This is a genomic window from Citrobacter sp. Cpo069, assembly GCF_030332785.1.
GTDB lineage: Bacteria > Pseudomonadota > Gammaproteobacteria > Enterobacterales > Enterobacteriaceae > Citrobacter > Citrobacter portucalensis.
Genome location: NZ_JAOWHD010000059.1, coordinates 57,672 through 114,903, shown reverse-complemented (window position 1 = coordinate 114,903; position 57,232 = coordinate 57,672). Strand labels below are relative to the sequence as shown.

At 51.1% G+C, this 57,232-nt stretch carries 57 protein-coding genes (2 of these 57 only partly in view); 28 read left to right on the top strand and 29 right to left on the bottom strand.

Translation table 11 applies throughout. The features are described 5' to 3' along the window. Both OGY08_RS16520 and ydgH read right to left on the bottom strand, forming a co-directional pair. Positions 1-1,363 carry the 5' portion of an amino acid permease gene (locus OGY08_RS16520; RefSeq protein ID WP_008784707.1) on the bottom strand. The gene continues 20 nt to the left of window position 1, outside the view, so the window shows 1,363 of its 1,383 coding nt (coding positions 1-1,363); its start codon is at positions 1,361-1,363; its stop codon lies beyond the left edge, outside the window. A 245-nt stretch (positions 1,364-1,608) separates the two neighbouring features. Next, positions 1,609-2,553, bottom strand: a complete 945-nt coding sequence (gene ydgH, locus OGY08_RS16515; protein ID WP_003832856.1) for a DUF1471 family protein YdgH — start codon at positions 2,551-2,553, stop codon at positions 1,609-1,611. 525 nt (positions 2,554-3,078) lie between these two features. Here ydgH and pntA point away from each other — a divergent pair. After that, positions 3,079-4,608 (top strand): Re/Si-specific NAD(P)(+) transhydrogenase subunit alpha, encoded by a 1,530-nt coding sequence (pntA, locus tag OGY08_RS16510; RefSeq protein ID WP_020996412.1) that lies wholly within the window; start codon positions 3,079-3,081, stop codon positions 4,606-4,608. 10 nt (positions 4,609-4,618) lie between these two features. Beyond that, positions 4,619-6,007 (top strand): Re/Si-specific NAD(P)(+) transhydrogenase subunit beta, encoded by a 1,389-nt coding sequence (pntB, locus tag OGY08_RS16505; RefSeq protein ID WP_003832859.1) that lies wholly within the window; start codon positions 4,619-4,621, stop codon positions 6,005-6,007. Positions 6,008-6,048: 41 nt separating this feature from the next. Here pntB and OGY08_RS16500 read toward each other — a convergent pair whose 3' ends face one another. Continuing rightward, positions 6,049-6,900, bottom strand: a complete 852-nt coding sequence (locus OGY08_RS16500) for an aldo/keto reductase (RefSeq protein ID WP_079934003.1) — start codon at positions 6,898-6,900, stop codon at positions 6,049-6,051. A 262-nt stretch (positions 6,901-7,162) separates the two neighbouring features. Here OGY08_RS16500 and OGY08_RS16495 point away from each other — a divergent pair, with 262 nt between their 5' ends. Then, positions 7,163-8,359 carry a multidrug effflux MFS transporter gene (locus OGY08_RS16495; protein ID WP_048235417.1) on the top strand — a complete coding sequence of 399 codons (1,197 nt, stop codon included), beginning with the start codon at positions 7,163-7,165 and terminating at the stop codon, positions 8,357-8,359. 31 nt (positions 8,360-8,390) lie between these two features. On the opposite strand, the gene OGY08_RS16490 is transcribed toward OGY08_RS16495, so the two are convergent. Then, positions 8,391-9,425: an AI-2E family transporter gene (locus OGY08_RS16490; RefSeq protein WP_003832866.1), complete on the bottom strand. Its 1,035-nt coding sequence runs from the start codon at positions 9,423-9,425 to the stop codon at positions 8,391-8,393. Positions 9,426-9,563: 138 nt separating this feature from the next. On the opposite strand from OGY08_RS16490, the gene OGY08_RS25335 reads away from it, so the two are divergent. The 3 genes from OGY08_RS25335 to mdtI all read left to right on the top strand — a co-directional run bounded on the left by OGY08_RS25335 (position 9,564) and on the right by mdtI (position 10,523). After that, positions 9,564-9,734, top strand: coding sequence for a protein YdgV (locus tag OGY08_RS25335; RefSeq protein WP_087050578.1), 171 nt, complete (start codon positions 9,564-9,566; stop codon positions 9,732-9,734). A 107-nt stretch (positions 9,735-9,841) separates the two neighbouring features. Next, the gene (mdtJ, locus tag OGY08_RS16485; RefSeq protein WP_162623449.1) at positions 9,842-10,207 is read left to right on the top strand and encodes a multidrug/spermidine efflux SMR transporter subunit MdtJ; all 366 of its coding nucleotides are present in this window, start codon (positions 9,842-9,844) and stop codon (positions 10,205-10,207) included. Next, a complete protein-coding gene (gene mdtI, locus OGY08_RS16480) occupies positions 10,194-10,523 on the top strand; it encodes a multidrug/spermidine efflux SMR transporter subunit MdtI (protein ID WP_008784713.1) in 330 nt (109 codons plus the stop codon). Before mdtJ ends, mdtI begins: the two co-directional genes overlap by 14 nt. A 34-nt stretch (positions 10,524-10,557) precedes the next feature. Here the strand turns inward: mdtI and OGY08_RS16475 are convergent, their stop codons facing one another. From OGY08_RS16475 to msrP, 6 genes are all read right to left on the bottom strand, one after another. Then, positions 10,558-11,379: a trypsin-like serine peptidase gene (locus tag OGY08_RS16475; RefSeq protein ID WP_008784714.1), complete on the bottom strand. Its 822-nt coding sequence runs from the start codon at positions 11,377-11,379 to the stop codon at positions 10,558-10,560. Between the two features lie 100 nt (positions 11,380-11,479). Next, positions 11,480-11,563, bottom strand: coding sequence for a small membrane protein YdgU (gene ydgU / locus OGY08_RS25330; protein ID WP_049259791.1), 84 nt, complete (start codon positions 11,561-11,563; stop codon positions 11,480-11,482). 86 nt (positions 11,564-11,649) lie between these two features. Further along, positions 11,650-12,045, bottom strand: a complete 396-nt coding sequence (gene asr, locus OGY08_RS16470) for an acid resistance repetitive basic protein Asr (RefSeq protein ID WP_048214236.1) — start codon at positions 12,043-12,045, stop codon at positions 11,650-11,652. Positions 12,046-12,182: 137 nt separating this feature from the next. Then, the gene (locus OGY08_RS16465) at positions 12,183-13,670 is read right to left on the bottom strand and encodes a carboxypeptidase M32 (RefSeq protein WP_125363467.1); all 1,488 of its coding nucleotides are present in this window, start codon (positions 13,668-13,670) and stop codon (positions 12,183-12,185) included. Between the two features lie 47 nt (positions 13,671-13,717). Beyond that, a complete protein-coding gene (gene msrQ, locus OGY08_RS16460; RefSeq protein WP_125363466.1) occupies positions 13,718-14,344 on the bottom strand; it encodes a protein-methionine-sulfoxide reductase heme-binding subunit MsrQ in 627 nt (208 codons plus the stop codon). After that, a complete protein-coding gene (gene msrP, locus OGY08_RS16455) occupies positions 14,345-15,349 on the bottom strand; it encodes a protein-methionine-sulfoxide reductase catalytic subunit MsrP (RefSeq protein WP_003832879.1) in 1,005 nt (334 codons plus the stop codon). A 188-nt stretch (positions 15,350-15,537) separates the two neighbouring features. On the opposite strand from msrP, the gene OGY08_RS16450 reads away from it, so the two are divergent. The 3 genes from OGY08_RS16450 (at position 15,538) to OGY08_RS16440 (ending at position 18,576) form a co-directional block, all read left to right on the top strand. Further along, a complete protein-coding gene (locus OGY08_RS16450) occupies positions 15,538-16,260 on the top strand; it encodes a winged helix-turn-helix domain-containing protein (RefSeq protein ID WP_125363471.1) in 723 nt (240 codons plus the stop codon). Further along, complete coding sequence (locus OGY08_RS16445; protein WP_125363465.1) at positions 16,257-17,747, top strand: sensor histidine kinase; 1,491 nt, start codon at positions 16,257-16,259, stop codon at positions 17,745-17,747. The genes OGY08_RS16450 and OGY08_RS16445 overlap by 4 nt, the downstream gene beginning before the upstream one ends. Before the next feature lie 142 nt (positions 17,748-17,889). After that, the gene (locus OGY08_RS16440) at positions 17,890-18,576 is read left to right on the top strand and encodes a CPBP family intramembrane glutamic endopeptidase (RefSeq protein WP_125363464.1); all 687 of its coding nucleotides are present in this window, start codon (positions 17,890-17,892) and stop codon (positions 18,574-18,576) included. Positions 18,577-18,609: 33 nt separating this feature from the next. On the opposite strand, the gene ynfM is transcribed toward OGY08_RS16440, so the two are convergent. Beyond that, entirely contained in the window at positions 18,610-19,863 is a 1,254-nt protein-coding gene (ynfM, locus tag OGY08_RS16435) for a multidrug efflux MFS transporter YnfM/SxtP(Kp) (RefSeq protein WP_003832886.1), read from the bottom strand. Positions 19,864-19,970: 107 nt separating this feature from the next. On the opposite strand from ynfM, the gene ynfL reads away from it, so the two are divergent. From ynfL to bioD, 3 genes are all read left to right on the top strand, one after another. After that, positions 19,971-20,870 carry a multidrug efflux transcriptional activator YnfL/SxtR(Kp) gene (gene ynfL / locus OGY08_RS16430; protein WP_125363463.1) on the top strand — a complete coding sequence of 300 codons (900 nt, stop codon included), beginning with the start codon at positions 19,971-19,973 and terminating at the stop codon, positions 20,868-20,870. A gap of 128 nt (positions 20,871-20,998) precedes the next feature. After that, entirely contained in the window at positions 20,999-22,219 is a 1,221-nt protein-coding gene (mlc, locus tag OGY08_RS16425; RefSeq protein WP_048214222.1) for a sugar metabolism global transcriptional regulator Mlc, read from the top strand. Positions 22,220-22,344: 125 nt separating this feature from the next. Then, on the top strand, positions 22,345-23,040 hold the full coding sequence (gene bioD / locus OGY08_RS16420) for a dethiobiotin synthase (RefSeq protein ID WP_020996409.1): 696 nt from the start codon (positions 22,345-22,347) through the stop codon (positions 23,038-23,040). On the opposite strand, the gene clcB is transcribed toward bioD, so the two are convergent. The 6 genes from clcB to OGY08_RS16390 form a co-directional block, all read right to left on the bottom strand. Further along, positions 22,996-24,285, bottom strand: coding sequence for a voltage-gated ClC-type chloride channel ClcB (clcB, locus tag OGY08_RS16415; protein WP_008784724.1), 1,290 nt, complete (start codon positions 24,283-24,285; stop codon positions 22,996-22,998). The genes bioD and clcB overlap by 45 nt on opposite strands. 119 nt (positions 24,286-24,404) lie before the next feature. Then, a complete protein-coding gene (gene dmsD / locus OGY08_RS16410; RefSeq protein ID WP_103285177.1) occupies positions 24,405-25,019 on the bottom strand; it encodes a Tat proofreading chaperone DmsD in 615 nt (204 codons plus the stop codon). Positions 25,020-25,061: 42 nt separating this feature from the next. After that, on the bottom strand, positions 25,062-25,916 hold the full coding sequence (locus tag OGY08_RS16405) for a dimethyl sulfoxide reductase anchor subunit family protein (protein ID WP_125363461.1): 855 nt from the start codon (positions 25,914-25,916) through the stop codon (positions 25,062-25,064). A 1-nt stretch (position 25,917) separates the two neighbouring features. Then, on the bottom strand, positions 25,918-26,535 hold the full coding sequence (dmsB, locus tag OGY08_RS16400) for a dimethylsulfoxide reductase iron-sulfur subunit DmsB (protein ID WP_008784727.1): 618 nt from the start codon (positions 26,533-26,535) through the stop codon (positions 25,918-25,920). Between the two features lie 10 nt (positions 26,536-26,545). Then, complete coding sequence (gene ynfE, locus OGY08_RS16395; protein ID WP_153687223.1) at positions 26,546-28,984, bottom strand: selenate/tellurate reductase subunit YnfE; 2,439 nt, start codon at positions 28,982-28,984, stop codon at positions 26,546-26,548. A 148-nt stretch (positions 28,985-29,132) separates the two neighbouring features. After that, entirely contained in the window at positions 29,133-29,441 is a 309-nt protein-coding gene (locus OGY08_RS16390) for a DUF1161 domain-containing protein (RefSeq protein WP_008784729.1), read from the bottom strand. 102 nt (positions 29,442-29,543) lie between these two features. Between OGY08_RS16390 and OGY08_RS16385 the strand changes: the two genes are divergently transcribed. After that, positions 29,544-30,254 carry a YnfC family lipoprotein gene (locus OGY08_RS16385; RefSeq protein ID WP_081003631.1) on the top strand — a complete coding sequence of 237 codons (711 nt, stop codon included), beginning with the start codon at positions 29,544-29,546 and terminating at the stop codon, positions 30,252-30,254. Between the two features lie 6 nt (positions 30,255-30,260). Here OGY08_RS16385 and speG read toward each other — a convergent pair whose 3' ends face one another. Together speG and OGY08_RS16375 are read right to left on the bottom strand one after the other, a co-directional pair. Next, positions 30,261-30,821, bottom strand: coding sequence for a spermidine N1-acetyltransferase (gene speG, locus OGY08_RS16380; RefSeq protein ID WP_008784731.1), 561 nt, complete (start codon positions 30,819-30,821; stop codon positions 30,261-30,263). A gap of 35 nt (positions 30,822-30,856) precedes the next feature. After that, complete coding sequence (locus tag OGY08_RS16375; protein WP_003032382.1) at positions 30,857-31,198, bottom strand: DUF1283 family protein; 342 nt, start codon at positions 31,196-31,198, stop codon at positions 30,857-30,859. Positions 31,199-31,351: 153 nt separating this feature from the next. Between OGY08_RS16375 and OGY08_RS16370 the strand changes: the two genes are divergently transcribed. The 4 genes from OGY08_RS16370 (at position 31,352) to OGY08_RS16355 (ending at position 36,023) form a co-directional block, all read left to right on the top strand. Next, the gene (locus OGY08_RS16370) at positions 31,352-31,678 is read left to right on the top strand and encodes a YnfA family protein (protein WP_008784733.1); all 327 of its coding nucleotides are present in this window, start codon (positions 31,352-31,354) and stop codon (positions 31,676-31,678) included. Between the two features lie 107 nt (positions 31,679-31,785). Continuing rightward, a complete protein-coding gene (rspA, locus tag OGY08_RS16365) occupies positions 31,786-33,000 on the top strand; it encodes a starvation-sensing protein RspA (protein WP_125363460.1) in 1,215 nt (404 codons plus the stop codon). Between the two features lie 60 nt (positions 33,001-33,060). Continuing rightward, complete coding sequence (locus OGY08_RS16360) at positions 33,061-34,395, top strand: MFS transporter (RefSeq protein WP_008784734.1); 1,335 nt, start codon at positions 33,061-33,063, stop codon at positions 34,393-34,395. A 161-nt stretch (positions 34,396-34,556) separates the two neighbouring features. Then, positions 34,557-36,023, top strand: a complete 1,467-nt coding sequence (locus tag OGY08_RS16355; RefSeq protein WP_125363459.1) for a mannitol dehydrogenase family protein — start codon at positions 34,557-34,559, stop codon at positions 36,021-36,023. Positions 36,024-36,097: 74 nt separating this feature from the next. On the opposite strand, the gene ydfZ is transcribed toward OGY08_RS16355, so the two are convergent. From ydfZ to ydfG, 3 genes are all read right to left on the bottom strand, one after another. Beyond that, positions 36,098-36,301 (bottom strand): putative selenium delivery protein YdfZ, encoded by a 204-nt coding sequence (gene ydfZ, locus OGY08_RS16350; RefSeq protein ID WP_003032393.1) that lies wholly within the window; start codon positions 36,299-36,301, stop codon positions 36,098-36,100. Between the two features lie 191 nt (positions 36,302-36,492). Further along, positions 36,493-37,179 (bottom strand): GntR family transcriptional regulator, encoded by a 687-nt coding sequence (locus OGY08_RS16345; protein ID WP_003032396.1) that lies wholly within the window; start codon positions 37,177-37,179, stop codon positions 36,493-36,495. An 86-nt stretch (positions 37,180-37,265) separates the two neighbouring features. After that, positions 37,266-38,012: a bifunctional NADP-dependent 3-hydroxy acid dehydrogenase/3-hydroxypropionate dehydrogenase YdfG gene (ydfG, locus tag OGY08_RS16340; RefSeq protein ID WP_125363458.1), complete on the bottom strand. Its 747-nt coding sequence runs from the start codon at positions 38,010-38,012 to the stop codon at positions 37,266-37,268. Between the two features lie 137 nt (positions 38,013-38,149). Between ydfG and dcp the strand changes: the two genes are divergently transcribed. Both dcp and OGY08_RS16330 read left to right on the top strand, forming a co-directional pair. Continuing rightward, positions 38,150-40,195, top strand: coding sequence for a peptidyl-dipeptidase Dcp (dcp, locus tag OGY08_RS16335; protein WP_125363457.1), 2,046 nt, complete (start codon positions 38,150-38,152; stop codon positions 40,193-40,195). Positions 40,196-40,725: 530 nt separating this feature from the next. Then, the gene (locus tag OGY08_RS16330; protein WP_048235406.1) at positions 40,726-41,652 is read left to right on the top strand and encodes a diguanylate cyclase; all 927 of its coding nucleotides are present in this window, start codon (positions 40,726-40,728) and stop codon (positions 41,650-41,652) included. 284 nt (positions 41,653-41,936) lie between these two features. Here OGY08_RS16330 and mgtS read toward each other — a convergent pair whose 3' ends face one another. Beyond that, complete coding sequence (gene mgtS, locus OGY08_RS16325) at positions 41,937-42,032, bottom strand: protein MgtS (RefSeq protein ID WP_003032406.1); 96 nt, start codon at positions 42,030-42,032, stop codon at positions 41,937-41,939. 486 nt (positions 42,033-42,518) lie between these two features. Between mgtS and urtA the strand changes: the two genes are divergently transcribed. From urtA to urtE, 5 genes are read left to right on the top strand one after another with little or no spacing between them, the layout of a single operon-like run. Further along, positions 42,519-43,790: an urea ABC transporter substrate-binding protein gene (gene urtA / locus OGY08_RS16320; protein WP_003832925.1), complete on the top strand. Its 1,272-nt coding sequence runs from the start codon at positions 42,519-42,521 to the stop codon at positions 43,788-43,790. A gap of 43 nt (positions 43,791-43,833) precedes the next feature. Further along, complete coding sequence (urtB, locus tag OGY08_RS16315) at positions 43,834-45,408, top strand: urea ABC transporter permease subunit UrtB (RefSeq protein ID WP_125363456.1); 1,575 nt, start codon at positions 43,834-43,836, stop codon at positions 45,406-45,408. Continuing rightward, positions 45,408-46,481, top strand: a complete 1,074-nt coding sequence (urtC, locus tag OGY08_RS16310; RefSeq protein ID WP_286566091.1) for an urea ABC transporter permease subunit UrtC — start codon at positions 45,408-45,410, stop codon at positions 46,479-46,481. The genes urtB and urtC overlap by 1 nt, the downstream gene beginning before the upstream one ends. Then, on the top strand, positions 46,481-47,278 hold the full coding sequence (gene urtD, locus OGY08_RS16305; protein ID WP_008784743.1) for an urea ABC transporter ATP-binding protein UrtD: 798 nt from the start codon (positions 46,481-46,483) through the stop codon (positions 47,276-47,278). Before urtC ends, urtD begins: the two co-directional genes overlap by 1 nt. Positions 47,279-47,287: 9 nt before the next feature. Then, complete coding sequence (gene urtE, locus OGY08_RS16300) at positions 47,288-47,986, top strand: urea ABC transporter ATP-binding subunit UrtE (RefSeq protein ID WP_125363455.1); 699 nt, start codon at positions 47,288-47,290, stop codon at positions 47,984-47,986. Between the two features lie 40 nt (positions 47,987-48,026). Here the strand turns inward: urtE and ydeE are convergent, their stop codons facing one another. Next, positions 48,027-49,214, bottom strand: a complete 1,188-nt coding sequence (ydeE, locus tag OGY08_RS16295; RefSeq protein WP_032943415.1) for an efflux MFS transporter YdeE — start codon at positions 49,212-49,214, stop codon at positions 48,027-48,029. A gap of 198 nt (positions 49,215-49,412) precedes the next feature. Between ydeE and eamA the strand changes: the two genes are divergently transcribed. After that, positions 49,413-50,312: an O-acetylserine/cysteine exporter gene (eamA, locus tag OGY08_RS16290; protein WP_286566086.1), complete on the top strand. Its 900-nt coding sequence runs from the start codon at positions 49,413-49,415 to the stop codon at positions 50,310-50,312. 769 nt (positions 50,313-51,081) lie between these two features. Here the strand turns inward: eamA and marB are convergent. From marB to marR, 3 genes are read right to left on the bottom strand one after another with little or no spacing between them, the layout of a single operon-like run. Next, on the bottom strand, positions 51,082-51,300 hold the full coding sequence (gene marB, locus OGY08_RS16285; protein WP_003832934.1) for a multiple antibiotic resistance protein MarB: 219 nt from the start codon (positions 51,298-51,300) through the stop codon (positions 51,082-51,084). Between the two features lie 30 nt (positions 51,301-51,330). Further along, on the bottom strand, positions 51,331-51,714 hold the full coding sequence (gene marA, locus OGY08_RS16280) for an MDR efflux pump AcrAB transcriptional activator MarA (protein ID WP_140168326.1): 384 nt from the start codon (positions 51,712-51,714) through the stop codon (positions 51,331-51,333). An 18-nt stretch (positions 51,715-51,732) separates the two neighbouring features. Further along, positions 51,733-52,167, bottom strand: a complete 435-nt coding sequence (gene marR, locus OGY08_RS16275) for a multiple antibiotic resistance transcriptional regulator MarR (protein ID WP_003832935.1) — start codon at positions 52,165-52,167, stop codon at positions 51,733-51,735. 257 nt (positions 52,168-52,424) lie between these two features. Here marR and OGY08_RS16270 point away from each other — a divergent pair, with 257 nt between their 5' ends. Continuing rightward, positions 52,425-53,090 carry a MarC family NAAT transporter gene (locus tag OGY08_RS16270; protein ID WP_003832936.1) on the top strand — a complete coding sequence of 222 codons (666 nt, stop codon included), beginning with the start codon at positions 52,425-52,427 and terminating at the stop codon, positions 53,088-53,090. Positions 53,091-53,132: 42 nt separating this feature from the next. Here OGY08_RS16270 and OGY08_RS16265 read toward each other — a convergent pair whose 3' ends face one another. Together OGY08_RS16265 and ptrR are read right to left on the bottom strand one after the other, a co-directional pair. Then, positions 53,133-54,329 (bottom strand): sugar transporter, encoded by a 1,197-nt coding sequence (locus OGY08_RS16265; protein ID WP_032943422.1) that lies wholly within the window; start codon positions 54,327-54,329, stop codon positions 53,133-53,135. 222 nt (positions 54,330-54,551) lie between these two features. Further along, positions 54,552-55,427, bottom strand: a complete 876-nt coding sequence (gene ptrR / locus OGY08_RS16260; protein ID WP_008784750.1) for a putrescine utilization regulator PtrR — start codon at positions 55,425-55,427, stop codon at positions 54,552-54,554. 102 nt (positions 55,428-55,529) lie between these two features. Here ptrR and sad point away from each other — a divergent pair, with 102 nt between their 5' ends. Together sad and OGY08_RS16250 are read left to right on the top strand one after the other, a co-directional pair. Continuing rightward, positions 55,530-56,918, top strand: coding sequence for a succinate-semialdehyde dehydrogenase (sad, locus tag OGY08_RS16255; RefSeq protein ID WP_125363454.1), 1,389 nt, complete (start codon positions 55,530-55,532; stop codon positions 56,916-56,918). A gap of 103 nt (positions 56,919-57,021) precedes the next feature. Then, positions 57,022-57,232: the 5' portion of a methyl-accepting chemotaxis protein gene (locus tag OGY08_RS16250; protein WP_100272483.1), read on the top strand. The gene runs 1,367 nt beyond the window's last position; 211 of the gene's 1,578 nt are visible here — the first part of the coding sequence; the start codon lies at positions 57,022-57,024; its stop codon lies beyond the right edge, outside the window.

Genomic DNA, 57,232 nt, shown 5'->3' with positions numbered 1-57,232 from the left:
TAGCCGGCACAGCAGCAACAAGCAACAGGCCGATCAGCGCCATCTCCTGGCGTTTTAATACGTTTTCATGCGTGTGCGTTTTACGGGCATAAAGGAAAACCAACAGCCCTGGCGCATACAACACTACAGACAGCAGTAGGTGCATCGGACCTGACGCATACAATAACCATATGCCATAAATACTCGCGCCGATACCGACAGCCTTATGAATCGGACGGGTGGCAATTTTTAACAGAAATGCGCCGACCAGCAAATAGGGCACCAGAATCATCTCTGAGGCGATTGTCAGTAACGTATTGTAGTCGGAGCCTGTGAGCCAGATTAGCACAAGGCAGATTTGTACGCAGATGTTGGTTAGCCACAGCGATGCCGATGGCGCACCCTGTGCATTCTGTCGCGCAAAAATACGCGGAAACGCTTTGTGCGTGGAGGCGAGGAACGGCACTTCAGCCGCCATAATCGTCCAGCTTAAATAGGCACCACACACGGAAACAATCAGACCCGCGGCAATAATAATTTCGCCCCATGGCCCCATCATTTTAACCATCAGACCGGCCATTGATGGATTGCGGATCTCTGCCAGTTCTGGCCGCGCGACAACGCCTAGAGATAGCAGGGTGACTAGCAGGTAAACGCCCAGTGCGGCGAGTACAGCTAACAGCGTGGCGCGACCAACATCGCGTTTATTTCTGGCGCGGGCAGATACCACCACCGCGCCTTCCACACCAATGAAAACCCACAGGGTGATGAGCATGGTGTTTTTGACCTGCTCCCAGACAGGCACGCCCAACGCGACGCCGGTAAAATCGAGAGTAAAGGTGTCGAGCTTAAACAGCATGAATGCCAGCACGATAAAGAGGCCTAGCGGCAATAGTTTTGCCAGAGTAGCGGCCAGGTTAATGCTGGCCGCGGTTTGTACTCCCCGCAACACCAGAAAATGGACTATCCATAACAGTACCGATGCGCCGACAATCGACTGCCAGGTATTACCGTCGCCGAACAGACGTAATTCCGGTGTGTCGGTAAAGAAACTGAGCGCAGAGAAGACGATGACCAGATACGAAACGTTAGCGATAACAGCGCACAGCCAGTATCCCCACGCAGAGCAGAAGCCAATCAACTCGCCGAAACCTTCACGTGCATAGGTGAAGATACCGCCGTCCAGTTCAGGACGGATACGCGTCAGGATCAGCATGGCAAAGGCGAGCAAAAGAATACCCGCACCGGTAATCGCCCAACCAATCAATAATGCGGCCGGGCTGGCTACTGCTGCCATATTTTGTGGCAGGCTGAAAACGCCAGCGCCGAGCATTGAGCTTAAAACCAGCGCGGTCAGTGCGCTCAGACCCAATTTCTTTTCCATTTGTATCCAGTTACAAAAACGAGAGTGAGAGAATAATTATTTTGGCAAACCGCATAAAAATGGTGAAAGCCACTAAGGCGCGGGATTTTACGGAGAGAAGAGAACGCATGCAATGGGGATAGAGAGATTTGTGACTAATAGTGTGAAAAGTTGTCTTAATACTGCTGTTTTTGTTTTGTCTGGAAACAGAACTGCGCGAAATTATCAGGTCTACAAGGACTGTAGACCTGATAAGGCATCGGGTATTACTTATACAGATCGGCGCTGATCGTCACGTTGTTACCACGTTCTGACCACTGGCGGGTAATGTGATAGTACTTCGCGCCTTTCTTCGCTGCGCGTTTTGCTACCTGATAAGAGACTTCCGTCATGTTGCCGTAGTTACCGGTGAACTTGATGCTGTCGAACGGTACCATCATGGCGGCTGTCGCTTTGTTCAGTTCTTCAACTTTGGTTCCATCCGGTAGCGTGACAGTGTAACGTCCGCCTTTGGTCGATTGCGTTTCGAAGAAGCGGCCGACTTCAGCACTCGGAGAAGCGGTAGTTGCTACGCCCGGGATCTCAACTTTCTTCGCGGCTTCGCCACCTGCTGCTAATGCGGCACGACCAGCATCTGAATCTGCTGGGATCGCATCAGGGCTTTGTACAATGCGTTTTTTCGCATCAGCTTTATAGATGAATGCAGTAATACGCTGGTTGCCGCCCTGGTTAGCATCGACCTGACGCACGATATAGAAGGAGTAAGCACCTTTCTCTTTCGCTGCTTTGGTGATGGCATCGTTTACTTCAGGCTGGCTACGGTAGAAACCTTGCACTGTAACGGTGTCGTAAGGTTCTATCAGAACGGCCTGATCTTTTGGCAATTCCATAACGCCGTTAATGACACGGTTTTTTGACGCTTCCGCTTTTTCAGCGTCGGCTTTATAGACGTCGGCAACAACGCGCCAGTTACCGCCGCTGCCAAAATCTGAGGTATCAACAACATAAAAGGAGGCTGCACCGTCTTTATCTGCACGGCGTGAAACGGCAGCAACCGCATCACCGATAGCATTAAAACGACCGGTGACCACAATGCGGTCATAGGGTTTCAGGGCAGCCGCTTGCTCCGGCGTCAATTCTGTCGCTGCATTTACAGAAAAAGCAGTCGCAGAAATTAGTGCGGACGCCAGGAGAGTGTTCTTAAGCTTCATAAAAATAATCCTTCGCCTTGCGCAAACCAGGTACTGGTATTGTTATTGACTAGAAACGTCGCTGATTATTGCATTTAAATTGTGTCAGTGTCTGCGTCATTTTTCACTCATCGTGTCACGTTAGGTAACAACAGCGATAACATTTTGTGATATGCCGAAAATTTCGGCGTTTGGTGACCAAAACTGATAAAGCAGTTGAATTTCATAAGTTAATTTAATGTTAATTAATTGTTTTTGGCAGGTAGGTAATCATGTTTTGCCGCTTCGCTTGAGCGAATTATCAGCTTTTGTGGGCTATTTTTAGGGCATTTTATCTGTCTGAGGTTCGATTCATCTCTATTTCGCGAATTTCATAATAAATACTGTTTTTTGGCGCTAGATCACAGGCGTCATTTTCAGTAGGTTATACAGAGTTTGTTACTGTTTTATTTTATTGAGGTAACACTGACCTCTCTCGAGAGTGCGCGCATGCCTTGTGCGAACATTGATAAACCATCATCATAATTACAGATGGAAGGGAACATTATGCGAATTGGCATACCAAGAGAACGGTTAACCAATGAAACCCGCGTTGCAGCCACGCCGAAGACGGTTGAGCAGCTGCTTAAACTGGGTTTCAGCGTCGCGGTTGAAAGCGGTGCAGGTCAACTGGCGAGTTTTGACGATAAGGCGTTTGTACAAGCAGGCGCAGAAATTGTTGATGGAAATGCAGTCTGGCAGTCAGAGATCATCCTGAAGGTCAATGCGCCGGAGGAGGCGGAAATTCCGTTACTCAATCCGGGCACGACGCTGGTGAGTTTTCTTTGGCCCGCGCAAAACCCTGAGCTGCTGCAAAAACTTGCAGAGCGCAACGTGACGGTCATGGCGATGGACTCCGTGCCGCGTATTTCGCGCGCGCAGTCGCTGGATGCCTTAAGCTCGATGGCGAACATCGCCGGGTATCGCGCTATTGTTGAAGCTGCACATGAATTCGGTCGCTTCTTCACCGGCCAGATCACCGCCGCAGGTAAGGTTCCACCTGCCAAGGTCATGGTGATTGGTGCGGGTGTGGCAGGTCTTGCGGCGATCGGTGCGGCAAACAGCCTGGGCGCTATCGTGCGCGCTTTTGATACCCGTCCGGAAGTGAAGGAACAAGTGCAGAGTATGGGCGCAGAGTTCCTTGAACTGGACTTTAAAGAAGAAGCGGGCAGCGGCGATGGCTATGCCAAAGTGATGTCCGAAGCGTTCATCAAAGCTGAAATGGAACTCTTCGCTGCGCAGGCGAAAGACGTCGACATTATCGTTACCACAGCGCTGATTCCGGGCAAACCGGCCCCGAAACTGATCACCCGTGAAATGGTCGATTCGATGAAAGCGGGCAGCGTAATTGTCGATCTTGCCGCGCAAAACGGCGGTAACTGCGAATATACCGTGCCTAATCAGGTGACCACCACCGAGAACGGGGTGAAGGTTATCGGCTATACCGATCTGCCTGGCCGTTTGCCAACGCAATCTTCCCAGCTGTACGGCACGAACCTCGTCAACCTGCTCAAACTGTTGTGCAAAGAGAAAGACGGCAATATCACTGTCGATTTTGACGATGTGGTTGTGCGTGGTGTCACGGTGGTTCGTGATGGTGAAATCACCTGGCCTGCGCCGCCGATCCAGGTTTCTGCTCAGCCGCAGGCAGCGCCAAAAGCCGCACCTGCGCCGAAAGAAGAGAAAAAACCTGTCTCTCCGTGGCGCAAATATGCGCTGATGGCGCTGGTAGTGATTTTGTTTGGCTGGCTCGCCGACGTCGCGCCGAAAGAGTTCCTTGGTCACTTTACGGTGTTCGCGCTTTCCTGCGTGGTGGGTTACTACGTGGTCTGGAATGTGTCACATGCGTTGCATACTCCGCTGATGTCTGTGACTAACGCCATCTCGGGGATTATCGTGGTTGGGGCGTTATTGCAAATTGGCCAGGGTGGCTGGGTGAGTTTCCTGAGCTTTATCGCGGTGCTTATTGCCAGCATTAATATTTTCGGTGGCTTCACCGTGACTCAGCGCATGCTGAAAATGTTCCGGAAAAACTAAGGGGTAACATATGTCTGGAGGATTAGTTACAGCTGCATACATTGTTGCCGCGATCCTGTTTATTTTTAGTCTGGCGGGGCTTTCGAAACACGAAACCTCTCAGCAGGGTAACAACTACGGCATCGCCGGGATGGCGATTGCGCTGATTGCCACGATTTTTGGTCCGGATACCGGCAACGTTGCGTGGATCCTGGTAGCGATGATCATCGGCGGCGCGATTGGTATTCGTCTGGCGAAGAAAGTCGAAATGACCGAGATGCCGGAGCTGGTGGCAATTCTGCACAGCTTCGTCGGTCTGGCTGCGGTACTGGTGGGTTTCAACAGCTACCTGTATCACGATACGGGCCTGGAGCCGATTCTGGTGAACATTCACCTGACGGAAGTGTTCCTGGGTATCTTCATCGGTGCGGTGACCTTTACCGGTTCTGTGGTGGCCTTTGGCAAACTGCGCGGCAAGATCTCCTCTAAACCGCTGATGCTGCCGAATCGTCACAAAATGAACCTGGCGGCGCTGGTTGTTTCTTTCCTGCTGCTGGTGGTGTTTGTTCGTACCGAAAGCGTGGGCCTGCAGGTTCTGGCACTGCTGGTGATGACCATTATTGCACTGGCCTTTGGCTGGCATCTGGTGGCCTCCATCGGCGGTGCGGATATGCCGGTTGTCGTGTCAATGCTTAACTCCTATTCAGGATGGGCGGCGGCGGCAGCGGGCTTCATGCTGAGCAACGATCTGCTGATCGTTACCGGTGCGCTGGTCGGTTCTTCTGGTGCGATCCTGTCTTACATTATGTGTAAGGCGATGAACCGTTCATTTTTCAGCGTTATTGCGGGCGGCTTTGGTTCTGACGGTTCTTCTACCGGATCTGATGAAGAAGTGGGTGAACATCGTGAGATTACTGCGGAAGACACAGCAGAAATGCTGAAGAACTCGCACTCCGTGATCATCACCCCGGGCTACGGCATGGCAGTGGCTCAGGCACAGTATCCGGTCGCGGAAATTACTGAGAAACTGCGCGCGCGCGGCATCAAAGTGCGTTTTGGTATTCACCCGGTAGCAGGGCGCTTGCCAGGTCATATGAACGTGCTGCTGGCGGAAGCCAAAGTCCCTTATGACATCGTGCTGGAAATGGATGAGATCAACGATGATTTCGCCGATACCGATACCGTGCTGGTCATTGGTGCCAACGACACGGTAAACCCGGCGGCGCAGGATGACCCGCGCAGCCCGATCGCCGGCATGCCGGTGCTGGAAGTGTGGAAAGCGCAGAACGTAATTGTGTTCAAACGTTCAATGAACACCGGCTATGCAGGTGTGCAGAACCCGCTGTTCTTTAAAGATAACACCCATATGCTGTTTGGCGATGCCAAAGCCAGCGTGGATGCGATCCTGAAAGCGCTGTAATTGCCAGTAAAAGTTAGACGGCCTCTGCGGAGGCCGTTTTTTTATACATCCAGTTTACGCTGGGTGATCCATTCCACACGAGCCGGATCGCGATGCGAGAAGAACGCGCTGGTTCCGCTGTCCATCGCGGCAATTTGCGTCATCTCTTCCGCCGTTAGGGCAAAGTCCAGCACCTGAATATTCTCGGCCATCCGCGTTTTACGCACGGTTTTCGCCAGCGAAATAATCCCACGTTGATAAATCCAACGCAGCACGACTTGACCAACGCTTTTGCCATATTTTTCACCAATAGCCGATAAGACCGGGTTCTGAAACAGGTCATTGCGTCCTTCAGCGAACGGCGCCCAGGCTTGCGGTTGAATATTCCGGCTCTGCATCCAGGCCACGGCATGCGGCTGCTGATGAAAAGGATTCACCTCAATCTGGTTAACGGCTGGAATAATGCGATTGAAAGCGATTAAATCCGCCAGACGATCCGGATGAAAGTTACTCACGCCAATCGCGCGGATTTTCCCTTCTTCATATAATTCTTCCATCGCGCGCCAGGCACCGTGCACATCGCCATAGGGCTGATGAATCAAATAAAGGTCAATATAATCCAGTTGAAGCCGTTGCAGAGAACGTGCGAATTGCGCCTTTGCGCCTGCATAGTTGGTATCCTGTAACCACAGTTTGGTAGTCACAAAAAGCGCCTCGCGGGGGACTCCGCTTTGCTTAAGTGCATTGCCGACCTGAGTTTCATTCTGGTAGGAGGCTGCGGTATCAATCAGGCGATATCCTGTATCGATGGCATCCCGTACGGCTTGCTCACATTCGCTGGCATCAGTCATTTGATAAACGCCAAATCCGAGCAGGGGCATCTCAACTCCGTTATTTAGAACTGTTGTATTCATTGGGTTCTCCTGAGCATCATCGTTGCATTGGCTGCAGATTAGCAAATCTGTGTTGATACGATTAGCCTGTGAAATTCGCATGGACCTATGAGTAGAATTCATTTCTGAAAGGTAATTGTTGGAAGTCAGTCACAAAATATGACGCATATGATTTCACCATTCATGATTTCATTTCATAAACTCATGCGGTTTTAACCGTCTAATCACGGTAATACGTTGTCTATATACTGCGACCTGACTTTTTAGAACATGACAGGGCACTATGCGTACACGTGAACATGCCTCACCGGTAACTACCGCAAGCCAGACCGGTCTTACTTTTATTCTGATCCTCAGTGGCCTGATGGCCTTTACATCGCTTTCTACCGATATTTATCTTCCAGCAATGCCGACGATGGCCGAGGATTTACATGGCAATGTTGAGCTGACGATTACTGGTTTCTTAATTGGTTTTACTATCGCACAGTTGATTTGGGGGCCGATTAGCGATCATATGGGACGGCGCAAGCCGCTGTTTATCGGCATGGTGCTATTTATCATTGGTTCCGCAGGGTGTGCGCTGTCTACAAGTATCACGCAAATTGTTTTCTGGCGGGTATTTCAGGCGCTTGGAGCCTGTACCGGGCCTATGCTGGCGCGAGCGATGATCCGCGATCTCTTTGCACGTACTCGTGCGGCGCAAATGCTCTCGACCCTGGTGTTGGTTATGGCGATTGCGCCAATCGCCGGACCGTTGATTGGCGGGCAAATTATTCGCCTGAGCACCTGGCACTCTATTTTTTGGCTACTGGTAGTGATTGGTGCGCTGATGTTTATCTCCCTAAACTGGCTGCCCGAAACATTGCCGGAAGATAAACGGGTGAAAGCCTCTTTGGCTGGCGCATTTCGTAATTACCGCTCGTTGTTAACGAATGGGCGTTTTATGCGCTATACCCTGAGCCTGACGTTTTATTACGTCGGTGCGTACGCGTTTATTACCGGGTCACCGTTTGTTTATATTAGCTATTACCATGTTGATCCACAGCATTACGGCTGGTTGTTTGCGCTAAACATTATCGGTGTTATGGCGATGAGCGTGGTTAACCGTCGTCTGGTTCAACGACATGCTCTGGAACAACTGCTGAAATATGCGACGATGCTGGCGGCGCTGGCCGCAGTGGCGCTTGCACTGCTGGTTAAACTGGAGTCAGGCGGAATTGTTGCCATTATCGTTTCCATTTTTCTGCTGTTCTCGATGAATGGCATTATTGCCGCGACATCGACTGCTGCGGCGTTGGACGCGGTACCGAACATTGCGGGTTCAGCTTCGGCGCTGATTGGCGCGTTGCAATATGGCAGCGGTATTATCTCATCGTTGCTGCTGGCCGCCTTCAGTGATGGCACGCCCTGGACCATGGCGTGGATAATAGCGCTATTTACGCTGTTAAGTGCCGTTTTGGCTTTCCGCGTGAAACGATAAAGGAAATGCCCCGTAATGGCGGGGCGAAAACTCATTCTTTGTTCAGATCGCTAAGCAGCACGGCAATGCTTTGACCGCCGTTGGTTTGCTCAAGCGCGATTTTCACGATGATGGTCAGCGGCACAGAAAGCAGCATCCCCACGGGACCGAGCAACCAGCCCCAGAAGATTAACGACAGAAATACCACCAGCGTAGACAGCCCCAGCCCGCGGCCCATGATCCGCGGCTCGAGGATATTCCCGAATACCAGGTTGATGACCAGATAGCCTGCCAGAACCACCAGCGCATCATAAAGACCGCTGAATGCCAGCACCTGAGCGATAGGGGGAATGGCCGCCAATACAGAACCGATATTAGGGATGTAGTTCAGGGCGAAGGCCAGTAATCCCCAGACAAAGGCAAAGCGCACATCCAATGCAGCAAGCATGCCCCAGGCGACCAACCCGGTCACAATGCTGATTGCCGTTTTAAGCACCAGATAGTGGGAGACGCTGTCGATGGCGCGTTGAATCGCCGCCATACCTTCAATGGGGCGACTCATCATTTGTTTGAGTTTGTTGGGCAGTTGCGGTACTTCCAGCAGCATAAAAACTACCGTCAGTAGCAGTAAAAATATCGATGACATAGCATTTGAAAGCTGCGCCAGTAAATTGGTCACCAGCGTCATTGCCGCGTTCGGATCGATATATTTGACGAGCTCGTCCACGGAAACGCCGATCCCTGCGCGTTGTAACCATGGTTCAAGATTTTTCAGTGGGATAACCAGTGAAGAGCGATATTGCGGTAGCGTTCGCGCAAGTTCATTTAAGGATGTACCTAAATACGCCAACAGCAGCACCATTAACATTACAATAATAACGATAAGCAATGACACCGCAATTACGCGCGGTATGCGAAGCTTGACCATCCGCTGCACCACGGGATTGAGCACAACGGCTATAAATAACGCTAGAATAAAGGGGACGATGATATCTGCGGCAAAGCGAATACCGCTCAGGATGATAACCAGCATGCCCAGCATAATGACTATTTTTAGACCGTTAAGCGTGATGATCGGTTTCGCCATGTGTATTCCCGCATTTTTCATTTTTGAATCTGCATAATAATGTGATTTGCGTCGAGCCGTTATAACAAAAATCAAACGGGGCAGGTAAAGAAGTGAAAAGACTTTGAGTTCGTCTTGAAGCTATGATACAAATCATCTGTGTTTAACTACCGAGGACAATTATCATCCGCGATGATGAGAAGCAACACTGCGGATAATTGTAATATTATGGACAATATGTTCAGGATGTTTTTGCGTTTACCTACACTTCTTCGTACCTCCTCCACTTTCTTGCTTGCGGGTGAGCAACACTGGCGCAACGCGCTTTAGTCTCTTCTTCTGCCTGAGCTGGCGCTGTGCGCTGAGCTAACTAATTTTATTTTTTGGTTTACTGCATGCAGTAGGCCTAAAGGACTATATTCTCAAGCAGGAGAAGCATCATGTTTTACTGGATATTATTAGGTCTGGCCATCGCGGCTGAAATTACTGGTACGCTGTCAATGAAATGGGCAAGCGTTGGCCATGGTAATTCAGGCTTTATTTTAATGCTGGTAATGATCGCCTTATCATATATTTTTCTTAGTTTCGCTGTTAAAAAAATTGCCCTTGGTGTGGCCTATGCCTTGTGGGAAGGTATCGGTATTTTATTTATTACGCTGTTTAGTGTGTTGTTATTTGACGAAACCTTGTCCACGATGAAAGTGGCTGGACTGGTCTCGCTGGTATTAGGCATTGTGCTGATCAAGTCTGGTACTCGAAAACCTGCCAAAACGAGCAAAGAGGTGACCCATGCAGCAGTTTGAGTGGGTTCATGGTGCCTGGCTTGGCATGGCCATCGTGCTGGAAATAGTCGCTAACGTCTTTTTGAAATTTTCTGATGGATTTCGCCGCAAGGTTTATGGCGTGCTGTCGCTGGCTGCCGTGTTAGCGGCCTTTAGCGCGCTGTCGCAGGCGGTAAAAGGTATTGACCTTTCTGTTGCCTACGCTTTGTGGGGCGGGTTTGGGATTGCCGCGACGTTAGCGGCTGGTTGGGTGTTGTTTGGTCAGCGCCTGAATAATAAAGGCTGGATCGGCGTGGCGCTGCTGCTGGCCGGAATGGTGATGATTAAACTTGCCTGATATCCGTGCTGCCCGTTAATGCGGGCAGCATATGTTACTCCTGCGCCAACTCTTCCAGCTTATCGCGAAAACCGGTCACGGATATGGCGCGATTATCGGCTCGCCAGCGATCTTTCGCCGCCGGAGCGGAGCTTTGTACGCCAATCAACTGCCAGCCTGAATCTGTCTTCAGCATCAACGGTGAACCGCTGTCGCCCGGGAGCGTGTCGCACTGGTGCGACAAGACGGTATTCTGCGCCCAGCCGGTCACCACGCAATCCTGATGGGTGTACAAATCGTCCAGATGATCTTCCGGATAGCCCGACTGTGTGACTTTGCGATCGGCGGTTTTCAACGCCGCGGTTAACGCCGCTTTATCACCTTCAAATAATGGTAGGGGCGTGATTCCGGAAGGCGGGTAACGCAGCACCACCAGACCAAAATCCCACGGGGCTGCGGATGGCGGCACAATCCAGCCATCGCCATCTGCTTTCAAACGCTTACCGAGTGAGGGATCAACCCGTCCTTCGATTCCATGGATTTCATAGCGCCAGACACCCTTTTTCGACACAAAGCGTAACGCGACGGCTTTATCCGGTTTGCCTTTCGGTGGAGCGAGCAAGCAGTGTCCGGCAGTCAGGGCCAGATGCGGTGAAATGAGCGTGGCGGTACACAGATTACCACTGGCGGTTTCCAGTTGTCCGATAGCGTCCCACGGTGATTGCGTTGGGTCCGTTACTTTCGTGCGATCGTCATGACCAAAAAACAGCGTTTTTATGCTTTCTGCTTCAGCGGTGGTCGTTGCTGGCTGATCCGCATGCGCAACAACAGGAAAAAAACAAATTGAGCCCAGTAATACAGCAATGGTTTTATGCATATCACACTCTGGTGGGGAATTATGATTATAAACAGCAAACCCTCAGTTAATACTATAGACGGGACGGCGAGAAAGTGGGAGTAAAATCAGATAACTACACTCAGGAAAGATAAAAATGCATGGCAATGAGGGCGCAAATTATCAGAGTAATAAGAATGAACTCAAAGCGGTAATGTGACACCATTTTACCCTCCGAAAGGCGGCGCTACATCAGGTTGATCTAGCGCCGTATGCTATGGCGTGGGGGACGCCATAGTGACTACAAATGCGTTATGCTGCAGGTTGAGCTGCTGGTTTAGCGGTGTCGTGTTTTACGGCTTTTTTGGTGTGTTTTTTAGCGGCCTGAGCTTTCTGCTCTGGTGCTTTTTGTTCTGCTGCTGGCTTGGTTGCTGCTTTTTTGGTGTGTTTTTTAGCAGCCTGAGCTTTCTGCTCTGGCGCTTTTTGTTCTACAGCCGGTTTAGTGGTGGATTTTTTAGCGTGTTTCTTGGCAGCCTGCGCTTTCTGCGGCGCTGCTTTGTGCTGTTTTTTATGATGCGTGGTTTTTGCCGGCGCTGCTTTGGTGGTTGCAGCAGCAGTCGGAGCGGTAGTAGCAGTTGTTTCAGCGGCAAAAGCAGCAGAAGACAGACCCATAGCAGCGGCAACAACCAGAGCTAATACTTTTTTCATTCTCATACCCTCGATTTGGTTTTTCATTCAACCCCACTGCGGGGCCGTTGAAATAACTATATCGCTGTAAACACAGGGCTTCCGTGAGTCATTGGTTTCGGCGTGTAACGATATGTACAATGACTCACGGTATGAGATTACAAATAGCGGGCTTCCAGATGAGAACGGAAATAACGGCTGCTGAGCGGCTCTCCGGTTGCCTGGGTAATAAGCTGTTCAGTAGTAAAGCGGCTGCCATGCTGCCAGATGTTCTGACGTAACCAGTCAAACAGGGCACCAAACTCACCTTGGGCAATAGACTGATTCAAATCAGGCAATGCGCGGTTAGCGGCACTGAACAACTGCGCTGCATACATGGCGCCTAAGGTATAGGAAGGGAAGTAGCCAAAGCCGCCGTCAGTCCAGTGAATATCCTGCATACAACCGTTACGGTAGTTTCCGATCGTTGACAGCCCCAGCCAGGCCTGCATTTTCTCGTTCCACAATGCCGGGATATCATCCACTTCAATATCGCCATTAATAAGCGCACGTTCGATTTCATAACGCAGGATCACGTGAGCGGGATAGCTTACCTCGTCGGCATCAACACGGATAAACCCGGGTTTGACCTGCTGGTTCCAGGCGATGAAATTGCTTTCTTCAAACGCTGCCTGATCGCCAAAGTGGCGCGTTACAGCCGGAATCAACCGCATCAGAAAGGCTTTACTGCGTCCCAGTTGCATCTCAAAGAACAGACTCTGGGACTCATGAATGGCGGTTGAGCGTGCCAGAGCAATAGGTTGCCCAGACCAGCTGCGTGGCAGGTTTTGCTCATAGCGCGCATGACCGGTTTCATGGATCACGCCAAACAGCGCGCTGAGTAATTCGTTTTCATCATAGCGGGTGGTAATGCGAACATCTTCTGGTACGCCGCCACAGAAAGGATGTGCACTGATATCCAGCCGACCAGCGGTAAAGTCGAAACCTAGCTGTGCCATTGTTTCAAGACCCAGCTCTCGCTGTACAGCTGTTGGGAAGGGACCTACCGGGGCGATGAGCGACTGCTGAGACTGCTTTGCCACCACCTTGTTTAACAGATCGGGCAGCCAGCTTTTAACGTCTGCGAAAAGGACATCCAACTGAGCGCTGGTCATTCCTGGTTCAAAGATGTCCAGTAGCGCGTCATACGGCGAACAACCTTTAGCTTCTGCGCGCAGTCGGGCTTCTTCGCGGCTGTACTTCACAACTTCTTTCAGGTTATCGGAAAATCCTTCCCAGTCATTAGCTGGTCGCTGGCTACGCCAGGCATGCTCACAGCGGCTTCCCGCAAGAGATTTTGCTTCTACCAACGATTCGGGCAACAAGGATGCCTGGTGATGCAATCGCGACATTTCGCGCAGGTTCGCCTGTTCTACATCGTTGAGAGCTTCCTGTTGCGCTGCGGCGATCCACATTGCCACTTTCGGATCGGTTAACAGTTGGTGCTCAAGCACGCTCAGCTCGGCCAGCGCTTCGCCTCGGGCTTTACTGCCTCCTGGCGGCATCATGGTAAACATGTCCCAACTGGCGATTGCCGAGAGGTGGGAGAAGCGAGAGAGCCGCTGGAACGTGCGGGTGAGCTGATGGTAATTATCATTGTTACTCATTTTTTGTTCTCGTTCTGTTTAGGTGTGGTTAAGAAGTTTACCGTGATTCACTCACTTTTCATAAGCACACCTTTGTACCCGGTTTTCCGCAACAGCTTTTTATAGCGAAAAGCCAGCAGAACCACAAAACAGATGGCGTAGATAATAGGGAGCGGTGATAACACTTTTACCGACCACAGATAATGCAGCGGTAGCAAAATGGCGGCCAGGTAGACGTAGTTGTGCAATGTTTGCCAGCGTTTGCCCATTTTACGCTGAGCGGCTTGGGTCGAGGTCAACGTCAACAGGAATAAGATAATCCAACCGGCCATACCCAGCATTAGCCATGGGCGTGAAACCAGTTCACGACCCAACAATCCCAGGTTTTGTATACCCAGTTCCAGCAGAGCATAGCTGGTTATATGCAGTGTGGCCCATGCAAAGCACCATAAACCTAACAACCGCCGGGTACGAAACAACAAAGGCTGCTTTGCATAGCGCGCAAGCGGCGATACCAGCAGGGTAGCCAGCAAAAACTTCAGCGCGGTAATGCCCGTAAAGTGCTGGATATCTTTTCCCGGGTCGGCACCCAACCCGCCATGCTGCGCGGCCCAGAAGAGCCATAGCAGGGGGATAAAACCGGCGAGATGCAGCAGCACTTTCAGACCGGTTATCTGTTTTGCAGTCAACCTCACTTAAAAATACTCCCGAAGATCCATGCCCTGATATAACGATGCCACCTCATCGGCATAACCATTAAAAGGTAACGTGGGCTGTCGCTGTACATCGAGAATGCCACCCGAACCGATAAAACGCTCAGTAGCCTGAGACCAGCGAGGGTGATCCACCTGCGGATTAACGTTGGCGTAAAAACCGTATTCATTCGGTGCTGACATATTCCAGGTCGTCGGTGGCTGCTCACGCGTCAGCTTGATACTGACTATCGATTTAATGCCCTTGAAGCCGTATTTCCAGGGCACGGTCAGGCGTATCGGCGCCCCGTTTTGCGGCGGCAATGCTTTGCCATATACGCCTACGGTGAGAAGTGTGAGCGGATGCATAGCCTCATCCAAACGAAGACCTTCGACATAGGGATATTTCAACCCACCGCCAATAAAACGGTCTTTCTGACCCGGCATTTCATCAGGGGCGTAGCGTGTTTCAAAGGCAACATATTTGGCGTGACTGGTTGGCTCAACCAGCGCCAGTAATTTATGCAACGGAAAACCCACCCACGGCACAACCATTGACCAGGCCTCAACGCAACGCATCCGATAAATACGCTCTTCTAATGGAAAGCGTGTGGTCAGCGCATCATGATCTAAGGTTAAAGGTTTGTTGACCTCACCGCTGATGGTTAACGTCCAGGGATCGGTTTTCAGGCTACCGGCATTGGCCGCAGGATCGGCTTTATCCAGACCAAATTCGTAGAAATTGTTGTAGCCCGTCACCTTGTCTTCTGGCGTCAGTGACAGGCTGTTTTGCCAGCGTTCGGGCTTTGTGAACTCAAGCGCTTTGCCTGCGGGTGCGGGTGGACGATCGTTGCCTTTAAACCAATCCAGCAAATTAGCCTGTGTAGGGGAGGACAGCGTGGCCGCAGCAGCACCTATCCCAAGTGCTTTGAGGATCTGTCGTCGTTGCATAAAAAATACTGACTCGGCTGTAACATCTGCTTCCCGAAGTGGACGTTTTTTTAGCATGACTTTTCCTTCTTATTTTCATGTTAAGGAAAACAAGCGACGTTTCCCTGTTGATGTCTGACGTGTCTATAACGACATACTGCTCGCATGCGTATCCCTGGATCCTCACGAAAAGTTAAAAATTTTGTGATAACTTCCGCCCCTTGCCTGAGGTAAGCTTTCAGCACGACGAGAGGGGGATGACACTGATGGCAGGCGCGAAAAAGATATTTTTGGTTGAAGATGACAGCGATATTGCCTCACTTTTGCAGCTTAGCCTGAAGGATGAGGGTTACGAGATTGTTCATGAGGCAGACGGAGCTCGTGCGCTTGAACAACTGGAGAAACACGTCTGGGATGCCGTTATCCTCGATCTGATGCTGCCGGGTGTCGACGGGCTGGAGATCTGTCGTCGCATTCGCCGAATGAGTTTTTATTTGCCCGTCATTATCATCAGCGCCCGCACCAGCGAAACGCACCGTGTATTGGGGCTGGAGATGGGTGCCGATGATTATCTGGCCAAACCTTTCTCGGTGCTGGAGTTGATGGCCCGGGTAAAGGCATTGTTTCGTCGTCAGGAAGCGATGAGTCAGAACCTACGTATGGAGGCGGGGATTATCACCGTTCATGGCGTAGAGATTGACCCATTAGCCCGGGAAGTCCGGCTGCATGGTAAATCCCTCGATTTAACGCCGCGCGAATTCGATCTGCTCTATTTTTTCGCCCGTCATCCAGGCGAGGTCTTTTCGCGTCAGGCGCTGTTAGATCAGGTGTGGGGCTACCAGCATGAAGGGTATGAGCATACGGTGAACAGTCATATTAATCGCCTGCGGACCAAAATTGAAAAGGATGCTGCGGAGCCGGAAATTATTCTCACTGTTTGGGGACGAGGCTATAAGCTTGCTGCGGTTAACGCGGAGCATCAGCCATGATTTATCGCCTGTCGCTGAGCCAGCGTCTGACCCTCGTCTTTACCGCCATTATGCTGATTTGTGCGGTTACTGTCAGTGTTGTCCAGATTCGCAGCAGTAAACAGTATGGTGACGCCATGGTGCAAAGGCTCTCACTGGAGCTGGCGAGCAAGATTGTCAAAAGTGAGTCGCTTATTGATGCCAGCGGGCAGATTAATCGCCAGACCTTAAAAGGATTGTTTAATCACCTGATGACGCTTAACCCCAGCGTGGAGCTGTATCTGATTTCACCGTCAGGTGAAATACTTGCTGATGCCGCACCGCCGAGGCATATCCAGCGGCAGAAAATTAGCGTACAGCCGATACAGGATTTCCTTAATTCAGATGCGTTGCCCGTCTATGGCAACGATCCGCGTAGCAGCCAGCAAAAGGTATTCAGCGCCGCGCCAGTTTTATATAACGGTGAGCTACATGGCTATTTGTACATTATTCTGCAGGGCGAAGATCTGAATATGCTGGCGAATACCGCCTGGCAAAAAACGCTCTGGAATACCGTGGCCTGGACGTTAATACTGGTTTTATTCGCCGGTGGAATTGCAGGTTTTCTGGTGTGGCGATGGGTGACGAATCCAGTAAAAAGGCTAACCGGACAGGTGGTAAAACTGGAGAAGGACAGCATTACCGTCATCAAACAATTGGCACAAAAAAATCCCGAACCGGTACCGGAGAATGAAATAGCGCTGCTGAACAATGCGTTTATCGAGTTAGCGCAGAAAATTGCCCAGCAGTGGGATTTATTAGCAGACAGCGATCGTCAGCGCAGAGAGTTTATTGCCAATATTTCGCACGATTTACGCACGCCGTTGACTTCACTGTTGGGGTATCTGGAAATGCTGTCGCTGAAAGCCGATACGATGACGCCTGAGGAAAACCGGCATTATCTTAGCATCGCGCTGCGCCAGGGGCATAAAGTTCGCCATCTGTCACAACAGTTGTTTGAGCTGGCAAGGCTGGAGCATGGCGGTATAAAACCGCAGCGTGAACGTTTTGCTATTGGTGAATTGATCCAAGATGTGGCACAGAAATTTGATCTCCCTGTTGCCACGCGTCATTTGCAGTTGCACCTTGACGTAACGGGGCCGTTACCGCTGGTGAATGCCGATTTATCGATGATAGAAAGAGTCGTGACGAATTTGCTGGATAACGCTATCCGTCATACGCCTGACGGAGGCGAAGTGCGGCTAAAAGTCTGGCGTGATGAAGACCGTTTATTCGCCGAAGTGCAGGACAGTGGGCCAGGGGTAGAAGAAGCTGTGCGAAAAGTATTGTTTCAGCGCCCGACCGCGTTAATTCCCCGTGAGCAGCGGGCCGAGCGCGGCGGCCTGGGCTTACTGATCGTGCGTAGAATGCTCGAACTGCATGGAGGGGATATCCATCTGGTTAGCTCAACGGCAGGGGCCTGCTTCCGTTTCTCGTTGCCGCTGGCGGATTCTCCTCTGAGTAGTTAACGGTGAAGTTCCGGAGTAAAGAGGGTTTGGCATTGTACTCATGGGCATTGCGTAAAAGTTGGTAGGTTGTCAGTGATAATGAGAATTTTTATCATGCATGGGTAATTCATCAACTTATCTTCGATGAACGCAAGGAGATCGTATGTCACAGGATGCCGACAACCTGTATATCGCCAGGACTAAAGCAGTTGCTGGCTGCTTTTCAATGTTTTTACTGATGTTTGGCCTCACGTTTACCCCGTTGTTTTTCCCCGCGAGTCAGGACCTGCTTGCCAAAGGGTTACTTTTTCCGCTGCTGTTTGCGTTGGAATTTGTTGTGCTGGTTCCGCTGTATTATTTATTCTTTAGAAAAAGAGAGGGACTGGGCAAAGGCATTTTCAACGCCAGGTGGTTTGCCATTTTGTTCGCGGCGCTGCTGTTTATTCAGCTTATCCTGCCATTGATTTTGGGTCTCAGACAAACTGAAGCGTGGGTGACCAGCCAAATATCCTTAAGTAGTTATGCGTTGTGGTTATCTACGTTGACCCTGATATTTATCGCGCCAGTTTATGAAGAAATTGTTTTCAGAGGCTGTTTATTCAACGCGTTCCAGTACTGGTTCAATAATAAAACCTGGCTGTCGTCAGTGGTGGTATCGGTCATTTTTGCCATCATGCATACGCAGTATGTGGATCTACGCACGTTGCTGATGTTGTTTCTTGTGTCGCAGGTGTTGATCCTGGCCAGACTGAAAAGCAACGGTCTGTTGATGCCAATTTTGCTGCATATAGTGATGAACGGGACAGTTGTTGCTCTGCAGATGGCGGCTCAGACGTTACAGCCAGGGTGATGAAGGTGATGCCCGGAACCCGGGCATCGCGGATTATACGTGCAGACGATGGTGCAAACGCGCACCGACCAGCAACGCCAACACCAGCATCAGGGCGATAAATCCGCCCACGCCGTTCCAGCCATAGCTGTGCCAGAACACACCGCCCAGCGTACCGGCAATACTGGATCCCAGATAATAGCTGAACAGATACAGGGAAGAAGCCTGGCCTTTAGCGCGTTTTGCCCGTGGTCCAATCCAGCTGCTTGCTACGGAGTGCGCGGCAAAAAAACCGGCTGAAAAGAGCAGCATCCCGGCGAAGATCAGCCATAGCGATGTGAACAGGGTCATCAAAAGTCCAACCAGCATCACGCCTGTTGAAAAGAGCATTACCGGGCCACGACCATAACGAGTGGTCATAGAACCCGCCTTTGGCGAACTCCATGTCCCGGTCAGATACGCCACAGATAACAAACCTACAACCGCCTGGCTGAGCTCCCACGGGGAGAGCATCAGGCGGTAGCCGATATAATTAAACAGCGTGACAAACGATCCCATCAGTAAAAAACCTTCCGCAAACAGCAGCGGCAAACCTTTGTCGCGCCAGTGCAAACGGAAGTTGATAAACAACGTTTTCGGGCGCAGCGATGTGGGTCTGAAATGACGGGATTCCGGTAAGATTTTCCAGAACATCAGCGCAGAGGCAAGGGCAAAACAGCCGATCGCTGCCAGCGCGATACGCCAGTTAAAAAAGTCGGTAAACACGCCGCTGATCAAGCGACCACTCATTCCGCCAATTGAGTTACCGCTGATATACAGGCCCATTGAGAAGGCGACGAAACTGGGATGAATTTCTTCACTCAGATAGGTCATCCCTACCGCTGCGACGCCGCTCAGTGAAAGTCCTATCAGAGCACGCATGATTAAAATACCGTGCCAGCTGGTCATCATCGTTGAAAGCAGCGTACAACAAGAGGCGAGCAGCAGCGCGGTAACCATCACCGGCTTGCGGCCAATAGCATCTGAAAGTGGGCCGGTAAACAGTAACCCTATCGCCAGCATCGCCGTCGAGATGGAAAGCGAGATACTGCTGCTTGCGGGAGAAACCCCAAACTCGTGCGAGAGCACTGGCAGTATGGGTTGTACGCAATAGAGGAGGGCAAAAGTCGCCAGTCCGGCGGAAAACAGCGCCAGCGTGACGCGCATAAATGGGGATGTTCCGCGTTTGATAAATCCATCCGGCGGGGTAACTATCTGTTCATCAACATCGCTTGTTGGCGCGGTATCGACAGTTGTTGTACGGCTCACTTGAAATCCTTGCTCATTCAATTACGTCTACAGGACCAGCCTTAAGAGTATGAAAATCACAATATTCTGTCTAATATATTAATAATCTCAAATAATATTTTAAAAATATGAATATCGAACTGCGTCATTTACGTTACTTTGTGGCCGTTGCCGAAGAGTTGCATTTTGGTCGGGCGGCGGCGCGGTTAAACATTTCGCAACCGCCGCTAAGTCAGCAGATCCAGATCCTTGAACAGCAGGTTGGCGCCCGGTTACTTGCCCGAACTAACCGTAGCGTGGCGCTGACCTCTGCCGGAAAGCAGTTTCTGGCGGACAGTCGGCAGATCCTCGGGCTGGTTAATGAAGCCGCCGCCAGGGCTGAGCGTTTGCATCTGGGAGAAGCAGGGGAATTGCGTATCGGCTTTACGTCGTCCGCGCCGTTTATCAAAGCGGTTTCAGATACGTTATCTCTGTTTCGCCAAAGCTACCCGGCAGTGCATATGCAAACCCGTGAAATGAACACACGTGAGCAAATAGCCCCGCTCAATGAAGGAACGCTGGATTTGGGACTTCTGCGTAATACGCAGCTTCCGGAAACGCTGGAGCGTGAAATCATTCTGCATGAACCACTGATGGCAATGATCCCACGTGCGCATCCGTTGGCGCAAAAACCCGTGGTCACGTTGGCCGAGCTGGCGAATGAGCCATTTGTCTTTTTTGACCCCCATGTGGGGACAGGGTTGTATGACGATATTCTGGGCCTGATGCGTCGCTATGGACTGAAGCCGACGATTGCACAGGAGGTTGGCGAGGCGATGACTATCATTGGGCTGGTGGCCGCAGGATTAGGGGTTTCTATACTTCCTGCTTCTTTTAAACGGGTGCAACTGTATGAAATGTGTTGGATCCCGATAGCGGAAGAAGATGCTGTCTCGGAAATGTGGTTAGTGTGGCCAAAGCATCATGAGCAAAGTCACGCCGCGCAACGTTTTCGCGAGCAGCTTCTGGCGGCCGTTCAGTGCGGTTAATTTAGTTTAAAAATGGGCGAAAATGTGCAGTAAATCACAAGGCTAAGTAAAAAGTTGACGGAAGCCATTGAAGTGCTTCACCATAGCCCGCAGATTATTTCGGAGCGCGAAAATAAAGGGAGTAAGTGGTGGTTGCTGATAGTCAGCCTGGGCATATCGATCAAATTAAGCAGACCAATGCGGGTGCGGTTTATCGCCTGATTGATCAGCTGGGTCCGGTATCGCGTATTGATCTCTCCCGCCTGGCACAATTGGCGCCTGCCAGCATTACCAAAATTGTCCGCGAAATGCTCGAAGCGCATCTGGTGCAAGAGCTGGAAATCAAGGAAGCGGGTAGCCGTGGTCGTCCGGCCGTTGGGCTGGTTGTCGAAACGGAGGCCTGGCACTACTTATCCATTCGTATCAGTCGTGGCGAGATTTTTCTGGCGCTACGCGATCTGAGCAGCAAGCTGGTGGTTGAAGATTGCCTGGACATGCCACTGGTCAGTGAAACGCCGTTGCTGGATCGCGTGATAACCCAGGTCGATCAGTTTTTCATCCGCCACCAGCAAAAGCTGGAGCGCTTAACCTCCATCGCCATCACCTTACCCGGTATTATCGATACTGAAAACGGTATCGTTCATCGCATGCCATTTTACGAAGATGTCAAAGAGATGCCGTTGGGCGAAGCGCTTGAGAACCATACCGGCGTGCCGGTGTATATTCAGCACGATATCAGCGCCTGGACGATGGCCGAGGCGCTTTTTGGCGCATCGCGCGGTGCGCGCGACGTCATTCAGGTGGTGATCGATCATAACGTGGGTGCAGGGGTGATCACTGACGGCCATTTGCTGCATGCAGGCAGCAGTAGCCTGGTGGAGATTGGCCATACGCAGGTCGATCCCTACGGTAAACGCTGCTACTGCGGCAACCATGGTTGTCTGGAAACAATCGCCAGCGTCGACAGCGTGCTCGAATTGGCGCAGGTGCGCCTGAAGCAGTCAATGAGTTCTTCTCTACATGGACAACCGTTAACGGTAGACGCGCTGTGTCTGGCGGCCATGCAGGGTGATTTATTGGCGAAAGATATCATTAGCGGCGTTGGGACCCACGTCGGTCGAATTCTTGCCATCATGGTGAATTTGTTCAACCCGCAAAAGATATTGATTGGCTCTCCGCTCAGTAAAGCGGCAGATATCTTGTTCCCTACCATTGCGGACAGCATTCGTCAGCAGGCGCTTCCGGCTTACAGTCAGCATATTGTCGTTGAAAGTACGCAGTTTACCAATCAGGGGACGATGGCGGGTGCGGCACTCGTGAAGGACGCGATGTATAACGGTTCTTTGTTGATTCGTCTATTACAGGGTTAACATTTTTTAACTGTTGTACGAAAAATTGCGCTATCTCAAGCTGATTCTGGTCGTCATACCTTAGACTTTCTCCACTGTTTTATTTTCCTGACTTATATTTTCAAAGCATAACGGTGGAGTTAGTGATGCTGAAGCGTTTCTTTATTACAGGTACAGACACTTCTGTTGGGAAGACCGTGGTTTCCCGCGCATTACTACAAGCGTTAGCGTCAGGGGGTAAAAGCGTTGCGGGTTACAAACCTGTAGCCAAAGGCAGCAAAGAGACGCCCGAAGGTCTGCGCAACAAAGATGCACTGGTACTGCAAAGTGTGTCATCTATCGAGCTGCCTTATGAGGCGATTAACCCAATTGCGTTGAGCGAAGATGAAAGTAGCGTGGCGCATAGTGGTCCGGTCAATTACACCCTGTTATCCAACGGTCTCGCAAGCCTCAGCGAAAAAGTCGATCACGTTGTCGTGGAAGGCACCGGAGGCTGGCGGAGCTTGATGAACGATCTGCGTCCGTTATCGGAGTGGGTGGTGCAGGAACAACTGCCGGTGCTGATGGTAGTGGGTATCCAGGAAGGCTGTATTAATCATGCGATCCTCACCGCGCAGGCGATAGCCAGCGACGGACTGCCGTTGATTGGCTGGGTTGCGAATCGCATTAACCCGGGGCTGGCGCATTATGCGGAAATCATTGATGTGCTGGGTAAAAAATTACCTGCACCGCTGATCGGTGAACTGCCTTATCTGCCTCGTGCAGAGCAGCGTGAGTTGTCGCAGTACATCCGCCTGTCAATGCTCGGCAGCGTGCTGTCGGTAGATAGAGTCGTGGCGTAACGTACGCGACAGTACCGACGCCAGGACACAGGCAATCAGTAATCCGGGGAGCAGGCGATACTCCCCGGTCATTTCACAAACCATCAGCGTCGACATTATTGGCGCATGCGTGGTAGCCGCCAGCAGCGTGGCCATCCCCGTTAATCCCAGCAAAATGGCAATTTCATCCGAGCCTGGAAGCCATAATCCCCATACCTGACCCAGCAACATGCCCACCGACAAGCCGACAAACAGCGTTGGCGTAAACACGCCACCCGGCGCACCGGAGCCACTGCTGGCAAGCACCGCCAGTAATTTGCAGATAAAAATCCCGCTAACCACGGCCAGCAGCGGTGGTGAAAGTAAATATGACTGCACCACGCTGTAGCCATTACCCCAGACCGTAGGCGTGAGCAATGAAAGCAGGCCAACGATCAACCCGCCAAGCGCCAGTTGCCACGGTGGCGAGAGTTTTAAGCGCAAAAATACATTATGGCTGGCGGTCATCAACCACATGAAGAGCGGTCCGCAGATGCCAGCAGCCAGACCGGTGCTGACAATCATAACGTATTCCAGAGCATGTAATTCCCGCGACAGGTGCACGGTATACAGCAGTGCATTGCTGTCGCTAAGCAGATTGGTGGTGAGTAATGCGACTACGGCGGATACCACTACCGGTCCCAGTGAGGCGAGGATCAGCGTGCCAAACAATACTTCGGCAATAAATAAACTGCCCGCCAGCGGGGCATGATAGGCTCCAGCCATACCTGCAGCGGCGCCACAGGCAATCCATAACTTCCATTCTGTACGCGGGGTAAAGCGTTGAGCAAAGCAGGAGGCCGCCAGCGCCGCCAGTAAAATCATGGCACCTTCACGTCCGATGGCGCTCCCGCTGGCGACGACCAGTAACGAGGCCAGCGATTTCACCAGGCTTGCACTGACGTCAAATTGTCCGTCGGTTTGCAGGGCTTCCATATAATCAGTGGGAGCCTGCGGACGTAAACGGTTAAATTTTTGCCAACCCCACAGTAGTAATCCAGCCGCCAGACCGCCGAGTGCAGGTGTCAGCATACGCCTTAAAGGCGATAGGTTTGTCGCTGCGTTGACCAGACTCCCTGTGTTGTTGCTCAGAAACAACCATTCGAGAAGTAGCATGGCATGACGAAATCCTGCGACGGCCAGCGCAGCAAGGACGCCAATCAACGCGGCGATCAGCAGGCGGCGGAACATGGCACGCAGGTCAGGGTAAGCATGTAAATGATGCATGAGTGGCCAGACTGGAAAATTCAGACGCTCTATTTTGCGGCTATTAGGTAACAGAAGCAAAAGCTCAGCGTGCGCAACAGGATGCACCACAGGCAGGACGCATCCTACCTGTGACGAAACTAACGGAACAAAGGCTTATCGGCTACCGGGATCAGTAACTGTGATTGCCACTGTGCCAGCGTCAGACGCGCCAGCTCACCCAGCGCCTGGTAGAACGGATGGTCGGCTTTTTCGATAAACACATTAAGGAAGCGCGATGACCATGGGAACAGATGCCAGGCCAGCAGTTGCTCGCACTCGGTGTGGCGTTCGTTCTCGGCAAGCCAGGCCGTCAGCAACAGCAGCGAACCAAAGTGATCTTCTGGCTCATTTTGCTGCATGGCAAACTGGATGCCGTTGTCCCGCATCCACTGACGTAATGCCAGCGTGGAGTCGCCAAACAACACGTTTTCACGATCCAGCCAGACGGATCCCCATGGCGGAGAAGGGAGCGCATAAGGTCCAACAAACAGACGTTGCCAGGCCTGCGGGAGAGACTCATCGGCCTCAGCCTGAAACTGAGCGACTAACGGCGAAAGCGTTGTCTTTTCAAGCGGCCACTGCGCCTGCCAGCCATAGGTTCTTAACGCACTGACCAGTGCCGAAGCTTCCGCACTGTCTGGGGCATAGTAAAATAGCGCGCCGAGCACGCGCGCTGCGGTAGAAAAGTTGTCACGTTGTGAAAAATGGGTCATGCAAACAATCCTGAACAGTGCGGGTTGCCCCGCACCCGAAAGTTAACCTGCGACAGCCATTCCGACTGTCATATGTAAACCGTAAAACAAACCGCGGCCAATGATTTCACCGACAAGCACCAGAATTAACCCGAGCGCCAACCCGCCAACGGACGGTCCTTTGCGACGGATCAACGGACATATCCAGCAACCCAGACCCGCGGCCAGCAGCAGGACTCGCCAGACCTGTAAACTGCCGTAGTCGGGAACCAGTGCGCTGGCGGATTGTACCGAACTGTGGATCTCGCCGAGTGACAGTCCCTGCAGCACAATAACGGCCACCGTAACCAGCAGAGCCAATACGCTGATACCGGCGAATCTGGCGGCGTTAAAAGAAACGCCTGCAGCACGCAGCAGCAGAGCGGCAAATAGCGGTCCACTGAGCAGCATCGTCATGAAAAACGCCAGTGTAGTATAGCCGTTATACCAGGTTGGGACGGTGTCTATCTGGTAGACGTTGGTCATCGCAAAGACAAATACCAGGCCCAGCAGCATGCTCAATAGCATCCAGATTTTACCTAACGCTGCGGGCATTTTACCGAGAAACGCCACCAGCCACCACAGGCCACCGACGGCGAAAAACAGCGAACCGCTGGCGATTTCGTTACTTAGCGCCGATGCGCCAATTCTGTTCAGCGAGTTAAACGCGCGCAGCGGCGAACCTAAATGCATAACCGAGGCGAGAAAGGCGATGCCCATTACCAGCCAGAGAAAAAACATACTGCGAACGATACGTTGTTTTGCCAACTCGTCTTTAGCGGTCAGCCAGCCGTAACCGCTGACGATCAGCGCCCCGGCTACGCACTGACCCAGCACCGTAAACAGTACCAGCGGCCATTCATGCCATCCATTTCCCATTTTACACCTCCTTCGGATTAGCCAGAAAACCCGTGGTATCCCCGGTCGGGCGGCAATTGGCGTTTGGTTTGATCACAATATTTGGTTTGGTGAAGTGCGCACCCGGCAGCGGGGCGACGGCAGCCAGTTCACCATGTTTTTTGCGCAGTTCGTCGATGGGGCCAAAATCCAGCGCACGCAGCGGACAGGACTCGACGCAGATGGGCTTTTTGCCGTCTGCAACACGATCATGGCAGCCATCACACTTGGTCATATGTCCTTTTGCAGCATTGTACTGTGGCGCACCGTATGGGCAGGCCATATGACAGTAGCGACAGCCAATGCACACGTCTTCATCGACCACCACAAAACCATCCTCACGCTTATGCATCGCACCACTTGGACAAACCTTGGTGCAGGCCGGATCCTCGCAGTGGTTACAGGAGATGGAGAGATAGTAGGCAAAAACGTTCTGGTGCCAGACACCGTTGTCTTCCTGCCAGTCACCACCTGCGTATTCGTAAATCCGCCGGAAACTGACGTCAGGGGTGAGGTCTTTGTAGTCTTTGCAGGCCAGCTCGCAGGTTTTGCACCCGGTGCAACGACTGGAATCAATAAAAAATCCATACTGAGTTGTCATGGGTTAGTCCTTAAACCTTCTCGATCTCGACCAGATTAGTGTGCTGTGGGTTGCCTTTTGCCAGCGGTGAAGGGCGCTGTGTTGTCAGCGTATTGACGCAGGCGCCATGGTCAATTTTGTCGCCGGCCATATCCGCATCGTGCCATGCACCCTGGCCCATTGCGCTGACGCCAGGCAGGATCCGTGGCGTCACTTTGGCCGGAATACGTACTTCCCCGCGGTCGTTAAAGACCCGCACCATATCGCCATTTGCAATACCACGTTTTTGGGCATCGACGGGATTGATCCACACTTCCTGACGACAGGACGCCTGCAGAACATCGATATTGCCGTAGCTGGAGTGCGTACGGGATTTGTAATGGAAGCCAAACAACTGCAGCGGAAATGCGCTGCGTTTGGGATCGTCCCACCCTTCAAACGTGGAGGCGTAGACGGGAAGTGGGCTAATTACTTCATCCTTCTGCAACTCCCATGTGTTGGCAATTTTCGCCAGCCGGCTGGAGTAAATTTCAATCTTTCCAGACGGTGTTTTGAGCGGATTGGCCTGCGGATTGTCGCGGAATTTTTTATAAGCGACAAAATGCCCGTTAGGATCTTTGCGTTTATAGATCCCCATTTTTTTCAGCTCGTCATAAGAAGGGAGCGCGGGGTCCTTGGCCAGCATTTTTGCATACAGATACTGGAGCCATTGTTCCTGAGTACGGCCTTCCGTAAACCGTTGATAGATATCATTGCCAAGGCGTTTGGCGACTTCGCTCATTATCCAGTAGATCGGTTTGCGCTCGAACTTCGGTGACGTCGCGGGTTGAATAAAAATGAGGTATCCCATGTTGCCCGCATAGTCGTTAGGAATGATGTCTTCCTGTTCGACGGTCATTAGGTCCGGCAGCAGGATATCGGCGTATTTCGCCGAAGATGTCATGAAATTTTCGATGACCACTATCATTTCGCATTTCGTATCATCCTGAAGGATCTCATGCGTTTTATTGATATCTGAGTGCTGATTAGTAATGGTGTTGCCCGCGTAGTTCCAGATAAATTTAATCGGTACATCGAGCTTATCTTTCCCGCGCACGCCATCGCGGGTTGCGGTCATTTCCGGACCCCGGGCGATGGCGTCGGTCCAGCTAAAGCAGGATATTTGGGTTTTGATGGGATTATCCGGCAGCGGCATGCGTTCAATCGTGATGGTGTAGGTTGATTCTCGTGCACCGCTATTGCCGCCGTTGATGCCAACGTTGCCGGTCAGGATTGGCAGCATTGCGATCGCGCGCGAAGTCAGTTCGCCGTTAGCCTGACGTTGTGGACCCCAACCCTGACAAATATACGCCGGTTTTGTACTACCGATTTCTCGTGCCAGTTTAATGATGCGCTCGGCCGGGATCCCTGTGACATGCGAGGCCCATTGGGGCGTTTTAGCGACACCGTCATCGCCATTGCCAAGTATATAGGCCTTGTAATGTCCGTTAGCGGGGGCGTCAGCGGGTAGGGTTTTCTCGTCATAACCGACGCAATATGTGTCAAGGAATGCCTGGTCGACGAGATCTTCGTTAATCAGGACCCAGGCGATTCCCGCCACCAGTGCGGCATCGGTTCCCGGACGGATAGGGATCCACTCATCTTCACGACCCGCAGCGGTATCGGTATAACGCGGGTCGATGACGATCATGCGGGCGTTAGAACGCTCCCGGGCCTGCTCAAGGAAGTATGTTATGCCACCGCCGCTCATGCGCGTTTCGGCAGGGTTATTGCCGAACATCACCACCAGCTTCGTGTTTTCAATGTCGGAGGTACTGTTGCCGTCATTTGAGCCGTAGGTGTAAGGCATTGCCGCCGCGATTTGTGCGGTACTGTATGTGCCGTAATGGCTCAGGAATCCGCCATAGCAGTTCATCAATCGAGCGACCAGCGAGGCATAAGGGGAGGAGCGAGTAATATTGCCGCCGACAATGCCAGAGGTGTAGTTGATATACACGGCCTCATTACCGTATTTTTGTACGGTATTTTTTAAACTGGTGCTGATGGTATCCAGCGCTTCCTGCCAGGTTATGCGTTCGAATTTACCCTCACCGCGTTTGCCCACGCGCTTCATAGGATAATTGAGACGATCCGGATGATTGATCCGTCGACGGATTGAGCGTCCACGTAAACAGGCACGCACCTGGTGCTGACCATAAATATCGTCTCCGGTCGTATCAGACTCCACCCATACGACCTCGTCATCTTTGACGTGGAGTTGCAGGGCACAACGACTGCCGCAGTTCACGGAACAAGCGCCCCAAACCACTTTCTCTTCAGCCGGTTGTATCGCCTGTTGTACCGCAGCAGCTGCGGTGCGCATCCCAAAAGGTAACGATAACCCGCCAGCGGCAAGCGCCAACGAACCTATAGCCGAGGATTTCACTAACATCCTGCGGCTAATGCCTCCATATTGCTCAGTATCAGACATAACTCACTCCATTATAGTTATCGCTATATATTAATCTCTATAGCGAAATTAATAGCATGCTAATAATAGAGTGAGTTTACCCATTTATGAGTATGGCATCTTAATGCATATCAAACTGGAGTAACCCTCCGCGTACGGAGGGTATGATTTATTGCGGTTCGGCGACGTGCCCGTCCTGTGCAGGCGAGCTGTTGGCAGGGGCGTTTCCACTGTTAGTCCGGGTGTAGAGAATTTTGTGCGTATCGTTTGCACAATGTCCTACCACCAGTGAATCAGGTTGATCGGCCTGATCGTTGGGGACAATGTTCAGCGTAAAACTGGACTCTGCGACGCCATTATTGATGATGCGCTGCTCGATATCGCTTTTCACGCGTTCACATGACGCAGGTGCCGCCAGAACCTGTGGGGATGCAACTGCCAGTAAGATCGCGGCAATTCCTGTTACGTATTTCATCATCAGCTCCTTTATGATCGACATAGACTAAGATTAGCATTTCTGGTGTAAATAACTGTATTTGCTAATATGATTGAGAATTATCTTCTTATCCCGGTGAAAAATGTGAAGAAACAGACCCTGTTAGGTTTCCTGTGTGTCGTGCTGGTCGGGTGTGATAACGCCAAAGGGCTGGTTTCCTTTACGCCGGAAATGGCCAGTTTTTCCAATGAGTTTGATTTCGATCCGCTGCGCGGGCCGGTGAAAGATTTCAGTCAAACGCTGCTCAACGACAAAGGTGAGGTCACCAAGCGCGTCGCTGGTACCCTGTCACAGGAAGGGTGTTTCGATACACTTGAACTGCACGATATCGAAAACAATACCGGTATGGCGCTGGTCTTGGATGCTAACTACTATCGGGATGCCGAAACGCTGGAAAAACGGATCCGTTTACAGGGCAAATGCCAACTGGCGGAACTGCCTGCTGCAGGTGTGGTGTGGGATACCGACGATAACGGTTTTGTCGTTTCCGCCACGGGGAAAGAGATGAAGGTGCAGTATCGATATGATGCCGAAGGCTACCCGCTGGGCAAAACAACCGTCAGTAAGGACAGTACTTTGCAGGTTGATGCTAAACCGTCGGTTGACCCATTGAAGAAGTTAGATTACACCGCGGTGAGCATGCTCAACAATCATCCGTTAGGCAATGTCAAACAAACGTGCAAATACGATGAATACGCAAATCCGATCAACTGCCAGCTTGTTATCGTTGATGAGAGCGTGAAGCCGGCAGTTGAACATCATTACTCGATTGAAAACACGATCGACTACTACTAGTCGTGTTTACTGAGCGGTAGGCGGCAGCAGATTAGGGCCTGCCGTTTTGTGCTCTGCCAGATACTGCTGCTGGAAGATACACATACGAATCGTGTTGCGGTATTGGCCGTTGATAAAGAACTCATGGATCAGCTCGCCTTCCACCATAAAACCGAGTTTACGGTAAATGTGGATAGCCTTTTCGTTCTCTTTATCGACGATCAGATACAGCTTATAGAGGTTGAGCACGGTAAAGCCATAGTCCATTGCCAGCTTTGCTGCCCGTGAGGCCAGACCCTTCCCCTGATATTCCGGCGAAATAATAATCTGGAATTCGGCCCGGCGGTGTACATGGTTAATTTCAACCAATTCCACCAGTCCGGCTTTTTCACCGTCGCACTCCACCACGAAGCGGCGTTCGCTTTGGTCGTGGATGTGTTTGTCATACAGGTCTGACAGCTCAACAAACGCTTCGTAAGGCTCTTCGAACCAGTAGCGCATTACGCTGGCATTATTATCAAGCTGATGGACGAATCGTAAATCTTCACGCTCCAGCGGGCGCAACTTAACACTGAGGGCGCTAGTCATATCGTATCCTTTCAATATCCTTCAAAGTGCAATGATTATGGGGCAACGGTGCGGCCAGTACGGCGGTCGAGGCAGCGCAGGGTGTTAGGTTCCCAATACGCATTAATATTAGCGCTCTGCTCGCACTTATCACGGCTATCAAAGGCCGTATCGGCTTTGTCCCACTCTTTCTCTGCACGTTTATTGACTTTCTGGCGAAGCTGACGCGTATCGTTCCATTGTTCCTTTTCCATTGCGGCTTGTTGACGACTTTGCGCACTGTCTCCGGATTCAATGACCAGTTTACTGGTTTCAGCAAATGCGGAAGAGGTGTACACAGCCGCAGCCAGCGTCAGCATAGCCGTCAGGCACAGGCGTTTGGTCAGTGTAATTTTCATGGTGAATTCCTTTTATGGGAAAGGGTAAAAACGATAAAACAGGGTTAAATTCTACACTATTCCAGTTTGCGGGCATACCCACCCGGTGGATATGGATACGCTAACGAGATTCTGTCGTATCATGGTTAAACCGAAGGTAACTGAATAACATCAATGCTTAAGACCACATTTCTTTTTTTCATCACCGCGTTATGCGAAATCATTGGCTGCTTTTTACCCTGGCTTTGGCTTAAGCGAGGAGCTACAGCCTGGTTGCTGATACCCGCCGGGGTGTCACTGGCTTTATTCGTCTGGTTGCTGACACTGCATCCGGCAGCCAGCGGGCGTGTATACGCAGCCTATGGCGGTGTTTACGTGGTGACCGCGCTGCTATGGCTACGTATTGTCGATGGTGTAAAACTCAGTTTATATGACTGGTCTGGCGCGCTGGTGGCGTTGTGCGGCATGCTGATCATTGTGGCTGGATGGGGGCGCGCATAGCGCCTTTTTTGTGATCAAACAGCGTTTTTTTGATCTTTATACTTGTATGGTAGTAGCTCAGTTGAGTAAATTTCCTGCATCACAAGAACAGATGTAGGGAATAAGAAATGAAGATTGTTGGGGCTGAAGTGTTTGTCACCTGTCCTGGGCGTAATTTTGTAACGTTGAAAATTACGACAGAAGATGGGATCACCGGGCTGGGAGATGCCACGTTAAATGGACGCGAGCTGTCCGTGGCGTCCTATCTGAAAGATCACGTGTGTCCGCAGCTTATTGGTCGCGATGCGCATCGTATTGAGGACATCTGGCAGTTTTTCTACAAAGGCGCGTACTGGCGTCGTGGTCCGGTCACCATGTCGGCGATTTCTGCGGTGGATATGGCTCTCTGGGATATCAAAGCGAAAGCGGCGAATATGCCGTTGTACCAGTTGCTCGGCGGTGCTTCTCGTGAAGGGGTTATGGTCTACTGCCACACCACAGGCCATACCGTTGATGACGTACTCGAAGATTATGCGCGTCATAAAGAAATGGGCTTTAAAGCGATTCGCGTACAGTGCGGCGTGCCGGGTATGAAAACCACTTACGGTATGTCTAAAGGCAAAGGACAGGCCTACGAACCCGCCACCAAAGGGCCATGGCCGGAAGAGCAGTTGTGGTCAACGGAGAAATACCTGGATTTCACACCAAAATTGTTTGCTGCCGTGCGTGACAAGTTTGGTTTTAACGAACATCTCCTGCACGACATGCACCACCGTCTGACGCCAATTGAAGCGGCCCGTTTTGGCAAAAGCATTGAACAGTACCGTTTGTTCTGGATGGAAGACCCAACGCCAGCTGAAAACCAGGAGTGCTTCCGCCTGATCCGCCAGCATACGGTCACGCCGATTGCGGTAGGGGAAGTGTTCAACAGCATCTGGGACTGTAAACAGCTTATTGAAGAACAACTGATCGACTATATCCGCACCACCATCACCCATGCGGGTGGTATCACCGGTATGCGCCGGATTGCTGATTTCGCGTCGCTGTATCAGGTTCGTACCGGTTCACATGGACCTTCCGATCTGTCGCCTGTGTGCATGGCCGCCGCGCTGCATTTTGATCTGTGGGTGCCGAACTTCGGCGTACAGGAATATATGGGCTATTCCGAGCAAATGCTGGAAGTGTTCCCACATAACTGGACCTTTGATAACGGCTATATGCACCCAGGAGACAAACCTGGTCTTGGGATCGAGTTTGACGAAAAACTGGCAGCGAAATATCCGTATGACCCTGCATATCTGCCCGTTGCTCGCCTGGAAGATGGCACGCTGTGGAACTGGTAAATATAAATTTTACGTACAAAAGATGTTGATTAACCCAATACCCTACAGAAGGTTAAACTTATGGTTAGTTCAGTCGATATTAAAAATAACGTAGATAATAAGCCTATTATTCGTCGAGTGGCTTCAGCATCCGCAATTGGTACTGCTGCTGAGTATTATGATTTTTTTGCATACGGGACTGCAGCTGTACTCTTTTTTGGTCATCTATTTTTCCCGAGTGACGATCCGTTAATAAGTACTCTCGCTGCTTTTGCAACCTATGCTGTTGGTTTCCTTGCAAGACCATTAGGAGGAATCGTCTTTGGGCATATTGGCGATAAGGTTGGGCGTAAAAAAGCACTGGTTATTACTATATTAATTGTTGGTTTGGGGACGTTCTGTATAGGGTTATTACCTACATATGAGAAAATAGGTGTATGGGCTCCAGCTTTACTTATTTTTATTCGTGTATTACAGGGATTTGGCGTTGGAGGTGAGCAAGCTGGTGCAGTACTGATGACGGCTGAATATTCTGAACCCAAACATCGTGGATTTTTTTCCAGTTGGGTTCAAATCGGTGCGCCGGTTGGTTTCCTCCTGCCGTTAGCGCTCTTTGCGCTGTTAAATGCCACACTTTCTCCAGAGGCAATGATGGATTACGGGTGGCGTATACCGTTTCTGTTGAGTCTGTTGCTGGTTATTGTTGGACTGTTTATCCGCTTAAAAATTGATGAATCACCTGTCTTTGCTCAGATTAGGGAGACAAAAGCAGAAGAATCACGTCCATTAGTTGAAGTTATCCGCGATTTTCCTGGCATTGTTGCCAAGGGGGTCTGCGCGAAACTGATTGAAGCTTGCACATTTGCAATGTTCACAGTGATTGTTTTGGCTTACGGAAAGGCAAACAATCTTGATGCTAATATTTTGATGGAGACAATGATCGTTGCGGTCATAATAGAAATAATTGCAATACCGTTGATGGGGTCGCTATGCGATAAAATTGGACGTAAACCAGTCTATATTATCGGTGCGCTGCTGCAGGTCGTTATGATTATTCCTTTCTTTCTTGCGATTAATCAGGATAGTTTTTGGCTTACACAAATAGTAATGATCCTGGTACTGAGTGTTGGGCATAGTATGTGTTATGCACCTCAGGCTTCTTATTTTCCGGAGCTTTTCCCAACTCATATTCGCTGTAGCGGAATAGCTTTAATTTGGCAACTGGGGTCGCTAATAGGCAGTGGCATTCTTGGACTGGTAGCAGTAAAAATTCTGCAAGTAACAGGTGGACATTACTATGGACTTGCAACCTATGTGATTGTACTTGGAGTTATCTCAATTATTGGTTTGTTGATGATGCCGGAAACCGCTCCGCAAAGACTTAAGCGTGAATACCAGCAGTGGCAGAAACATTAATATCCTTTGGCGGCAGTATGCCGCCAAATTCACTGACTTTGGTATATAACTCAACAAATGATGTCATACCAATCATAAAAAGCTTAATGCAAATCAAAACATACAACCATACAGGCGTTACTCTGGAACAGTCCTGATTTCATTTATAAGTAGGCCATACCATGCAAAACAAGCTCTTAGCGGCTAAGGCTGCACTTCCTGACTACGATCGTACAAAACTGGTTACGCGTATTGTTCATCTGGGATTTGGCGCGTTTCATCGCGCACATCAAGGTGTTTACGCTGACATTCTGGCCGCCGATCACGGCAGTGACTGGGGCTACTGCGAAGTGAACCTGATTGGCGGCGAGCAGCAGATTTTCGATCTGAAACAGCAAGATAATCTGTATACCGTTGCAGAGATGTCTGCTGATGCCTGGACTGCGAGAGTCGTGGGCGTGGTGAAAAATGCATTGCATGCGCAGGTTGATGGTCTGGAAAGCGTACTGGCAGCGATGTGTGAACCGCAGGTCGCGATCGTTTCCCTGACCATCACCGAGAAAGGATACTGCCATTCTCCGGCGACCGGCCAACTGATGTTAGACAACCCGATGATTGCAGCCGATCTGCAAAACCCTAAACAGCCTAAAACTGCGCCGGGCGTGGTGGTTGAAGCCCTGGCGCGTCGCAAAGCTGCGGGTTTAGCCGCCTTTACCGTGATGTCCTGCGATAACATGCCAGAAAACGGTCATGTGATGCGCAATGTTGTCATTGCATATGCCCGAGCGGTAGATATGGAACTGGCCGCGTGGATCGAACAACATGTGACATTCCCATCAACAATGGTTGACCGCATTGTCCCTGCAGTTACGCAGGAGACGCTGGACAAAATTGAACATATCACCGGTGTACGCGACCCGGCAGGCGTGGCATGCGAACCGTTCCGCCAGTGGGTAATTGAAGATAACTTTGTTGCCGGCCGTCCTGAATGGGAAAAGGCCGGGGCGGAACTGGTAGCTGATGTCATTCCGTTTGAAGAGATGAAACTGCGTATGCTCAACGGCAGCCACTCTTTCCTTGCGTATCTTGGGTATCTGGCGGGATATCAACATATTAACGATTGCATGGGCGATGAAAACTATCGTCTTGCTGCACGTGCGCTGATGTTGCAGGAACAAGCACCTACGCTGAAAGTAAAAGGTGTTGACCTACAGCGCTACGCCGATCTGTTAATTGAACGCTACAGCAATCCGGCGCTGCGTCATCGTACCTGGCAGATCGCCATGGACGGTAGCCAAAAACTGCCGCAGCGTATGCTTGATTCCATTCGTTGGCACATTGTGCACGGTAGTGACTTTGCGCTGCTGGCACTGGGTGTCGCTGGTTGGATGCGTTACGTAGGTGGTGTGGATGAACAGGGCCAGGCGATTGAAATTAGCGATCCACTGTTGCCGGTGATCCAGAATGCGGTGCGTAGCAGCAGCGAAGGCGAAGAGCGCGTTCAGGCGCTACTGGCAATCGATGCTATTTTTGGCCGTGAACTGCCACAGGTTGAACTGTTCAACCGTCAGGTTACACAAGCGTATCTTACTTTACTGGCTGAAGGGGCGAAGGCGACGGTTGCGAAGTATGCAGCAAAACTGAAGTAACGAAGATTATGCTTTATGTCGCCATCTGGCTTGCAACGGCCAGATGGCGCTGTGTTTTCTGGCATTCACACCAATTAGTTCATGCCTAAACGAATCAGCTCGAGGGGGGCGTATTTGCCTTCACATCCTTCGATTTCCACTGTTTTCCCGCGGCGAATCTGCTCAGCGGTCAGGCCATCGGTATCTATTGCTGTAATGCGGCCTGTGAGTCCGGTGTCGCTGATCATGACGCGGCTGCCAGTGGTGATTGCGTTACGGTTACGATCGTATGTTTTCATGGTGTTTTCTCCTTTCCAACTTACCGTCAAAGCCCGTGGGCTTTTAGTCCCACGTAACGGGCGCAATATAAATACGCTTCTCGTTAATGATTTTTTTTGTTTTCGATCAAAATCACAGCTTTTTTTATGCAGTTATGCGGGAGAGGGGAAAACGCAGGAGAAACTCACCCCGGTGTGAGGTGAGCGTAGTACTAATCTTCGCTGAACCAGTCGCTATTTTCCTGACGAATAAGCTGAACGGACTCACCAATTTCCTGAAGATGGAGCATCATTGCGCGCTCGACCGCATCGCCGTCATGCTTCTCAAGGGCGGCAAAGATATCGTGATGCTGGCGTAGCAGCATTTCAGGCGGGGAAATATGATCCAGGCTCATATAACGAACGCGGTCAATTGTAGCCTTTATATTCTCAACGGTATCCCAGGCGAGTTGGCACTCGGCGATTAAAGCCAGTTTCTGATGAAACTCATCATCAAGCTGGAAGAAATCATTAATCTGTTTTCGGTCAATTGCGATGCGCTGCTGATGCAAATTCTGTTCAAGCTGATAGCACTGTTGATCGTTGATCAGCGATGCGGCGCGGCGTACCACGGCACATTCAATTGCCTGGCGAACAAAACAGCCGTTTTGCACCTGCGACAGCGAAATTTTATTCACGTAGCTGCCACGCTGCGGGCGGATCTGAATCAGACCGTTCTCAGCCAGTTTGATGAATGCTTCTCGTACCGGCTGGCGTGACACATTAAAGCGTACAGAAACCTCTTTCTCCGACAGCGGTGTACCGGGTGCGATCAGACAATGCACGATATCACGGCGAAGAATACGGTAAATCTGTTGATTTACTGGCTGTGTAGGGTTGAGCTGCGTTTCTACGGTCATTCATTCTTACTTTTTAGAGAGTTAACCCGGATATTTTATCACTTCTTTCTGGCTATCTATACCCGGCACAAGGCCGGGCAGAGAAATTAGCCCCGGTGGATACTCAGCCCGGCAAAAGACTGTGTGACAGGCATCATTTCAAGGGTGTTGATATTGACATGAGCCGGTAAAGAAGCCACCCACCATACCGCTTCTGTAACATCTTGCGGAGTCAGCGCCGTGGTATTTTCGTAGGCTTTTTCAGCTTTGGCGTCATCACCTTTAAAACGGACATTAGAGAACTCCGTACCGCCAACCAGACCCGGCTCGATGTCGGTAACGCGAATTGCAGTGCCGTGTAAATCAGTACGTAAATTCAGGCTAAACTGGCGAACAAACGCTTTGGTCGCACCGTAGACGTTACCGCCAGCGTATGGCCAGCTGCCCGCGGTAGAACCGATATTGATAATATGACCGCGGTTGCGTTCAACCATGCCTGGCAGAACGGCACGGGTCATATAAACCAGCCCCTTGTTGTTGGTGTCGATCATATTTTCCCAGTCTTCAATGCTGGCCTTGTGAGCAGGCTCAAGGCCCAGCGCCAGACCCGCGTTGTTGACCAGAACATCAATATTGCGCCATTCAGCAGGAAGGGCGTCCAGCATCTCTTCAATCGATGCACGATTACGTACGTCCAGTTGCGCGGTATAGAGGCGGTCACCCAATTCCTCTTTCAGTTCCTGCAGGCGCTCCTGGCGGCGTCCGGTGGCAATAACTTTATGCCCATTCTCAATAAAACGACGCGTAATGCACTCACCAAAACCTGCGGTTGCTCCGGTTACTAAAACGATCATCTCACTGTTCCTCAACGCTTTTTATGTCGTACTACCATAGCACGTCATTTCCGTTCAGAGCTATTCCTGCGTAACGCGATTGCGGTTGATTCCTGGGAAGTCTACTCTGGTAAACAAATCGTTTTCAGGAGTGAAAGATGTCGTTAACGAATCCTTTTTTACGTCACAGCACGTTGCCGTACCAGGCACCGCAGTTTGATCAGATAGAGGTGCAGCACTATCGCCCAGCGTTCGATGAAGGCGTGCGGCAAAAACGTGCAGAGATCGAGGCGATTGTGCAAAACCCGCAGGCCCCTGATTTTGCCAATACGTTGCTGGCGCTTGAACAAAGCGGCACGCTGCTCACACGTGTAACCAGCGTTTTCTTCGCGATGACGGCGGCGCACACCAACGATGAACTACAGCGCCTTGACGAAGAATTTTCCGCAGAACTGGCGAACCTTGCCAATGATATTTATCTCAATGGCGCGCTTTTTTCGCGCGTTGAAGCGGTCTGGCAACAGCGAGGTTCGCTGGGGCTGGATAGCGAATCATTACGCTTGCTGGAGGTCATCCACCAGCGTTTTGTATTAGCCGGCGCGCGTCTGAATGAGGTCGATAAAGCGAACCTTAAAGCGCTCAATACAGAGTCCGCCACGTTGACCAGCCAGTTTAATCAACGTCTGCTGGCGGCGAACAAGTCCGGTGCTCTGGTGGTGGATGATGCACGTTACCTGGACGGACTCAGCGCAGAGGAAATTGCTGTTGCCGCCGAAGCTGCAAAGGAGAAAGGGCTTGAAGCGCGTTGGGTTATCCCGCTATTGAACACGACTCAGCAACCGGCGCTTGCGGCGTTACGCGATCGCCAGACCCGTGAGAATCTGTTCAACCGCGCATGGACGAGAGCAGAAAACAATGACGCTAACGATACTCGGGCGATTATTCAGCGACTGGTCGAGATCCGGATGCAGCAGGCGAAACTACTCGGTTTTGCCAATTACGCCGCCTGGAAAATTGCCGATCAGATGGCAAAAACACCGGAAGCTGCACTCAATTTCATGCGGGCGATTGTTCCCGCTGCGCGAGCCAGGGCATTGGATGAACAGGCCGAAATCCAGAATGTTATCAATCACGAACAGGGGAAATTTAACGTCGAGGCCTGGGACTGGGCATTTTATGCCGAGCAGGTTCGTCGTGAGAAATATGCACTTGATGAGGCGCAGCTCAAACCTTACTTTGCCCTTGATACGGTGCTGAACGAGGGCGTTTTCTGGACAGCCAATCAACTCTTTGGCATAAAATTTATAGAACGGTTCGACATTCCTGTTTATCACCCGGATGTTAGGGTATGGGAAATATTCGATCACGATGGCGTAGGGCTGGCGTTATTTTACGGCGATTTCTTTGCCCGGGAATCGAAAAGCGGTGGTGCCTGGATGGGCAATTTTGTTGAGCAATCGCAACTCAATGAAACCCGGCCGGTTATTTACAACGTGTGTAATTATCAAAAACCGGCAAAAGGTCAGCCTGCATTGTTATTGTGGGATGATGTTATTACGTTATTTCATGAGTTTGGGCACACGTTGCATGGCCTGTTCGCCACTCAGCGTTATTCCACGCTTTCAGGGACCAACACTCCGCGTGATTTTGTTGAGTTTCCTTCGCAGATCAACGAACACTGGGCGAGTCATCCGCAGGTCTTTGCTCGTTTTGCTCGTCATGTTGATACCGGGGAGCAAATGCCGCAGGCGTTGCGGAATAAGATGCAGCGGGCCAGCCTGTTTAACAAAGGTTACGACATGACCGAACTGCTCAGTGCCGCATTGTTGGATATGCGTTGGCACAGTCTGGAAAAGAGCGCGTTATCTCTTTCGGTCGATCAATTTGAACAGCAGGCGCTGGCGGCTGAAGGTTTGGATCTCAAGGCTGTGCCGCCTCGTTATCGCAGCAGCTATTTTGCCCATATCTTCGGCGGCGGCTATGCCGCAGGGTATTACGCCTATTTGTGGACGCAAATGTTGGCCGATGACGGCTATCAGTGGTTTGTAGAGCAGGGCGGATTAACTCATGAAAACGGGCAAAAGTTCCGTGAAGCGATTTTGTCCCGCGGTAACAGTACTGATTTAGCTGAACTTTATCGCCAATGGAGCGGGCGCGATCCAAAAATGGAGCCGATGCTGGAACATCGTGGTTTGAGCGCGTAAGGTTTGTTCAGAGGGGGAAAGTCCTCAATTCAGCTTAGCTAAACATAATGACGCCGATAAATTCATCATTGTGCTGAAAAGGAAATTACGCTGTAGGCCGGATAAGCGAAGCGCCATCCGGCTGCTTGTAACAGATTGCCGGATGGCGGCGTAAACGCCTTATCCGGCCTACTGCTCACTATCTTTTCGTGCATCCCCAACCGGGTGTAACGCCCGGTTTTTATATTACCTAAGAAATAACCTTGCAATTTAGGTCTCTAACCGGAAAAGATAGCTATAAAAAGCTTAAAGCATACACATCAGCTTTCTTAGCGGTTTTTATCTATCCGCGAAAATAAAAAGCTCAATGGCCGTGTTCAATTTGAGTCTGGTATGAACTGAGTGATGTACGCTATGCGGCGACCAGTGGCATAGCGCAACGCTATTGTTAATCGCGGCTTATTAATTACTATTAAAAAATTTACATAAATTTTCTTTTTTATCGTTAAGATAATTCCATCAGAAACGCTCGAACAGGGAGGGAGAACGTGATGATGAGAAATACGAAGGAAATAGATGCAATTTTGATTGAGTTGAACAAGTCCATTGATGCCCACTACAAATGGTTAGTGACAATGTTCCGCTGCGTGGTGTCTTCAGATGTTACGCAGCCAGATATTATGGGTGAAAACTCGCATTTTGCTTGTCGATTTGGACAGTGGCTTAATAATCAATCACGGTACAATGAGGATGATTGTAGTTACGTAAGCAAGATAAGCGCCACCCACGAAAAGATGCATTTATCAGGCAAGAAATTGCTAATGGCTATCGTGGAGAATCGTAGCCATTCATGGCATTTCGACAGCTTCCAGGATGCGCTGCTGGCATTTACCTCATCTGTAATGGACTACAAAATATATTTATTGAGTATCCGCAGTAATATCGACGCATTAACAGGTTTACCTGGCAGAAGAATGCTCGATGAGTCTTTTGATCGGCAGTTGCTCGATGCCGAACCGCTTAATCTTTATATATTGTTGTTAGATATCGATCGTTTTAAATACGTTAACGATACCTACGGCCATTTGGTGGGTGACGTGGTATTGCGGGCTCTGGCATCAAATTTATTGTCATGGACGCGATATGATGAGGCGGCGTACCGCTACGGTGGAGAAGAGTTCATTATCATCATCAGGACAAAAACGGACGAGCAGGCATGCCAGGCGGGTTTGCGACTTTGTCGTCTGATTGGTCAGAAAAAAATTCCCTACACTGAGGGAGAGATCGGTATCACGGTGACGGCAGGCATAACCCGGGTTCAACAGGGTGAAACACTGGATACCGCGCTTGGTCGGGCCGACAGGGCGATGTATCAGGGGAAACAGACCGGCAGGAATCGCTGCATGTTTATAGATGAAAATGAGCAAATTGCGTTGGTGGACACCAATGACGGAACTTCGTATCCCCTCAGTGCGTGAGTTTTCGAAAAACGCTTTGAGGTAGTTACGTTTCGTTTAACTTTCATTGGGGTTGTCGATGATAGGTTAGCTGACTATCCGTTATCTTCGCAGGGAATTGCCAGATAGCGTATAAAAGCAAAACACAAATCTATCCATGCAAGCATTTACCGCTGGTTTATCCGGCGGTTTTTTTTATCTGTAAATCAGGAAAAAGGCACAGCGAGTGCGATTCAGGTAAAAAAATGGCCCCTTGTGCAGTTACGCTACAAGGGGCCGGGTCGGTGCAGGACTATCTCCGTTCATCAATCATCCCATCTGTGGCTAAAATACGCGGCCAGGAAACCGGAAAATAAAATAATTCCCAGAACAGCCATAAAAATATTCATATTACCCAGCATAGTAAATGCTCCTTTATCTGTGAGTTTCCTCTCTTACCTTAAGTTCACCTCGCTTATGACTATAGTAGCAATTCAATCTTAAACAAAGGCTGAACTGTGTGATTATTTCGACTGAAAAGTAAATTTTTGACATGATCACGTCGAATAAAATAAATAATAGTGACGAGACACATTTATCTGCGCACAAATAACCCTGTTTTTAAACCCTGAGACGCTGTTATGACGGTGTGCTGCTGATACAGATTGTTGCACGTTTATAATGCAGAGTTGTCTCATGGTGGTTCAATTTTTCGTTTGATTAATCCTTTTGGCGGGAAAATGTAATACTGATCTATGTGCGTCAGATGCTAATTTGTTGATTTTATATGAGGTTTTAATATCTGGCATCGTTTTTGCCTTATCACTTCTGAACACCCTTAATTTGCACCGTTTTGTCTGCCCGGCTGCACCGGAGCTTTCAGCAAGTCTAATTTCAGGAGTGAAACTATGCAGCGTCGTACATTTTTAAAAGCTTTTGCACTTTCTGCCTCTGTTGTCGCAATGGGCGTGAGTTTTAGCGTTCAGGCAGCCGACACCATTAAGGTTGGCATCATGCATTCGTTATCCGGCACGATGGCCATATCCGAAACGCCGCTAAAAGATGTGGCGTTGATGACCATCGATGAAATAAATGCTCAGGGCGGTGTGTTGGGTAAAAAGCTGGAACCGGTGGTGGTTGACCCGGCCTCGAACTGGCCGTTATTTGCTGAAAAAGCAAGACAACTGCTGAGTCAGGACAAGGTGGCGGCAGTTTTCGGCTGCTGGACATCGGTTTCGCGTAAATCGGTTCTACCGGTATTTGAAGAGTTAAACGGTCTGCTGTTTTACCCGGTGCAATATGAAGGTGAGGAGATGTCGCCTAACGTCTTCTATACCGGCGCAGCCCCCAATCAGCAGGCGATCCCTGCGGTTGAGTATCTGATGAGTGAGGACGGCGGTAGCGCGAAACGCTTCTTCCTGCTGGGCACAGATTATGTTTATCCGCGCACGACCAACAAAATTTTACGCGCCTTTTTGCACTCAAAAGGGGTCGCCGATAAAGACATCGAAGAGGTGTACACCCCATTCGGACACAGCGATTACCAGACCATTGTCGCCAGCATTAAAAAATTCGCCGCAGGGGGAAAAACGGCGGTGGTATCAACCATCAATGGGGATTCTAACGTACCGTTCTATAAAGAGTTAGCGAATCAGGGGCTGAAAGCCACCGATGTGCCGGTGGTGGCTTTTTCCGTGGGTGAGGAGGAGCTACGCGGTATTGATACCAAACCGCTGGTGGGCAACCTTGCCGCCTGGAACTACTTTGAGTCCGTCGATAATGCGGCCAACAAAAAGTTTGTCGCTGATTACCGGGCGTATGCCAAAGCGCACAAATTACCGAATGCTGATTCGGTGGTGACGAACGACCCAATGGAAGCCACATATGTTGGCCTGCATATGTGGGCGCAGGCGGTAGAAAAAGCCGGAACTACAGATGTGGATAAAGTTCGTGCAGCTATGGCGGGGCAATCCTTCGCTGCGCCATCAGGTTTTACCCTGACCATGGATGCGACCAACCATCACCTGCATAAACCCGTCATGATTGGCGAGATTGAAGGCAACGGCCAGTTTAACGTGGTGTGGCAAACCGATGAGCCGGTCCGCGCCCAGCCGTGGAGTCCGTACATCGCTGGTAATGATAAAAAATCTGAACAGCCTGTGAAAACCGCCAGCAACTGATCTAACGCCCTCCTGCGGGAGGGTAATGCTTTGGAGAACGCTCATGAAAGCTATGCGCTTTATTCGTGGTGTGTTGTTGCTGATGTGGTTTTTGCCGTGGATAGCCCAGGCCGCAGATGCTGATACCTTTACCGCCGCCAACCGTGCTCAGCAGGGCGCCTTGCTTGAACAATGGGCGGTGAATCCTGACGTTCAGCGCATCCCGCTGCTCAGCGCACTGCGAGATGAGAACCTGCTGACCGATAACACGAAAAATGCCTTTATCATGAACGGCTCGCACGTACAGCCGTTAGGAACAGCGATAGCCCCAAACGGCGAGCTAAAAAAAATTCGCCTGACTAACCGCCTGCGTAATCTGGTAGCCGGAGCGTTGGCTGTCCATCAACTTTTAAGTGACAGTGTCACGGTAAGGGAGGAGGCAGCCCGTACATTACAGCGTGAGGCGCAGCCGGGCATGCTGCCGTTTTTACAACAACGACTGGCTCAGGAGTCAGATGGTGATGTGAAATCCGCACTCGCTATTGTACTGGCAAATCTGCAACTGGGTAGCACCTCGCCGGAAGTCAGGCTTCAGGCAATCGAACTATTAGGGGCGTCAAATGATCCTGAAACTCAGGCGCGCCTGCAGCCATTCACCAGGGCTGAACATGAACCCAATGCCCGAGTGCGTGCTGCCGCTGACGAAAGTCTGAATTCCATCTCGTATCGCATGAAGGTTGGGGATCTTCTTGGGCAGGCTTTCATGGGACTGTCACTGGGTTCTATTTTGCTGCTTGCGGCGTTGGGTCTGGCGATAACCTATGGATTACTCGGCGTCATCAATATGGCGCATGGCGAGATGTTGATGCTCGGGGCGTACTGTACCTGGATGGTGCAACAGCTGATGGGGCAGTTTTTCCCGCACGGGTTAGCCTGGTATCCGGTTATTGCACTTCCGGTCGCCTTTTTGCTGACTGCGGCAGTAGGAATGCTGCTAGAGCGTGGGGTGATACGCCATTTATATGGCCGTCCGCTTGAAACGCTACTGGCGACCTGGGGTATCAGCCTGATGCTCATCCAGTTGGTGCGTATGACTTTTGGCGCGCAAAACCTGGAAGTCGCCAATCCGGCATGGCTTTCCGGCGGTATTCAGGTTTATGCCAATTTGATATTGCCGTGGAACCGAGTAGTGGTGCTTGGCTTTGCCATGCTGGTGCTGTTCTTCACCTGGCTGCTGTTGAATAAAACGCGCCTCGGGCTGCGCGTGCGTGCCGTGACGCAAAATCGCAATATGGCGGCCTGCTGCGGCGTACCTACCGGACGAGTCGATATGCTGGCCTTTGGCCTTGGTTCAGGAATTGCCGGACTGGGAGGTGTGGCGCTCTCGCAACTAGGTAACGTAGGGCCGGAGCTGGGGCAAAGCTACATTATCGATTCGTTTTTGGTGGTGGTACTGGGCGGCGTTGGACAGCTTGCCGGGAGCGTGGCTGCAGCTTTTGGGCTGGGGATCTTCAATAAAATTCTGGAGCCTCAGGTGGGGGCGGTTCTCGGCAAAATCATGATCCTGGTGTTGATCATTCTGTTTATTCAGAAACGACCTCAGGGACTGTTCGCGCTGAAAGGGAGGGTTATTGACTGATGACGATGCCAATGACAATAACGCTGGCGCGTAAAGCGCCGCGTACAACACGCGTGCTGAGTCTGGGCTTACTGCTGACGTTGATTATTCTGCCGTTTCTTGCGCTGTTACCTGCGGAGCATCCGCTGGCCATATCGGTGTGGACGTTGACGCTGGCCGGGAAAATTCTCTGCTATGCCATTGTGGCCGTTGCGCTGGATCTGGTGTGGGGTTATGCCGGAATGCTCTCGCTGGGACACGGTATTTTCTTCGCGCTGGGGGGCTATGCGATGGGAATGTACCTGATGCGCCAGGCTTCCGGCGAAGGATTACCGGCCTTTATGTCGTTCCTGTCGTGGAGCGAGCTGCCCTGGTTTTGGTGGGGGACGCAACATTTTCTCTGGGCGATGCTGCTGGTTGTTCTGGTGCCGGGCCTGCTGGCGCTGGTATTTGGTTGGTTTGCCTTCCGTTCAAAAATCAAAGGTGTCTATTTCTCCATCATGACCCAGGCCCTGACTTTCGCCGGAATGCTGCTGTTTTTCCGCAATGAAACCGGCTTTGGTGGAAATAACGGTTTTACCGGTTTTACCACCATTCTGGGGTTTCCGGTGACCGCGACGTCCACCAGGATCGCGCTGTTTCTGGCGACGGTTATGCTGCTGGTGCTGGCAATATGGCTGGGACTTGCGCTGGCCCGCAGTAAGTTTGGTCGTATTCTGACCGCCGTGCGCGATGCCGAGAACCGTTTGATGTTCTGTGGTTACGATCCGAAAGGTTTCAAGTTACTGGTGTGGACGCTTTCCGCTGTACTGTGCGGCCTGGCCGGGGCGCTTTATGTCCCGCAGGTAGGGATTATCAACCCCAGCGAAATGTCGCCGACCAACTCGATTGAAGCGGCGATTTGGGTTGCTCTCGGCGGACGTGGAACCCTGATCGGCCCGGTATTTGGCGCTGTACTGGTGAACGGTGCTAAAAGCCTGTTTACCGTCATTATGCCGGAATACTGGCAGCTGTTTCTTGGCCTGATCTTTATTGGCGTTACGCTTTTTTTACCCCGTGGTGTGATTGGCCTGTTTCGCAAAGGAGACAAATAATGCAGCCGGATGAAGGACTTTTTACTCGCCAGATGCCTGGCGATCGGTTTCGCGAACAAACGGACCCGGTACTCCAACTGGAAAAAATTAACGTTAATTTCGACGGATTCCAGGCGTTAACGGATCTCTCGCTCAATATTGGCGTCGGGGAGCTGCGCTGTATTATTGGCCCCAACGGCGCCGGGAAGACGACGTTAATGGATGTCATAACCGGTAAAACCAGACCGCAAAGTGGTCGTGCGATATACGATCAGTCGACCGATTTAACAACGCTCGATCCCATTGCCATCGCGCGTCAGGGGATTGGACGGAAATTTCAAAAGCCCACGGTATTTGAAGCATTAACGGTGGAAGAGAACCTGGAGCTGGCGCTGAAAAATGATAAATCTGTCTGGGGGGCTCTACGGGCACGACTCTCAGGCGAACAACGGGATCGTATTGATGAAGTATTGGCGCTGTTGCGGCTGGGTAATGAGCGGGCCCGCCGCGCCGGTCTGCTTTCGCATGGGCAAAAACAGTTTCTCGAAATTGGCATGCTGCTGGTGCAGGAGCCGCATTTACTGCTACTGGATGAACCCGCGGCGGGGATGACGGATGCGGAAACGGAATACACGGCGGAGCTGTTTCGCCAGCTTGCCGGTAAGCACTCTCTGATGGTTGTTGAGCACGATATGGGATTTGTTGAAACCATTGCCGATCGCGTCACAGTATTACATCAGGGACGTGTCCTCGCTCAGGGGAGTCTTCGCGATGTGCAGGCCAACGAGCAGGTTATTGAAGTTTATCTCGGGCGTTAAGGAGTTTACATGCTGCAGGTGAAAGAACTGAATCAATATTATGGTGGCAGCCATATTCTGCGCGGGGTGAGCTTTGAAGCGCGTATCGGTGAGGTGACATGCTTGCTGGGGCGTAACGGCGTGGGGAAAACAACACTACTAAAGTGTCTGATGGGGCTTATTTCGGCCCGTAGCGGAAGCGTACTCTGGCAGGATAAAAATGTCACTCACTGGAAGCCACACCAGCGGGTCAGAGCCGGTGTGGCGTATGTCCCACAGGGGCGTGATATTTTTCAGCGTTTGACGGTCGAAGAGAATCTGCTGCTCGGTCTTTCCCGTTTTTCAGCACCGGAGGCCCGACATGTGCCTGATGATATTTACGCGCTCTTTCCGGTTTTACAGGAGATGAAGCATCGGCGTGGCGGAGATTTGTCCGGCGGGCAACAGCAGCAACTGGCCATTGGACGAGCGCTGGCAAGTCGCCCACAGTTGTTGATTCTTGATGAGCCAACGGAAGGGATCCAGCCGTCGGTGATTAAAGAGATTGGTCAGGTGATTTCTCAACTGGCGCACCGGGGGGATATGGCTATATTGCTGGTGGAGCAATTCTACGATTTTGCGCAGCAGCTGGCCGACAAATACCTGCTCATGTCGCGGGGCAGCATTATTCAAAGCGGCGATGGTAAAAATATGGAGGCCGAGGGCGTTCGGGGACTGGTTGCAATCTGAGGTATGCGACAGAGCGGCTTCGGCTCTGTCGCTATACTCATCAGCAGACCACCGTCTGCCCCCAGGGCTTGGCGCGCATGCCTTTTATCATGAGCGCCCAGGCAAGAACGATCGCCACTATCAGCGCGACAAACAGCGACCATGGCGGCAATGTGGTTAAAATGACGCCGCTGACTAATGGGTTAACCGCTGCGCCAAGCCAGCCCAACGACTGGGCGGAAAAATAGCTGGCTTTCATGCCTGCTGGCGCGATGTTGTCGATAAGCATGTATTCACCCGGCGCGTAAATGACTTCGCCGATAGTGAAAAAGGCAGCAGAAATTCCCCATAACAACAGACTGTTGCCGGAGAAAGCGAAACCGACCAGGCCAACGACAAAGAAGACTGTACCCACTGTCATCAACGGGCGGATATTCGTGGCGGTGAGCCTACGACCAAGTGCGTATTGCAGTGATACTACGATGGCGGCGTTAACGGGCAGGACGACTGCTACCACTTTCTCGGCAAAATCGCCATCCGCTACCACCATAACGTATTGCGAAATACAGGACGCAAAAGCACCGCCAACAAACGATGCCAGAAAGGCCGATAACGTAAACCAAAATAATGCCCGGTCGCGCAGGAGTACCGAAGGGGACCACACCGCGGCGTTTAAACCTTCTGATGGTGCTGTCGAACGTTTTACCCAGGTCTGGATAAACACCAGTGGCAATGCTGAACAGGCGGCAGCCAGCCAGAATGGCAGGTTAATGCTTTGCATCACCAGTAGAGTGCCCAGCGGTGGACCAACGGTCCAGCCAATATTCAGCACGGTATAGTTAAGCGAGAAAATTTTAGTCTTGTTGGTGGCTGACAGATTATCGGCAAACCAGGCCTTCAGCACCGTGGCGAAGACGGAGTAGGCACAGTTGATCAGGGCAAAGAGTAAAACCACTACCACCACGTTATGCACCAGCGGGATTGCAATAAAGCCGGAAGCAAAGCCACAAATTGCCAGCAGCATATAGCGTTTTTTATCGAACTTGTCGGCCAGAATACCAAAGCCAAGGCTGAACACCACGCCAATGGTCAGCGCGACCGTCATCGCATAGCCGATCAGGTCAACGCTCAGATGATACTGCCGACTGAGGTAAATCGTCATAAATGGCAGAGTGGCGCCACGGCCAATTGTTAATAACAAAGATGACGCGAGTAACGCGAGAGTGGACCTTCTCAAGGAGATATTCATTTGCCTGCCCGACAATGCATGTTGTTATGTTTTTTTTAGATATAAGAAACAAATAGCATGTCAAAACTGTGATGTACACTCAATAAGTTGTCCGAAAATGCCTTGCGTGGCCTACCTGAAATAATGATCTGTTACGGCACAACGATTTCCGTTACTTTAACTTGTTTACAAAAATTTAATATTTGCAGGGGCGGTGGTATGTCGCGTAAAGACGGGTTGTTAGCGTTACTGGTTGTCGTGGTTTGGGGACTGAACTTTGTCGTTATTAAAGTGGGTCTGCACAATATGCCACCGCTAATGTTGGCGGGATTACGTTTTTTACTGGTTGCGTTTCCGGCAATACTCTTTGTTGCCAGGCCGAAAATCCCACTTTCGCTGTTGCTCGGCTATGGCCTGACCATCAGTTTTGGGCAGTTCGCATTTCTCTTTAGCGCTATCAAATTCGGTATGCCTGCAGGGTTAGCTTCTCTGGTATTGCAGGCTCAGGCGTTTTTTACCATTGTTCTGGGCGCATTTGCTTTCGGTGAGCGCCTGCAGGGTAAACAATTGGTTGGGATTGCGCTGGCGGTATTTGGCGTGCTGGTGCTGATTGAGGCCAGTCTGAACGGTCAGCATGTTGGCATGCTCGGTTTTATGCTGACGCTGGCGGCGGCGCTAAGCTGGGCCTGCGGTAATATCTTTAACAAAAAAATCATGCAGCATACCTCGCGCCCAGCCGTTATGTCGTTGGTGGTATGGAGCGCGTTAATTCCCATTGTTCCGTTCTTCCTGGCATCATGGCTTCTGGATGGTCCAACGCAAATGACCCACAGTCTGGTGGAGATAGATATGACCACCATTCTTTCACTGGTTTATCTGGCGTTTGTGGCGACCATTGTGGGTTACGGTATCTGGGGTTCGTTACTCGGACGTTATGAAACCTGGCTTGTCGCGCCGTTGTCGCTGCTGGTGCCGGTCGTTGGACTGGCGAGTGCGGTCGTGCTGCTGGATGAAACGCTGACCGGATTGCAACTGCTCGGTGCGCTACTGATCATGGCAGGGTTGTATATCAATGTGTTTGGCTTTCGGTTACGTAAGGTTGCGTCGGTGAGGGGCTAAAAAAGCCCCGCAGTGGAGTAATGCTCGTCAGTTAAGCATGTATGGTGAACATGTGATTATTGCTCATGGTTCCGTTCACCTCAGCGGTGTCATTTCTCTGAAGCGTAGATACCCGTGAACGTGCAAGGGAGACTCACCGCCGTCTCCCTTGCATCCCAGGCTCCCGGCGGGAAAATCGTCGCTGCGCGAGTTATTCGTCTTATGTCGTCTGCCTGTCGGGTCGGGGCCGAGCCTGCGTCCCTGCGGGCCGTCCCCTCTGTCCGCATCCCTGCGGACAGACCCGGTCAGCCGTCAACACTCATCGATTTTCAGCCGGACCGGGGTCATCGCTTCAACGCACTGGCTTCCAGTTATATCCGTATTGCTGTTCAGAGATATTCAAATAAAAGCGTAGGTGGTGAGGTGTGGACTGGTCCGGCTGAAAATTGCCGACGTGTTTCCGTAAGGCCGGGAGAGCCAGCATGGATGCTGGCTCAGGGCGCGCTTTGCAAGGACGCTTCCTCGCGCCCGGCCCGGTAGCCTGGAGGAATAAGCGGAGGGTATTGCGTAGCAACAATTTTCCTGCCGGGAGCCGGGATTGTAAAGGGCGTGGCGGAGAACGCCCTTTACACGTTCACAGGAGTCAGTGTTTTAGAGAAGCAATGCACATGAGGTGAACGGAACTCTTTCTCCTAGATAGCATGTTATTTACCTCCGCCAGCACAGGTTGATGCTTACTGAAACTGAGGCGCTAACTGACAGGCATTACCGCAGTTGCTGGGCAATATAATTACAGGTTGCGCATATTGTAATAAGGCACACCTAATTCGTCGGACTTGTCGCTGCCTGCACCCATATGATTAAAATCGAACGGGGACTGATCGTGCGCAGGGGGCATAATCATCGCGTCGCGACTGTTCTGGGTGGCAGGTTGCGCGGTCTGTTCCGCCATGCTCTGGCCCGAAACAACAAACAGCAGGGCCAGCATTGCATAAGACAGAAGTTTCATGATTTCCTCGGTTACGTCGTTAACTGGCGATTAGCAATTACATTGATTGAGTGGAAGCAAATAGCGTGATTCGCCGTGCATATTCGTCACACGGTACTTATGCGGCGGAACATCAAAATAGTTTTTGAATGTCCGGGTCAGCGTCTGCTGAGACTCAAAACCGTAACGCTCTGCCAGATAAAGAATGGGCTCGTTACTCTCTTTTAATTTTTGCGCTATTTCAGTCATTTTACGGCTGCGAATGTATTGACCCAGTGAATGGCCGGTTTCTTTTTTAAACATCCGTTGCAGGTGCCATTTGGAGTAACCTGAACGCTCAGACACTTTTTCCAGCGAGAGCGGCGATTCAAGGTTATTTTCGATCCAGTCCAAAATGCTATGAATAGTGATTGTGTCAGTATTGCGTCTGGACATCGTCATACCTCTTTCTGTTTACGGCAGGATTCTCTTAAGCAAGTGCTCAAGTGTGGCTACTTCATCCGCCGTTAAGTTTTTTGTTAGTTCCTGGTGCAGGTCTTGCCCTACTAATTGATGACACTGCTCGCAAATTGCTGCGCCATGCTCAGTGAGTTTCACCAGCACGCCACGCTTGTCATGTGGATTCGGAAGCCTTTCGATCCAGCCTTTACAGGCCAGTCTGTCCAGCATCCGCGTCAGGGCGCCAAGGTCGACAGACAGCACTTTTTTCAATTCGACAGGGGTGATGCACACCGCGCAACGGATGGAGCAGAGCACCTTGAACTGCGATGCCGTGATATCCAGCGGTGACAGATAGTCGTTTAGCAAACGATCTTTTTTCTGATTAACCATATAGATCAAACGACCCAGTGGGATGATTTCGTTAAACAGATCACTGGTGTTTTTCACAATGGTTGCCCTGGCAAGTAGTTAGTCACGGCTGATATTATTGCTTAGGCAAATATAAGTCAAATGAATGAGTCAGCAAATGCCACGTTTTGTTAAATCATCAGACTCAACATCCGGTGAGTGAAATTTTAACGATCTGATAATTATGGTTTATACGCGTGGATGAAAAATGAATCCTTACATCGCCAAAATGGCTTATCTCGCGGATTTCACCGTATACTTGCCGTTGACGATTAACGCACAGGAAAGATGACATTATGATGGACTTGTTTAAAGCGATAGGACTTGGGCTGGTAGTCCTGTTACCGTTGGCAAACCCGTTAACCACCGTAGCGTTGTTCCTTGGCCTTGCCGGCAATATGAACAGCGCAGAGCGTAACCGTCAGTCACTCATGGCTTCCGTTTACGTGTTTGCCATCATGATGGTGGCGTACTATGCCGGGCAACTTGTGATGAATACCTTCGGGATTTCGATTCCCGGACTACGTATTGCGGGTGGGTTAATCGTTGCGTTTATCGGCTTCCGGATGCTGTTTCCGCAGCAGAAGGCGCATGATTCTCCGGAAGCGAGAAGTAAGTCAGAAGAGCTGGAAGACGAGCCGACTGCCAATATCGCCTTTGTACCGCTGGCTATGCCAAGCACTGCCGGTCCAGGGACGATTGCGATGATCATCAGTTCCGCGTCAACCGTGCGTCATGGTTCCGAATTTCCGGACTGGGTGATCATGGTCGCACCGCCGATTATTTTTGCGGTTGTTGGGATTATCCTGTGGGGCTGTTTGCGCAGTTCCGGGGGGATCATGCGCCTCGTCGGCAAAGGTGGTATCGAAGCGATTTCTCGTTTGATGGGCTTCTTACTGGTGTGTATGGGCGTGCAGTTTATTATTAACGGCGTGCTGGAAATTATTAAAACCTACGCGTAGAACACTGTGCCCGGTAATCGTTAATGTCTACCGGGCACATTTTTACGAATGCTGAGGCTGTTCTTCCAGCGATACTGGCCATTTACGAAAGATAATCACCGACCATATCAACGCGGCAACGGCAGGCACTGCGCCGACGTAACCAATCGTAGACATCGACCAGTGTAAACTCACCTGATTGCCTACCAGCGCACCAGCGCCAATACCGATATTAAAGATACCTGAGAACAGTGCCATTGCGACGTCAGTCGCATCCGGAGCAAGCGCCAGCACTTTTACCTGCATTCCGAGACCTATCAGCATGATGGCGACGCCCCAGAAAATACTCAGGACAGCAAGGTGCATTTCGCTGTCAGCAGCGGGAAGTAACAGCACCAGACATACCGTCAACAGGGCAATGGCACTGCTAATCAGCACTGACGCATGCAGATTCCCCAGCTTACCGAAAATGACGCTACCGACAATTCCCGCGCCACCCAGAACCAGCAACAGCACGGTAGCAAAGTTTGCGCTCAGACCCGCGACGGTCTGCACAAACGGCTCGATATAGCTGTAGGCCGTGTAATGTGCGGTGACCACAATCACCGTCAGTAGATACAGACTCATCAATGCCGGACGATGAAATAACACCGGCAGGCTTTTTAAAGAGCCGGAGTGCTCACTGGGTAGTTTGGGCAGGAGCTTTATCAGGCAAAGCAAGGTAACTAACGCCCCCATACCGATGGCGAAGAAGGTCGTGCGCCAGCCAAAATACTGACCGACGATACGTCCGATTGGCAGGCCAAGCACCATCGCCAGTGCGGTGCCAGTGGCAATCAGGCTGAGAGCCTGTGCACGTTTACCGGCAGGGGCCAGGCGGATCGCCAGCGATGCGGTAATCGACCAGAAAATAGCGTGCGCAAAAGCAATACCAATACGGCTAATTACCAGCACGGTAAAATTCCATGCCAGGAAAGAGAGCACATGGCTGGCGATAAACACAACAAACAGACAGATCAGCAGTTTTCGGCGCTCCACCTGACTGGTAAGTAACATAAAAGGGAGCGACATCAGGGCGACAACCCAGGCGTAGATCGTCAGCATGATCCCGACCTGAGCGGTCTGCATATTGAAGCTTTGTGCGATGTCGGACAGCAAGCCGACAGGGACAAACTCGGTGGTATTGAAAATAAAACCGGCAATGGCAAGCGTAACTACCCGTAGCCACGCGACCTTGCGGGAAACAGTGTCTGTTGTCATATCAAATAAGAGGATTAGCTGCGAAAAGGTAAGGCCACGATCTTAAAACGTTTGCTGGCGAAAATACAATCATTTTGTGATATGGATCTCATTTCATTGGTAGGGCGCTACAATTTGCTGCCGAACATTCCTCGTATTTTTAAGTATTTCAATAATAATGAAATTCCGGGCGTATGACTTCACCCGGATTTACAGGTATTCATGTTTTTTGAGGATCGCCAGTTACTCCGGGTCGTGTGATAACTGAGGGTTCAACACCTCAATAAACGCTTCCAATTGACGTGTCATTGCACCTCTGCGCCAGACAAGCCATGTATTCAGCCAGCGCCAGTTCTCGCTTAGCGGCCAGGCGTTGACCTGATGATGCCCAGGCATGCTCTCCAGCATCGAACGCGGGATCAGTGCGATACCCGCGCCGGCAATGACGCAGGCCAGCATGCCGTGATATGACTCCATTTCATGAATGGTGCCGGGCATGGCGCGATCGGCATGAAACCAGCTTTCAAAATGGCGGCGATAGGAACAGTTGGCGCGAAAGGCGTAAATACTGCAACCGTTGACGTCGCTGGCCCGCTGAATGGGGGGATGGCCGTGCGGCGTCACGATCATCATCTCTTCACGGTAGACCGGCATTCCTTCAAGTCCCGGATGGGTAATTGGGCCATCGACAAAGGCCGCGTTCAATGTTCCGTCGAGTACGCCGTCCAGCATTGTGCCTGAAGGACCTGTCGCCAGCGCGAACTGAATTTTGGGGTAACGCTGATTATATTCAGCCAGCGTAGCGGGGATGCGAACTGCTGCTGTACTTTCAAGCGAGCCGAGAGAGAAGAGTCCTTGTGGCTCATCCCCGGCGACGACCATCCTGGCTTCCTCAACCAGTGCCAGGATCCGCTGGCTGTAGCGCAAAAAGTTGTGCCCGGATGGGGAAAGCCGCAGGCGCTGGTTTTCACGAATAAACAGATCAACGCCCAGGTCGGCTTCAAGCTGACGTATACGGGTGGTGAGATTGGATGGCACGCGATGCACTTTCGCGGCGGCCTGTGTAATACTGCCAGTCTCCGCGACGGCATTGAACATTTCCAGCTGCGTCAGATCCATAATCTTCTCTATTCGTGAATGGTATGGTTAATATTATTCATTTTTCAGAAAGAGTAAATATGCTCATGATATAACCATACCCTGCGATAAAGAGAGGCACTTATGACTATCACAGCAGCAACACATGCGATTTCCATTGACCCTGCCAGCGGTGAAAGGCTGACGGCGACGCCGTGGGCCAGCGCGGAAGAGATTGATCATGCGCTGAACCTTGCCGCGAATGGCTATAGCGAATGGAAACATACTTCCGTTGAGCACCGTGCGCAAACGCTGCGCCAGATCGGGCAATCTCTGCGCCATCGTGCGGAAGAGATGGCGCAGTGTATCTCACGTGAAATGGGTAAACCCATTAAGCAGGCGCGTGCTGAAGTCGCCAAGTCAGCTGCATTGTGTGACTGGTACGCCGAGCATGGACCGGCGATGCTCAATCCGGAACCTACGCTGGTGGAGAATAACCAGGCAGTGATTGAATATCGTCCGCTAGGAACCATTCTGGCGATCATGCCGTGGAACTTCCCGCTCTGGCAGGTAATGCGAGGTGCCGTCCCGATTCTGTTGGCCGGAAATGGCTACCTGTTAAAGCATGCGCCTAACGTAACCGGCTGTGCTGCAATTATTGCGCAGGTTTTCGCTGATGCTGGTGTACCCGCGGGGGTTTACGGTTGGGTGAATGCCGATAACACCGGGGTCAGTCAGATGATCAATGACCCGCGTATTACGGCGGTAACGGTGACAGGCAGTGTACGTGCCGGTGCGGCGATTGGCGCTCAGGCTGGGGCCGCTCTGAAAAAATGTGTGCTTGAACTGGGCGGCTCCGATCCGTTTATTGTCCTCAATGATGCTGACCTCGATCTGGCCGTTAAGGCGGCGGTCGCTGGGCGTTATCAGAACACCGGGCAGGTTTGTGCGGCAGCCAAGCGCTTTATTATTGAAGAAGGGATTGCGGCAGAGTTTACTTCACGCTTTGTGGCCGCTGCGAGCGCGCTCAAAATGGGGGATCCGCTGAACGAAGAAAACGATCTGGGGCCGATGGCGCGATTTGATCTGCGTGATGAGCTGCACCAGCAGGTAGAAGCCACCCTTTCCGAAGGGGCACGGTTACTTCTCGGCGGGGAAAAAATTGCGGGTCAGGGCAATTACTATGCCGTGACGGTACTGGGCGATGTCACTCCAGAGATGACGGCGTTCCGCCAGGAGCTGTTTGGTCCGGTTGCGGCAATTACCGTGGCGAAGAATGCTGAACATGCCTTAGCGCTGGCGAATGACAGTGATTTCGGCTTATCCGCCACGGTGTTTACTGCGGATGAAGCGCTGGCGCAGAAGATGGCGTCACGCCTGGAGTGTGGTGGCGTATTTATCAATGGTTACAGCGCCAGCGATGCTCGCGTTGCGTTTGGTGGTGTGAAGAAAAGTGGCTTTGGCCGCGAACTTTCTCACTTTGGCCTGCATGAGTTTTGTAACGTGCAGACCGTCTGGAAAAACCGCCTTTGATGGTGTGGGTGCCTCCGCTGGGGGCACCTGTCTTATTTCTGCAATTTTTCTGTCATTTACTCTCCGTACACTCGCAGCTAACGCTTTGATACAGAAGAGTAATATGAACATAACGCAAATTTTCCATCGTCTAATACCCCGTCAGTTCGGTCTGTTAACCGGCATTTTTTGCATTATTGCGCTGTTCTCTGTTTTGCAGGTCGTGTCCTCCTTGATGCTCTCGGCCTCAGTCAGCGACGCACAGCATAATGAAGGGCGTAATCAACTCGCGCTTTTGCAGCAGGCAAAGGTCGATGAAGCGCGGGTGGCGTTAT

Excerpts from the sequence above, each read along its gene's own strand:
- OGY08_RS16495 (WP_048235417.1), top strand. The coding sequence starts at position 7,163 with ATGCGTACACGTGAACATGCCTCACCGGTAACTACCGCAAGCCAGACC.
- OGY08_RS16445 (WP_125363465.1), top strand. The coding sequence starts at position 16,257 with ATGATTTATCGCCTGTCGCTGAGCCAGCGTCTGACCCTCGTCTTTACC.
- dmsD (WP_103285177.1), bottom strand. The coding sequence starts at position 25,019 with ATGACCCATTTTTCACAACGTGACAACTTTTCTACCGCAGCGCGCGTG.
- OGY08_RS16405 (WP_125363461.1), bottom strand. The coding sequence starts at position 25,916 with ATGGGAAATGGATGGCATGAATGGCCGCTGGTACTGTTTACGGTGCTG.
- dmsB (WP_008784727.1), bottom strand. The coding sequence starts at position 26,535 with ATGACAACTCAGTATGGATTTTTTATTGATTCCAGTCGTTGCACCGGG.
- mdtI (WP_008784713.1), top strand. The coding sequence starts at position 10,194 with ATGCAGCAGTTTGAGTGGGTTCATGGTGCCTGGCTTGGCATGGCCATC.
- ydfG (WP_125363458.1), bottom strand. The coding sequence starts at position 38,012 with ATGATCGTTTTAGTAACCGGAGCAACCGCAGGTTTTGGTGAGTGCATT.
- msrP (WP_003832879.1), bottom strand. The coding sequence starts at position 15,349 with ATGCTAAAAAAACGTCCACTTCGGGAAGCAGATGTTACAGCCGAGTCA.
- OGY08_RS16475 (WP_008784714.1), bottom strand. The coding sequence starts at position 11,379 with ATGCATAAAACCATTGCTGTATTACTGGGCTCAATTTGTTTTTTTCCT.
- clcB (WP_008784724.1), bottom strand. The coding sequence starts at position 24,285 with ATGCATCATTTACATGCTTACCCTGACCTGCGTGCCATGTTCCGCCGC.
- eamA (WP_286566086.1), top strand. The coding sequence starts at position 49,413 with ATGTCGCGTAAAGACGGGTTGTTAGCGTTACTGGTTGTCGTGGTTTGG.
- OGY08_RS16345 (WP_003032396.1), bottom strand. The coding sequence starts at position 37,179 with ATGACCGTAGAAACGCAGCTCAACCCTACACAGCCAGTAAATCAACAG.
- marB (WP_003832934.1), bottom strand. The coding sequence starts at position 51,300 with ATGAAACTTCTGTCTTATGCAATGCTGGCCCTGCTGTTTGTTGTTTCG.
- urtD (WP_008784743.1), top strand. The coding sequence starts at position 46,481 with ATGCAGCCGGATGAAGGACTTTTTACTCGCCAGATGCCTGGCGATCGG.
- ptrR (WP_008784750.1), bottom strand. The coding sequence starts at position 55,427 with ATGGATCTGACGCAGCTGGAAATGTTCAATGCCGTCGCGGAGACTGGC.
- ydgU (WP_049259791.1), bottom strand. The coding sequence starts at position 11,563 with ATGGTGTCACATTACCGCTTTGAGTTCATTCTTATTACTCTGATAATT.
- OGY08_RS16390 (WP_008784729.1), bottom strand. The coding sequence starts at position 29,441 with ATGATGAAATACGTAACAGGAATTGCCGCGATCTTACTGGCAGTTGCA.
- ydeE (WP_032943415.1), bottom strand. The coding sequence starts at position 49,214 with ATGAATATCTCCTTGAGAAGGTCCACTCTCGCGTTACTCGCGTCATCT.
- ydfZ (WP_003032393.1), bottom strand. The coding sequence starts at position 36,301 with ATGAAAACATACGATCGTAACCGTAACGCAATCACCACTGGCAGCCGC.
- OGY08_RS16490 (WP_003832866.1), bottom strand. The coding sequence starts at position 9,425 with ATGGCGAAACCGATCATCACGCTTAACGGTCTAAAAATAGTCATTATG.
- OGY08_RS16370 (WP_008784733.1), top strand. The coding sequence starts at position 31,352 with ATGCTTAAGACCACATTTCTTTTTTTCATCACCGCGTTATGCGAAATC.
- urtA (WP_003832925.1), top strand. The coding sequence starts at position 42,519 with ATGCAGCGTCGTACATTTTTAAAAGCTTTTGCACTTTCTGCCTCTGTT.
- OGY08_RS16440 (WP_125363464.1), top strand. The coding sequence starts at position 17,890 with ATGTCACAGGATGCCGACAACCTGTATATCGCCAGGACTAAAGCAGTT.
- ynfE (WP_153687223.1), bottom strand. The coding sequence starts at position 28,984 with ATGTCTGATACTGAGCAATATGGAGGCATTAGCCGCAGGATGTTAGTG.
- OGY08_RS16330 (WP_048235406.1), top strand. The coding sequence starts at position 40,726 with ATGATGAGAAATACGAAGGAAATAGATGCAATTTTGATTGAGTTGAAC.
- urtE (WP_125363455.1), top strand. The coding sequence starts at position 47,288 with ATGCTGCAGGTGAAAGAACTGAATCAATATTATGGTGGCAGCCATATT.
- pntB (WP_003832859.1), top strand. The coding sequence starts at position 4,619 with ATGTCTGGAGGATTAGTTACAGCTGCATACATTGTTGCCGCGATCCTG.
- rspA (WP_125363460.1), top strand. The coding sequence starts at position 31,786 with ATGAAGATTGTTGGGGCTGAAGTGTTTGTCACCTGTCCTGGGCGTAAT.
- asr (WP_048214236.1), bottom strand. The coding sequence starts at position 12,045 with ATGAAAAAAGTATTAGCTCTGGTTGTTGCCGCTGCTATGGGTCTGTCT.
- ydgH (WP_003832856.1), bottom strand. The coding sequence starts at position 2,553 with ATGAAGCTTAAGAACACTCTCCTGGCGTCCGCACTAATTTCTGCGACT.
- bioD (WP_020996409.1), top strand. The coding sequence starts at position 22,345 with ATGCTGAAGCGTTTCTTTATTACAGGTACAGACACTTCTGTTGGGAAG.
- sad (WP_125363454.1), top strand. The coding sequence starts at position 55,530 with ATGACTATCACAGCAGCAACACATGCGATTTCCATTGACCCTGCCAGC.
- urtB (WP_125363456.1), top strand. The coding sequence starts at position 43,834 with ATGAAAGCTATGCGCTTTATTCGTGGTGTGTTGTTGCTGATGTGGTTT.
- ynfL (WP_125363463.1), top strand. The coding sequence starts at position 19,971 with ATGAATATCGAACTGCGTCATTTACGTTACTTTGTGGCCGTTGCCGAA.
- OGY08_RS16500 (WP_079934003.1), bottom strand. The coding sequence starts at position 6,900 with ATGAATACAACAGTTCTAAATAACGGAGTTGAGATGCCCCTGCTCGGA.
- OGY08_RS16375 (WP_003032382.1), bottom strand. The coding sequence starts at position 31,198 with ATGAAAATTACACTGACCAAACGCCTGTGCCTGACGGCTATGCTGACG.
- mgtS (WP_003032406.1), bottom strand. The coding sequence starts at position 42,032 with ATGCTGGGTAATATGAATATTTTTATGGCTGTTCTGGGAATTATTTTA.
- speG (WP_008784731.1), bottom strand. The coding sequence starts at position 30,821 with ATGACTAGCGCCCTCAGTGTTAAGTTGCGCCCGCTGGAGCGTGAAGAT.
- OGY08_RS16465 (WP_125363467.1), bottom strand. The coding sequence starts at position 13,670 with ATGAGTAACAATGATAATTACCATCAGCTCACCCGCACGTTCCAGCGG.
- pntA (WP_020996412.1), top strand. The coding sequence starts at position 3,079 with ATGCGAATTGGCATACCAAGAGAACGGTTAACCAATGAAACCCGCGTT.
- OGY08_RS16270 (WP_003832936.1), top strand. The coding sequence starts at position 52,425 with ATGATGGACTTGTTTAAAGCGATAGGACTTGGGCTGGTAGTCCTGTTA.
- OGY08_RS16355 (WP_125363459.1), top strand. The coding sequence starts at position 34,557 with ATGCAAAACAAGCTCTTAGCGGCTAAGGCTGCACTTCCTGACTACGAT.
- OGY08_RS16450 (WP_125363471.1), top strand. The coding sequence starts at position 15,538 with ATGGCAGGCGCGAAAAAGATATTTTTGGTTGAAGATGACAGCGATATT.
- dcp (WP_125363457.1), top strand. The coding sequence starts at position 38,150 with ATGTCGTTAACGAATCCTTTTTTACGTCACAGCACGTTGCCGTACCAG.
- urtC (WP_286566091.1), top strand. The coding sequence starts at position 45,408 with ATGACGATGCCAATGACAATAACGCTGGCGCGTAAAGCGCCGCGTACA.
- marA (WP_140168326.1), bottom strand. The coding sequence starts at position 51,714 with ATGTCCAGACGCAATACTGACACAATCACTATTCATAGCATTTTGGAC.
- OGY08_RS16360 (WP_008784734.1), top strand. The coding sequence starts at position 33,061 with ATGGTTAGTTCAGTCGATATTAAAAATAACGTAGATAATAAGCCTATT.
- OGY08_RS16265 (WP_032943422.1), bottom strand. The coding sequence starts at position 54,329 with ATGACAACAGACACTGTTTCCCGCAAGGTCGCGTGGCTACGGGTAGTT.